This window comes from Streptomyces rectiverticillatus (genome assembly GCF_013394065.1).
Lineage (GTDB): Bacteria > Actinomycetota > Actinomycetes > Streptomycetales > Streptomycetaceae > Streptomyces > Streptomyces rectiverticillatus.
In genome coordinates this window covers 4,455,292-4,511,886 of sequence record NZ_CP040752.1, presented here as the reverse complement: position 1 = coordinate 4,511,886, position 56,595 = coordinate 4,455,292, and the positions used below count along the sequence as shown (strand labels likewise).

The 56,595-nt window shown below is 72.8% G+C and carries 50 protein-coding genes, 1 tRNA gene and 1 pseudogene (2 of these 52 cut by a window edge); 17 read left to right on the top strand and 35 right to left on the bottom strand.

Annotated elements, in window-relative coordinates:
* Positions 1-550, bottom strand: the 5' end (the start) of a protein-coding gene (gene pcrA / locus FGW37_RS19760) for a DNA helicase PcrA (RefSeq protein WP_179082264.1). The gene continues 1,922 nt to the left of window position 1, outside the view; only the first 550 of its 2,472 coding nucleotides appear in the window; the start codon lies at positions 548-550; the stop codon falls past the left edge of the window.
* A 128-nt stretch (positions 551-678) separates the two neighbouring features.
* On the bottom strand, positions 679-1,032 hold the full coding sequence (locus FGW37_RS19755; protein WP_179082263.1) for a hypothetical protein: 354 nt from the start codon (positions 1,030-1,032) through the stop codon (positions 679-681).
* A gap of 306 nt (positions 1,033-1,338) precedes the next feature.
* On the opposite strand from FGW37_RS19755, the gene FGW37_RS19750 reads away from it, so the two are divergent.
* Positions 1,339-2,403 (top strand): C40 family peptidase, encoded by a 1,065-nt coding sequence (locus FGW37_RS19750; RefSeq protein WP_425506654.1) that lies wholly within the window; start codon positions 1,339-1,341, stop codon positions 2,401-2,403.
* Between the two features lie 3 nt (positions 2,404-2,406).
* Here the strand turns inward: FGW37_RS19750 and FGW37_RS19745 are convergent, their stop codons facing one another.
* From FGW37_RS19745 to FGW37_RS19730, 4 genes are all read right to left on the bottom strand, one after another.
* The gene (locus tag FGW37_RS19745) at positions 2,407-3,522 is read right to left on the bottom strand and encodes an alpha/beta hydrolase (protein WP_179082262.1); all 1,116 of its coding nucleotides are present in this window, start codon (positions 3,520-3,522) and stop codon (positions 2,407-2,409) included.
* Positions 3,523-3,704: 182 nt separating this feature from the next.
* Positions 3,705-4,388: a LuxR C-terminal-related transcriptional regulator gene (locus tag FGW37_RS19740; RefSeq protein WP_179082261.1), complete on the bottom strand. Its 684-nt coding sequence runs from the start codon at positions 4,386-4,388 to the stop codon at positions 3,705-3,707.
* Positions 4,385-5,665 carry an ATP-binding protein gene (locus FGW37_RS19735; RefSeq protein ID WP_179082260.1) on the bottom strand — a complete coding sequence of 427 codons (1,281 nt, stop codon included), beginning with the start codon at positions 5,663-5,665 and terminating at the stop codon, positions 4,385-4,387. The genes FGW37_RS19740 and FGW37_RS19735 overlap by 4 nt, the downstream gene beginning before the upstream one ends.
* Before the next feature lie 130 nt (positions 5,666-5,795).
* A complete protein-coding gene (locus FGW37_RS19730; RefSeq protein ID WP_246430815.1) occupies positions 5,796-7,511 on the bottom strand; it encodes a serine/threonine-protein kinase in 1,716 nt (571 codons plus the stop codon).
* Positions 7,512-7,748: 237 nt separating this feature from the next.
* On the opposite strand from FGW37_RS19730, the gene FGW37_RS19725 reads away from it, so the two are divergent.
* Both FGW37_RS19725 and FGW37_RS19720 read left to right on the top strand, forming a co-directional pair.
* Positions 7,749-9,053 carry a PspC domain-containing protein gene (locus tag FGW37_RS19725; RefSeq protein ID WP_179082258.1) on the top strand — a complete coding sequence of 435 codons (1,305 nt, stop codon included), beginning with the start codon at positions 7,749-7,751 and terminating at the stop codon, positions 9,051-9,053.
* A complete protein-coding gene (locus tag FGW37_RS19720) occupies positions 9,040-9,252 on the top strand; it encodes a hypothetical protein (RefSeq protein ID WP_179082257.1) in 213 nt (70 codons plus the stop codon). The genes FGW37_RS19725 and FGW37_RS19720 overlap by 14 nt, the downstream gene beginning before the upstream one ends.
* A gap of 396 nt (positions 9,253-9,648) precedes the next feature.
* On the opposite strand, the pseudogene FGW37_RS19715 reads toward FGW37_RS19720, so the two are convergent.
* The 6 genes and pseudogenes from FGW37_RS19715 to guaA all read right to left on the bottom strand — a co-directional run.
* A pseudogene (locus tag FGW37_RS19715) lies at positions 9,649-10,119 on the bottom strand (DoxX family protein); the annotation flags it as partial.
* 155 nt (positions 10,120-10,274) lie between these two features.
* Complete coding sequence (locus tag FGW37_RS19710; protein ID WP_179082255.1) at positions 10,275-11,324, bottom strand: L,D-transpeptidase; 1,050 nt, start codon at positions 11,322-11,324, stop codon at positions 10,275-10,277.
* 223 nt (positions 11,325-11,547) lie between these two features.
* Positions 11,548-12,354 carry a class II aldolase/adducin family protein gene (locus tag FGW37_RS19705; protein ID WP_179082254.1) on the bottom strand — a complete coding sequence of 269 codons (807 nt, stop codon included), beginning with the start codon at positions 12,352-12,354 and terminating at the stop codon, positions 11,548-11,550.
* Positions 12,355-12,425: 71 nt separating this feature from the next.
* A complete protein-coding gene (locus FGW37_RS19700; RefSeq protein ID WP_179082253.1) occupies positions 12,426-13,337 on the bottom strand; it encodes an alpha/beta fold hydrolase in 912 nt (303 codons plus the stop codon).
* A gap of 121 nt (positions 13,338-13,458) precedes the next feature.
* Positions 13,459-14,043: a Uma2 family endonuclease gene (locus FGW37_RS19695; protein ID WP_179082252.1), complete on the bottom strand. Its 585-nt coding sequence runs from the start codon at positions 14,041-14,043 to the stop codon at positions 13,459-13,461.
* A 112-nt stretch (positions 14,044-14,155) separates the two neighbouring features.
* Entirely contained in the window at positions 14,156-15,757 is a 1,602-nt protein-coding gene (guaA, locus tag FGW37_RS19690; protein ID WP_179082251.1) for a glutamine-hydrolyzing GMP synthase, read from the bottom strand.
* A 329-nt stretch (positions 15,758-16,086) separates the two neighbouring features.
* Here guaA and FGW37_RS19685 point away from each other — a divergent pair, with 329 nt between their 5' ends.
* Positions 16,087-16,434 (top strand): chorismate mutase, encoded by a 348-nt coding sequence (locus FGW37_RS19685; protein ID WP_179082250.1) that lies wholly within the window; start codon positions 16,087-16,089, stop codon positions 16,432-16,434.
* Between the two features lie 832 nt (positions 16,435-17,266).
* On the opposite strand, the gene FGW37_RS19680 is transcribed toward FGW37_RS19685, so the two are convergent.
* Positions 17,267-17,629 (bottom strand): hypothetical protein, encoded by a 363-nt coding sequence (locus tag FGW37_RS19680; protein ID WP_179082249.1) that lies wholly within the window; start codon positions 17,627-17,629, stop codon positions 17,267-17,269.
* A 4-nt stretch (positions 17,630-17,633) separates the two neighbouring features.
* On the opposite strand from FGW37_RS19680, the gene FGW37_RS19675 reads away from it, so the two are divergent.
* Positions 17,634-18,293 (top strand): LAETG motif-containing sortase-dependent surface protein, encoded by a 660-nt coding sequence (locus tag FGW37_RS19675; protein ID WP_179082248.1) that lies wholly within the window; start codon positions 17,634-17,636, stop codon positions 18,291-18,293.
* Positions 18,294-18,396: 103 nt separating this feature from the next.
* On the opposite strand, the gene FGW37_RS19670 is transcribed toward FGW37_RS19675, so the two are convergent.
* The 6 genes from FGW37_RS19670 to FGW37_RS34185 form a co-directional block, all read right to left on the bottom strand.
* Entirely contained in the window at positions 18,397-20,283 is a 1,887-nt protein-coding gene (locus tag FGW37_RS19670) for a GMC family oxidoreductase N-terminal domain-containing protein (protein WP_179082247.1), read from the bottom strand.
* A 114-nt stretch (positions 20,284-20,397) separates the two neighbouring features.
* Positions 20,398-22,056 carry a succinic semialdehyde dehydrogenase gene (locus FGW37_RS19665; RefSeq protein WP_179082246.1) on the bottom strand — a complete coding sequence of 553 codons (1,659 nt, stop codon included), beginning with the start codon at positions 22,054-22,056 and terminating at the stop codon, positions 20,398-20,400.
* An 86-nt stretch (positions 22,057-22,142) separates the two neighbouring features.
* Positions 22,143-23,927, bottom strand: coding sequence for a serine/threonine-protein kinase (locus FGW37_RS19660; protein WP_179082245.1), 1,785 nt, complete (start codon positions 23,925-23,927; stop codon positions 22,143-22,145).
* A gap of 69 nt (positions 23,928-23,996) precedes the next feature.
* Entirely contained in the window at positions 23,997-25,529 is a 1,533-nt protein-coding gene (locus FGW37_RS19655; protein ID WP_179082244.1) for a serine/threonine-protein kinase, read from the bottom strand.
* A 118-nt stretch (positions 25,530-25,647) separates the two neighbouring features.
* Positions 25,648-26,640 carry a PLL family lectin gene (locus tag FGW37_RS19650; protein ID WP_179082243.1) on the bottom strand — a complete coding sequence of 331 codons (993 nt, stop codon included), beginning with the start codon at positions 26,638-26,640 and terminating at the stop codon, positions 25,648-25,650.
* Positions 26,641-27,979: 1,339 nt separating this feature from the next.
* Positions 27,980-28,192, bottom strand: coding sequence for a DUF6255 family natural product biosynthesis protein (locus tag FGW37_RS34185; RefSeq protein ID WP_425506653.1), 213 nt, complete (start codon positions 28,190-28,192; stop codon positions 27,980-27,982).
* Between the two features lie 496 nt (positions 28,193-28,688).
* Between FGW37_RS34185 and FGW37_RS19645 the strand changes: the two genes are divergently transcribed.
* The 4 genes from FGW37_RS19645 to FGW37_RS19630 all read left to right on the top strand — a co-directional run bounded on the left by FGW37_RS19645 (position 28,689) and on the right by FGW37_RS19630 (position 31,744).
* A complete protein-coding gene (locus FGW37_RS19645; protein WP_179082242.1) occupies positions 28,689-29,537 on the top strand; it encodes a helix-turn-helix domain-containing protein in 849 nt (282 codons plus the stop codon).
* Entirely contained in the window at positions 29,534-29,782 is a 249-nt protein-coding gene (locus FGW37_RS19640; protein ID WP_179082241.1) for a DUF397 domain-containing protein, read from the top strand. Before FGW37_RS19645 ends, FGW37_RS19640 begins: the two co-directional genes overlap by 4 nt.
* 585 nt (positions 29,783-30,367) lie before the next feature.
* Positions 30,368-30,440: transfer RNA gene (locus FGW37_RS19635), tRNA-Arg, on the top strand.
* 98 nt (positions 30,441-30,538) lie between these two features.
* The gene (locus tag FGW37_RS19630) at positions 30,539-31,744 is read left to right on the top strand and encodes a winged helix DNA-binding domain-containing protein (RefSeq protein ID WP_179082240.1); all 1,206 of its coding nucleotides are present in this window, start codon (positions 30,539-30,541) and stop codon (positions 31,742-31,744) included.
* 54 nt (positions 31,745-31,798) lie between these two features.
* On the opposite strand, the gene FGW37_RS33890 is transcribed toward FGW37_RS19630, so the two are convergent.
* From FGW37_RS33890 to FGW37_RS19610, 5 genes are all read right to left on the bottom strand, one after another.
* Positions 31,799-31,921, bottom strand: a complete 123-nt coding sequence (locus tag FGW37_RS33890) for a hypothetical protein (protein WP_281394857.1) — start codon at positions 31,919-31,921, stop codon at positions 31,799-31,801.
* 16 nt (positions 31,922-31,937) lie between these two features.
* Entirely contained in the window at positions 31,938-32,288 is a 351-nt protein-coding gene (locus FGW37_RS19625) for a DUF6247 family protein (protein ID WP_246430458.1), read from the bottom strand.
* Positions 32,289-32,382: 94 nt separating this feature from the next.
* The gene (locus tag FGW37_RS19620; protein ID WP_179082239.1) at positions 32,383-33,096 is read right to left on the bottom strand and encodes a rhomboid family intramembrane serine protease; all 714 of its coding nucleotides are present in this window, start codon (positions 33,094-33,096) and stop codon (positions 32,383-32,385) included.
* Positions 33,097-33,199: 103 nt separating this feature from the next.
* A complete protein-coding gene (locus FGW37_RS19615; RefSeq protein ID WP_179082238.1) occupies positions 33,200-33,613 on the bottom strand; it encodes a VOC family protein in 414 nt (137 codons plus the stop codon).
* Between the two features lie 47 nt (positions 33,614-33,660).
* The gene (locus FGW37_RS19610; protein WP_179082237.1) at positions 33,661-35,160 is read right to left on the bottom strand and encodes an MFS transporter; all 1,500 of its coding nucleotides are present in this window, start codon (positions 35,158-35,160) and stop codon (positions 33,661-33,663) included.
* Between the two features lie 104 nt (positions 35,161-35,264).
* On the opposite strand from FGW37_RS19610, the gene FGW37_RS33395 reads away from it, so the two are divergent.
* The gene (locus tag FGW37_RS33395) at positions 35,265-35,984 is read left to right on the top strand and encodes a TetR/AcrR family transcriptional regulator (RefSeq protein ID WP_246430457.1); all 720 of its coding nucleotides are present in this window, start codon (positions 35,265-35,267) and stop codon (positions 35,982-35,984) included.
* A gap of 107 nt (positions 35,985-36,091) precedes the next feature.
* Here FGW37_RS33395 and FGW37_RS19600 read toward each other — a convergent pair whose 3' ends face one another.
* Positions 36,092-37,390: a M64 family metallopeptidase gene (locus FGW37_RS19600; protein WP_179082236.1), complete on the bottom strand. Its 1,299-nt coding sequence runs from the start codon at positions 37,388-37,390 to the stop codon at positions 36,092-36,094.
* Positions 37,391-37,537: 147 nt separating this feature from the next.
* Entirely contained in the window at positions 37,538-38,842 is a 1,305-nt protein-coding gene (locus FGW37_RS19595) for an alpha/beta fold hydrolase (protein WP_179084793.1), read from the bottom strand.
* A gap of 212 nt (positions 38,843-39,054) precedes the next feature.
* Between FGW37_RS19595 and FGW37_RS19590 the strand changes: the two genes are divergently transcribed.
* From FGW37_RS19590 to FGW37_RS19580, 3 genes are all read left to right on the top strand, one after another.
* Positions 39,055-40,455: a helix-turn-helix domain-containing protein gene (locus FGW37_RS19590; protein ID WP_179082235.1), complete on the top strand. Its 1,401-nt coding sequence runs from the start codon at positions 39,055-39,057 to the stop codon at positions 40,453-40,455.
* A 467-nt stretch (positions 40,456-40,922) separates the two neighbouring features.
* The gene (locus FGW37_RS19585) at positions 40,923-41,675 is read left to right on the top strand and encodes a response regulator (protein ID WP_179082234.1); all 753 of its coding nucleotides are present in this window, start codon (positions 40,923-40,925) and stop codon (positions 41,673-41,675) included.
* A complete protein-coding gene (locus FGW37_RS19580) occupies positions 41,672-42,832 on the top strand; it encodes a sensor histidine kinase (protein ID WP_425506555.1) in 1,161 nt (386 codons plus the stop codon). Before FGW37_RS19585 ends, FGW37_RS19580 begins: the two co-directional genes overlap by 4 nt.
* A gap of 87 nt (positions 42,833-42,919) precedes the next feature.
* On the opposite strand, the gene FGW37_RS19575 is transcribed toward FGW37_RS19580, so the two are convergent.
* On the bottom strand, positions 42,920-43,315 hold the full coding sequence (locus FGW37_RS19575; RefSeq protein WP_179082233.1) for an STAS domain-containing protein: 396 nt from the start codon (positions 43,313-43,315) through the stop codon (positions 42,920-42,922).
* Positions 43,316-43,741: 426 nt separating this feature from the next.
* On the opposite strand from FGW37_RS19575, the gene FGW37_RS19570 reads away from it, so the two are divergent.
* Both FGW37_RS19570 and FGW37_RS19565 read left to right on the top strand, forming a co-directional pair.
* Entirely contained in the window at positions 43,742-44,314 is a 573-nt protein-coding gene (locus tag FGW37_RS19570) for a sigma-70 family RNA polymerase sigma factor (RefSeq protein WP_179082232.1), read from the top strand.
* Complete coding sequence (locus FGW37_RS19565; protein ID WP_425506554.1) at positions 44,311-45,546, top strand: zf-HC2 domain-containing protein; 1,236 nt, start codon at positions 44,311-44,313, stop codon at positions 45,544-45,546. The genes FGW37_RS19570 and FGW37_RS19565 overlap by 4 nt, the downstream gene beginning before the upstream one ends.
* 118 nt (positions 45,547-45,664) lie before the next feature.
* Here the strand turns inward: FGW37_RS19565 and purU are convergent, their stop codons facing one another.
* The 4 genes from purU to FGW37_RS19545 form a co-directional block, all read right to left on the bottom strand.
* The gene (purU, locus tag FGW37_RS19560; protein WP_179082230.1) at positions 45,665-46,558 is read right to left on the bottom strand and encodes a formyltetrahydrofolate deformylase; all 894 of its coding nucleotides are present in this window, start codon (positions 46,556-46,558) and stop codon (positions 45,665-45,667) included.
* A gap of 112 nt (positions 46,559-46,670) precedes the next feature.
* Entirely contained in the window at positions 46,671-47,171 is a 501-nt protein-coding gene (locus FGW37_RS19555) for an SCO4402 family protein (RefSeq protein ID WP_425506652.1), read from the bottom strand.
* Between the two features lie 73 nt (positions 47,172-47,244).
* Entirely contained in the window at positions 47,245-49,053 is a 1,809-nt protein-coding gene (locus tag FGW37_RS33885) for a hypothetical protein (protein ID WP_179082228.1), read from the bottom strand.
* A 128-nt stretch (positions 49,054-49,181) separates the two neighbouring features.
* Entirely contained in the window at positions 49,182-50,573 is a 1,392-nt protein-coding gene (locus tag FGW37_RS19545; RefSeq protein ID WP_179082227.1) for an NsdA family TPR-like regulatory protein, read from the bottom strand.
* A 323-nt stretch (positions 50,574-50,896) separates the two neighbouring features.
* Between FGW37_RS19545 and FGW37_RS19540 the strand changes: the two genes are divergently transcribed.
* Positions 50,897-51,571 (top strand): bifunctional DNA primase/polymerase, encoded by a 675-nt coding sequence (locus FGW37_RS19540; RefSeq protein WP_179082226.1) that lies wholly within the window; start codon positions 50,897-50,899, stop codon positions 51,569-51,571.
* A gap of 27 nt (positions 51,572-51,598) precedes the next feature.
* On the opposite strand, the gene FGW37_RS19535 is transcribed toward FGW37_RS19540, so the two are convergent.
* From FGW37_RS19535 to FGW37_RS19525, 3 genes are all read right to left on the bottom strand, one after another.
* Positions 51,599-53,071: an FAD-dependent monooxygenase gene (locus FGW37_RS19535; RefSeq protein WP_179082225.1), complete on the bottom strand. Its 1,473-nt coding sequence runs from the start codon at positions 53,069-53,071 to the stop codon at positions 51,599-51,601.
* 146 nt (positions 53,072-53,217) lie between these two features.
* Complete coding sequence (locus FGW37_RS19530) at positions 53,218-54,087, bottom strand: alpha/beta fold hydrolase (RefSeq protein WP_179082224.1); 870 nt, start codon at positions 54,085-54,087, stop codon at positions 53,218-53,220.
* Positions 54,088-54,600: 513 nt separating this feature from the next.
* Entirely contained in the window at positions 54,601-55,293 is a 693-nt protein-coding gene (locus tag FGW37_RS19525) for an iron-dependent transcriptional repressor DtxR (RefSeq protein ID WP_030369085.1), read from the bottom strand.
* A 195-nt stretch (positions 55,294-55,488) separates the two neighbouring features.
* Here FGW37_RS19525 and FGW37_RS19520 point away from each other — a divergent pair, with 195 nt between their 5' ends.
* Positions 55,489-56,247: an SIS domain-containing protein gene (locus tag FGW37_RS19520; RefSeq protein ID WP_179082223.1), complete on the top strand. Its 759-nt coding sequence runs from the start codon at positions 55,489-55,491 to the stop codon at positions 56,245-56,247.
* Positions 56,248-56,369: 122 nt separating this feature from the next.
* Here FGW37_RS19520 and FGW37_RS19515 read toward each other — a convergent pair whose 3' ends face one another.
* Positions 56,370-56,595, bottom strand: partial view of a PAS domain-containing protein gene (locus tag FGW37_RS19515; protein ID WP_425506553.1) — the end only. It continues 1,151 nt past the right edge of the window; the window shows 226 of its 1,377 coding nt (coding positions 1,152-1,377); the start codon falls outside the window, past its right edge; the stop codon is at positions 56,370-56,372.

Here is a 56,595-nt window from a genome sequence, read left to right as displayed (position 1 = left end):
GCGCCATGAGCCGCTTGGAGTCGGCCGCGTCGTAGATCGAGAAGGAGGATGTGAAGCCGAGCTTCTTGCTCTCACGGCGCAGGATCCGCACGCACGCGCTGTGGAACGTCATCACCCACATGGCGTTGGCCCGGGGGCCGACGAGCTGCTCGACGCGCTCCTTCATCTCGCCCGCGGCCTTGTTGGTGAAGGTGATCGCGAGGATCTGGCCGGGGTGCACGTGCCGGGTGCCCAGCAGGTGGGCGATGCGGTGGGTGAGCACGCGCGTCTTGCCCGAGCCGGCGCCGGCGACGATGAGCAGGGGGGAGCCCGTGTGCACCACTGCGGCGCGCTGCTGTTCGTTCATCCCCTCGAGCAGTGCGGCGGGGTCCACGGCGGGCCGGTGGGCGCCGTCGCGGTAGTAGGCCTCGCGGGGGACGGGCACGTCGAAGGCGCCCTGGAAGAGATCGTCCGGCACCGGCTCCGGGGCCGCGTCCTCCGGGGGAGGGGGGTGCTCCTCGTCCGCGGGGCCGAGGTCCGCCAGGAAGCTGTCGTCAAAGAGGCTGCTCATCGCCTCCCGAGTCTAGGCCGCCCCACTGACAGCCGGGCCCCGATTCCCGGCGACAGTGGTCACCCCCACAGCGCGGGTGCGGCCGGCGCCGCACCGCAGCACCGGCCGCACCCGCATCACCGGGGAGGTCAGACCCACATCACCGCGATGAAGATGTTCGCTGTCGTCAGCGCGCCCACCGCGCCGAACACCGGGGCCGGGACCTTCTCGTCGTCGCGCTTGACGTAGACCAGGCCGAGGATCACGACGAGCAGCGCGAGCTTCGTGGCGATCTTGACCATGTTCAGGGTGTGGTCCTGCGCCTGGTTGAGGCCGACCAGCGCCACGCCCGTGACCAGCATGGTCAGTGCGCCGTGCAGCATGGCGGGCACCATCCGTGCCTCGCCCCTGCCCATGGCCTTCATCTGGGTCATGAAGCCGCCGAGCAGCGCGCCGATGCCGACGATGTGCAGGCCGACGACGGCGTGAATGAGTACGTCCATGAGCCGACCCTAACGGGGGCCATATCACCCATGGGCAGGCAGGTGGGGCGCAATCGCCACTTCGGTCACGGGCGGCATATATCCATCCGCGGGGGCGGGGTCGACATGATCACCCGCCCATGCGCGCTGATCGATTTCATCCACTACCGGTCATCTGTGTTCTGGAGCGTGACCCTGCGGAATAGCGTCCTGGCCCAGACGGCGGCGGTCCGCGCGCTCCCCCCTCGCGACGGACCGCCGCCGGTCACCGTCCGGCGCGGCCACAGGGCCCGGCGGGCAGGGCAGGAACAGCAGGTCTGGAAGGAAGTGACGGCCGGCGTGGCAGCAGCGCACCGCAAGCCCAGGCAGCACCCGCTCACCAGCAGCACCGTACGGACCGCGGCAGGTCTCGCCCTCGCGGGCGCCGCCACCGCCACGCTCCTCGACGGCACCGCGCAGGCCGCTCCCCCGCCCTCCACGGCCCGGCTCAGATCCCAGGTCGACCGGTACTACCGGGAGGCCGAGGAGGCCACCGAGCAGTACAACGGCGCCAAGGAGAAGGCCGACCGCGCGGAGGCCGCCGTCGAAGAGCTGCAGGACCGGGCCGCCCGCCGGACCGAGCGGCTCAACGCGGCCCGCAACGCCCTGGGCTCCTACGCCACCGCCCAGTACCGCGAGGGCGGCATGCCCCCGAGCGTGCAGCTGATGCTCTCCTCCTCCCCCGGCCAGTACCTGGAGCGGGCCTCCCTGGCCCACCAGGCGGGCAGCCGTCAGGCGGTGGCGGTCAGCCGTTACGAGCGCGAGGTGCGGGAGATCCGGCAGGTCCGCACGGCCGCCGACGCCCGCCTCGCGGAGCTCAAGCGCGAGCAGGCCGGCCTCGCCCGCCACAAGCGGACCGTCGAGGGCAAGCTCGCGGAGGCCAGGAGGGTGCTGGCGGAGCTGCCGGACGAGGAGCGCGCCGCCGTCGAGCGCGGGGACGCCGCCGGGGCGGCGGGCGCCGTCACCGCCACGGCCGCACCGCGCGGCGGCGTGCAGGCCCCCACGGAGCGGGCCGCGCAGGCCGTCGCCTTCGCCTACTCCGCGCTCGGCAAGCCCTACGTGTGGGGGGCGACCGGCCCCGCCGCCTTCGACTGCTCGGGGCTCACCCAGGCCGCCTGGCAGGCGGCGGGCGTCTCGCTGCCGCGCACCACGTACACGCAGATCAACGCGGGCCGGCGGATCTCCCGGAGCGCGCTCGCCCCCGGCGACCTGGTGTTCTTCTACTCGGGCATCAGCCACGTCGGGCTCTACATCGGCGGCGGGCGGATGATCCACGCTCCGCACCCGGGTGCGCCGGTCCGGATCGCCCCGGTCGACGAGATGCCCTTCGCGGGGGCGTCCCGGCCGGTGTGACCGCTACGGCTTGAGCTGCTGCGAGAGCCAGCGGAAGACGTCGGGGACCTGCCGCTTCCACACGGCCGTGCCGTGGCCGCCCGCGCCCGCGGGGACCTTGGTCACGTGCACGGTCGTCGGCGGCTTGGCCGCCTGCTTGAGCGCCAGGCCGCCCTGGTAGCCGTCGCCCTCCGCGCCGGAGATGAACAGCGCCACGTGCGGCGGGGTCTTGGACCGCTGGAGCATCTTCAGGGGGTTGTTCTCGTCGCGCAGGCCGGGCGTCTTCGCCGTCAGCGAGGCGGGCTCGCCGACGGGGTCGTTGTAGCCGGAGAGGCTGACGCCGGCGCGGTAGCGGTCGGGGTGGGCGACGGCCAGCTTGGCGGCGCAGTGCGCACCCGCCGAGTAGCCCGCGACGGCCCAGCCCTCGGGCTTCTCCTGCGCGCGGAAGGTGTCCGTGACCATCTTGCGGACGTCGACGCTGAGCCAGGTGTCGGCGTTGACCTTGCCGGGGATGTTGGCGCAGCCGGTGTCCACGTCGCCCAGGAGCGTGGTGCGGGGGGCCACGATGATGAACGGCTCGACCTCGCCCTTCTCCATCATCGGCTTGAGCTGGCTGCCCACCTCCAGCGTGCCGAACCAGGCCTTCGCCGAGCCGGGGAAGCCGGGGAGGACCTCGACCACGGGGAACTTCTTGTCCTTGTACGCGGGGTCGTCGTACTGCGGCGGCAGCCAGACGTAGACCTCGCCCTCCACACCCGATATGCGGCCCTTGAACTGGGTCTCCTGCACGCCCGGGCCCATCCGCTTGTCGGACGCGGGCTTGAACTTCTGCGGGTTCTTGGGCGCCGCGTCGAGGTTCTTGCCGCCGGTGCCGTCCGGGCCGAGGTCCACCGCGGTCCGGACGTGGTCGCCGGTGCCGAGGAGGTCGTCCCAGTTGTCGAAGAGCCCGTTGGCGTTGTTGACCATCACGAAGACCATGGCTATGGCCGTGACCTGCGCGAACAGCAGCATGAGCAGCCGCGCCGCGTGCCGTACGAGCTTGGGGCCGCCGATCCTGCCCCACAGCGTGAGCGGCAGCATGAGCGCCACCACGACCAGCGCGACCGTGGTGAGGAGGAAGGGGGTCCCCGTCAGGCTCATCGGGCTCTCGTTTCGGATCTCGGGCCCCGCGCGGGGCCGGGGCCCTGCGTGAGTGAGAGCCTCTCCTCCGTTCAAGAGTGCGAGCGCGGCGCCGGGGTTCCGCCCCTCCCTCGGCGGGAGCCGGGCTTATCCGAAATCGGGCCGGAAGGGCGGGGCTCCGCGACGGGGGACGGGCGGCCGGATCAGACCAGGCGCCGGGCCGTCGCCCACCGGGTCAGCTCGTGGCGGTTGGAGAGCTGGAGCTTGCGCAGCACCGCCGAGACGTGCGACTCGACCGTCTTCACCGAGATGAACAGCTGCTTGGCGATCTCCTTGTAGGCGTAGCCGCGGGCGATCAGGCGCAGCACCTCGCGCTCCCGCTGGGTGAGCCGGTCGAGGTCCTCGTCGACGGGCGGGGCGTCGGTGGAGGCGAAGGCGTCGAGGACGAAGCCGGCCAGCCGCGGGGAGAAGACGGCGTCGCCGTCCTTGACCCGGAAGACGGCGTCGATCAGATCCGCGCCGGTGATGGTCTTGGTGACGTAGCCGCGGGCGCCGCCGCGGATGACGCCGATGACGTCCTCCGCGGCGTCGGAGACGGACAGGGCCAGGAAGCGGACCGGGCGCTCGGCGTCGGCCATCAGGGGCGCGCAGCGGCGCAGCACCTCGACCCCGCCGCCGCCGGGGAGGTGGACGTCGAGCAGGACGACCTCGGGGCGGGTGGCGGTGATGACGGTGACCGCCTGGTCGACGTCGGCGGCCTCGCCGACGACCTCGACGCCCGTCCGGTCGGTGGCCCCGATCTCGGCCTGCACGCCCGTACGGAACATCCGGTGGTCGTCCACCAGCACGACCCGTGCGTGGCGCTGCACCGTCTCTTCGGTCGTCATGACGCGTTCTCCGCCCTCTCCATTTCCAGCTCCACTTCGGTTCCCCCACCGGGCACGGACCGCAGTCGCGCCGTGCCGCCGTTGCGCTGCATCCGGCCGATGATGGATTCGCGGACGCCCATGCGGTCGTCCGGCACCGCGTCCAGGTCGAAGCCGGGGCCGCGGTCGCGCACGGAGAGGAAGACCGTACGCCCCTCGACCTCGGCGTACACCTGGACGGCGCCGCCTTCGCCACCGTACTTGGCGGCGTTGACCATGGCCTCACGGGCGGCTTGCATCTGGGCGGCCAGGCGCTCGTCCAGCGGGCAGTCGCCGACGACGACCACCTCGATGGGCACGCCGTGGTGATCCTCGACCTCGGCCGCGGTGGCTTTGACGGCCTCGGCGAGGGTGTCGGGCTGCTCGGCCTCGTCCTTTCCGCGGCCCTCGGGCCGGTAGAGCCAGGCGCGCAGCTCGCGCTCCTGGGCCCGGGCCAGGCGGGCGACCTCGCGGGCGTCCTCGGCGTTGCGCTGGATCAGGGTGAGGGTGTGCAGGACGGAGTCGTGGACGTGGGCCGCGACCTCGGCGCGCTCCTGGGCCCGGATGCGCATCGTGCGCTCGGCGGAGAGGTCCTGGGTCATGCGGACGAGGGAGGGACCGGCCAGCAGCGCTATGCCGACCAGGACGGCCAGCGACGCCTGCAGGACGGTGCCCAGGTGCTCGGCGGAGCCCTGGAGGACGACGATGCCCGTGACGCCGGCGGCGGCGAGGGCCACGCCGGCCGCGCCGCGCGCGAACGGCAGGACCCGCTTGCTGCGGCCGACCTCCATCCAGTGGGCCCGGCGGGCATTGTCGGCCTGGCGCCAGACGAGGGCGACGCCCGCGCCGACGAGCAGCAGCGGCCAGATGTAGGCGTTGGCGCGGCCGAGGTGGAGGTTGTCCACGAAGATCGCGGCGGCGATGACCAGGGCGACGAGGGCGACGACCTGCCCGCGGTCGGGCTTGCGGGCGAAGAGGCGCCGGCGGTCGCCTGCGCCCGTCTCGGCGGGGACCGGGCGCGGGGCCTCGACGCCGCCCACGCCGAGCGGCACCACGAACCAGAACACCGCGTACAGCACGGCGCCCATGCCCTGGGCCATCAGCAGCGCGACGAAGACCAGGCGCACCCAGGAGACCGGCAGGCCCAGGTGCCCGGCGAGCCCGCGCGCGACACCGCCGAGCATGCGGCCCTCGGCGCTGCGGTAGAGCTTGCGCAGGGGTGGGCCGTCGGGGTGCTGCGGGCGGGCCGGGGCGGTCATGCACTGATCGTCACATGCCCGCGGGGGCTGCGGCATCAGGGTTCGCCCCTGACGGGACCCCTACTGGTGGCGGGACGCCTGCCGGCGGCGGGACGCCTGGTGATGACGGGACGCCGGGTGACGACGGGACTTACCGGGCGGCTGGCCGGAATCCTTCGCGCACCACGTCGAAGACCTGGCTGTGCTTGTGCCAGTCGGCCTTGGGCGCCGAGAGGTAGATCGCGTACTCCTTCTCGCCCGGGCGGCCGAACCCGAGGTCGGCGGCCCGGTACTCGCGCGCCCGGCCCTGCCACGTGAACTCCCAGATCGCCGCCGGCTGCCCGCGGTACTCCGTGCCCTGCATGCGCAGCTGGCGGTAGCCGGGCAGCTTGCCCTCCTTGACGGACTTCGTCTCGTCGTCCTTCCAGCGCCGGAGGGGGTCGCTGCTCGCGAGGTCGAAGACGGAGACCCTCAGGCCCACCAGTCCGCTCGGGTCGATGTAGAGGATCTCGTCGCTCTCCTTGAGCTTCCCGCGCTTCCAGCCGTCCGGTACGGGGAAGGAGACGCCGGCCGCCTTCTCCGTCACCAGGTGGTAGCCGCGCGGCGGGTCCGGCACCGGTGACGGGGCCGCGCTCTTCTTCTCGCTCGGGCTCGCAGAGGCTTCCCGGCCGGACGCGGCGCGGGGGGCGGGGTCGTCGCCCTCCTGCCCGGCGGTCAGGAAGTACGCGCCGGCCGCGATGCCGGCGACGGTGACGAGTGCCAGGGCGCTCCACAGGACGGGGCGGTGGCTGCGGCCGGTACGCGCGGTGCGGCCGGCGCGGGCGCTGCCCCCGGCCTTCGTGTCCGAGTCCGGGCCCGGGCCCGGGTGGGAGGCGGCAGGTGCTGCAGCCGTGGCCGCCGCAGTGGCCGTACCCGTGACATCGGTGGCTGCAGGGGCCGTCGCAGGCGCCGGGTCGGCGGTCTCCGCCGGTGCCGCCGACGAGGCCGGCGGGGTCGGCGCGGCCGGTGCCGTCGCCGCAGCCCGTCCGGCCGCCGTGGTGCCGCGGTCCGCCGCGTCGTCCCAGGGGCCGGGCGCGGGGGTGCTGCGCTGCTCCGCCGCGGGCAGGTAGGCGGTCTCCGACTCGGCCGCGGGCTCGCGCAGGATCTGCTCGGCCAGGTCGGCCGGGGGCCGTACGGCCGGGTCCTTCGCGAGCAGGGTCTCGATGAGGCGGGTGAGCGCGCCCGCGCGGCGCGGCGGCTCCAGGGGGTCCATGGCGATCGCGTAGGCCGTCTCGACGGCCGTGTCCTTGCGGAACGGCGGGCGGCCCTCCAGCGCCTGGTACAGCGTCGCGCCGAGGGCCCACAGGTCGGACGCGGGGCCGGGCTTGGCGCCCTTGACGCGCTCGGGCGCGATGTAGTCGATCGAGCCGACCATCTCGCCGGTCTTGGTGAGGGTGGAGGTGCCGGTGGACTGGGCGATGCCGAAGTCGGTGAGGACGACGCGGCCGTCGTGACCGAGCAGGACGTTGCCGGGCTTCACGTCGCGGTGCAGCACGCCTGCCGCGTGGGCCGCGCGCAGGGCGGCGATCATGCCGCGCCCGATGCGAGCGGCCTCGTCCGGGGTGACGGTCCCGTGCTTGAGGACGTCGCCGAGCGTTCTGGAGGGCACGTACTCCATGACGATGCAGGGCAGGCCCCGGTCGTCGACGACGTCGTGGACGACGACCACGTTGGGGTGGTTGATCCGGGCGGCGCTGCGGGCCTCGCGGCGGGTGCGCTCGTAGAGCGTGGCGAGCTCGTCGTCGTCCAGGTACGGCGAGACGTGGAGCTGCTTGAGCGCGACCTGACGGTCCAGCAGCTCGTCCTGGGCGCGCCAGACCGTGCCCATCCCGCCGCGGCCTATCCGGTCGACGAGGCGGTACCGCCCGGCGACCAGCCGACCGGTGTCCGGCCCCGGCCCGGACACCGCCTGTCCGGACACTGCCCCATCCACCCCGAAGCCCTCCGGTTCCCCTGCTGTGCTGTGTCGCGACACGATATACGGCACCTTCTCAGGGGCGATCTCAGGGAACGGCCAGGGTTGCCGGGTGTGCCACAAGCGCGTTCCGGTTGACACCATGTCCGTATGACCGACACACCCAACACCCAGGACGCGCATCAGGCGGGTCCGGTTCACGGTGATCCGCAGGATGCCCGGCCGCCGCTGCGGCGCAGCCGGGAGCACAAGGTGGTGTCCGGCGTGTGCGGCGGCCTCGGCCGCTTCTTCGACGTCGATCCCGTGATCTTCCGTGTGGTGCTCGGTGTGCTGTCGGTGGCCGGCGGCCTGGGGCTGATCGTCTACGGCTTCGCGTGGCTGCTGATCCCCCTGGAGGGGGAGGAGGAGAACGAGGCCCGGAGGATGCTCTCGGGCCGGGTCGAGGGCCCGGCGCTGACGGCGGTGCTGTGTGCGCTGGTGGGCTGCGGCCTGTTCCTGTCGATGCTCAACAACAGCGCGGTGATGTCGTTCGCGCTGATGCTGACCATAGTGATGGCCGGGGCGGCCTACTGGTCGTATCACCGGCACGAGCCCGAGGCCGAGGCGGCCGTCTCCGCGGCCCAGAAGACGCAGAAGGCGTCGGCGCCCCCGCCCGAGACCAAGGCCCCGCCCGCCCCGGGCGGCCCCTCCTGGTGGCGCGACCCGATCATCAAGGACGGCACGACGGGCCCGCTGGGCGCCGAGTCCGGCTACCTGTGGGGTCCGGACGACGAACCGCAGGACCGGCGGGAGCGGCCCCCTGCCCGGCCCCGCCCGGCGCGGACCGGCGCGCGGCTCGGCGGCTGGACGGCCCTGCTGGCCAACATCGCCTTCTTCCTCGGCACCGGCCTCACCTGGCAGGACCACCCGCTCGGCACCTGCCTACAGGTCGGCCTGGCCTGCGCGCTCGGCGTCTACGGCCTCGGCATCGCCGTCAGCTCCCGCTACGGGCGCACGGGCGGCGGCACGGTCGTCACCGCCGTCCTCACCGGCGCCCTTCTGGTGGGCGCGGCCGCCCTGCCCAAGTCAGTCTCCACCGACTGGACGCACACCACCTGGCGCCCGGACACCGTCGCCGCGGTGCGCGGGGAGTACCGGGTGGGCAGCGGCGTGGGCGTGCTCGACCTCACCGGCCTGCCCTGGCCGCGGGCCGGCGCCGTCGCCACCCGCGCGGAGGTGGGCGCGGGCCGGCTCAAGCTGGTCGTCCCGGAGGACGTCACGGCACGGATCACCCTGGACGTGGGCGTGGGCGACATCCGCCTGCCCGGCGAGGCGCGCGACGACGTCGACGTCCGGCCGGGGCAGAAGAAGCGGATGACGCTGGAGGCCCGGCCGGGGGAGCCGTCCCGCGGAACGCTGGAGATCGTGCTCAAGGTCGGTATCGGTCAGGTGGAGGTGGACCGTGCGTCGTCATGACTTCGAGCCGGGCAAGCTGGTCGTCGGGCTCGTCCTGCTGGGGTGCGCCGTCGCGTATCTGGGGGCGGCCCGGGGGGATCTGCACTTCCCTTCGTACGTGCTGCTGCCGGTGCTGGGGGCGGGCTTCTGCCTGGCGGGCGTGGTCTCGTCCGTGGCCTTCGCCGTCCGCCGGAGGAAGGGCGCGGGACGGGAGCGGTAGCCGCTGGCGCGTGCACCGGACCGCCCTGACGGGCGCGTGCACCGGACCGCCCTCACGGGCGCGGGCACGACGGCTCATCGCCCGGTACGCCCAGGGCCGGGCTGCGGGTTACTGCCGCCCGCGGCGGGCGCGCGCACCTGGCAGGTGCGGGCACATGGCGGGCTTCCCGCCTACGCCCAAGGCCCACCTGCAGGCTGCCGCCAGCTCCTACCGCCGGGCGGGCCCGCCCGGTGCCTTGCCGGACGTCGCCTTGCCTGCCGGCTTGGCGGTGGACTTCGAGGTGGACTTGGCGGAAGGCTTTGCAGACGGCTTTCCCGGGGACTTGGCGGACGGCTTTCCGGACGGCCTCGCGGGCGACTTCGCGCCCGCCCTGGCCCGCGGCTTCCGCGAGGGCTTGCGGGACGCCCGCCGCGGCCCCGCGTCCACCGACCACACCGGCGCCCCCGCCACCACCAGCGGCAGCCACGCCATCAGGTAGATCAGGTCGTTGCCGTAGAAGTAGGGCGTCGTCTGCCAGCTGACCGTCAGCCAGAGGCTGCCCGATATGAGCGCGCCGCCGGCCGCGGCGACGCGGGCGAATATGCCGAGGAGTGTCCCGACGCCCACCGCGAACTCGCCGAGGCCCATCGCATAGCCGAAGCCCTCGGGGTTCTTCAGGGCCAGGTCGACCAGGCCCGGGACGGCGGACGAGCCGCGGACCGTACGCATCAGCTCGCCGATCGAGCCGGGCCCGCTGTCCGCCAGGAAGCCGGAGTCCGTGATCTTGTCGAGGCCCGCGTAAATGAAGGTGATGCCGAGGAAGATGCGCAGCGGCAGCAGTGCGTACTGCGCGCTCTCCCCCTGCTTTCCGCGCCCGATGAAGCCCATGGCGTCCGCCGCCTCTCCGTTCCGTCCGTCCTGGTCGTCATCCGAACCATACGGACGGGAGGCGGAACGCGTTCAGCCCTGTGGATAAACCTCGGTACCGGGGACAGGATCCGAGGTCAGAGCCCCGAAGCGAGCCGCGGGACCGGGCTCCGTCATCAGGCCCCGGCACGGACGCCGAGGGCGCTGCCCTCCAGCCACTCCTGCCAGCTGATGTTCCAGTCGCCGTAGCCGTTGCCGAAACGGTCCATCGGCTTCGGCTTGGTGCTGCCGGTGACCTGGATGACGTCGCCCTTCATGCTCAGCCCGTACAGCCACTTGGCGTCTTCCGTCGACATGCCGATGCAGCCGTGGCTGACGTTCTCCTTGCCGAACGACTCGGCGTTGTCGGGAGCGGCGTGCACGTACTCGCCGCTGATCGTCTCGCGCATGCTGTAGTCGTACGACCCGTAGAAGCCGTCGGGGTGGTTGCGCGGGATGCCGATGGAGAGCGAGTCCATGACGACCCGGCCCTCCTTGGCGAGGATCGTCTTGACGCCCTCGCGCGTCCCGAAGCCCTTGCTCTCGTCGCCGCCGCTGATCGGGATCGTGCGCAGCGTCTTGCCGTTGCGGACGACGGTCAGCTTGCGGGCCTTGAGGTCGACGGTGCTGACCATCGAGTCGCCGACGGTGAAGGAGACCGTACGGTCGCCCGCGGCGGCCGTGCCCTCGGCGAGCTGCACGCCCGCCAGCCGGGCGTCCAGGGTGACCTTGGTCCCGGCGGGCCAGTATTTCTCGGGACGGAAGTGGACCCGGGTGTCACCCTTGGTCTCGTTCCAGTGCCAGGCGCCCGGGACCTTCGGCGAGGTGGAGACCTTCAACCGGCCCTCGATGCCCGCGCGCAGCTCCTTGGAGACCTTCTGCTGCTTGAAGACCAGGGCGACGGGCTGGCCGACGCCGACCTTCTCGCCGTTGGCGGGGGCTATCTCGGGCCGGACGGTGCGCGCAGCACCGGGCAGCATCTTCGCCGCCGGCGCGGGCTTCTCGGTCACGGGGCTCGCCGAGGGCGAGGGAGAGGCCGACGACGACGGCGAGGACTGCGAAGACTGCGAGGACGCCTTCCGGCCCGCCTTCTCCTCGGCCCCGGCACCGCCGCCGCATCCGGTGACGGCCAGGCCGGCGAGGGCCAGGGCGGCGGACAGCCCGACGCAACGGGAGAGGCGGCGCATGGTTCTCCTACCAGGTTCTGATCATCCGGGCTCGACGGCCCTCCGGGCATGCAGGAGCCGAGGCGGCTACGCCCCGGCTCCTGACCATCGTAAGCAGGGCGAATGCCCCGAAACGGCGCCCGGAAGGACGAGCGACCCCCGCCGACAGGAGGGGGTCGCGGCCTCTCCCCGGTCGCGGCCCCCTCTCCGGTGGCGGCCCCTCCCCGGCCGCGGCCCCTCCCGGTCAGCCCAGCAGCTCCGGCTCGCTCCGCGTGATCTGCTGGTACAGCGGCTGGTAGTTGATCCACGCCGCCAGGTCGTTGCCGAGCTGCTCGCGCGTGTGCCGGGCGCTCGCCTGGTCGATGAGGACGGGTTTCCCGGCCGCCTTCGCCGCGAGCTGCACCTGGCATGAGCGCTCCATGGTGATGAACCACCACGCGGCCGCGTCCACGGAGTCCCCCACGGTCAGCAGCCCGTGGTTACGCAGCACGACCGCCTTGTGCGGCCCGAGCGCCGTGGCGATCCGGCGCCCCTCCTCCTCGTCCACCACGACGCCCGTGTAGTCGTCGAAGAGGGAGACGTCTTCGTAGAAGGCGCAGGCGTCCTGAGTGATCGGCTCCAGCAGCTCCCCCAGCGCGGACAGCGCCCGGCCGTACGTGGAGTGGCTGTGCGCGGCGGCCACGACGTCGGGCCGGGCCTTGTGGACCTGCGAATGGATCGCGAACGCCGCCTGGTTGACGTGATACCGGCCCTCGACGACCTGCCCCTTGTGGTTCACGAGGATCAGATCGCTCACCGTGACGTGCTTGAACGACATCCCGAACGGATTGACCCAGAAGTGATCGGTGAACTCGGGGTCGCGCGCGGTGATGTGCCCCGCGACCCCCTCCTCGAACCCGAAGCGCCCGAAGAGCCGCAGCGCCGCCGCGAGCCGCTCCTTGCGGTGACGCCGCTCCTCCTCGACGCTGTCGTGCTTCGGCGGCATGGCGAAGTGCAGCTGATCGGTGGGGATCGGTTCCGGTTCCGGTTCCGGTGCTGTTGCCTGCGACATGGGCGGCGCTCCTCCGGTCGTTCCGTGACTACGACACGGAAGCTACCTCCGGGTACCCGCCGGGAACAGGCCTACGACGCGGCGGGCACCGCCGACGCGGCCGCCGCGTGCTCCAGGATCGCCTCCGCCAGCGGCCGCAGGCACTCGCGCGGCAGCGCGTGCCCCATACCCGGCATCGCCACCATGCGGGCGTTGCCGACCACTTGGGCGATGTGGCGGGGGTGGGGCGGCGGGAAGACGGGCTCGGCGGAGGCGTCGATCACCAGTGTGGGAACGGTGTTACGCGCCAGCTCCTCCGTACGTTCCATGCCGGAGTAATCGGCACGGCCGTGGGCGGTGGAGACGTCGTAACGCCCCGCGTGCTCGATGATCCGCCGTTCGCGCTCCCGCATCTCGTCGGCGTGGAAGGGGAGTTCCTCGCCGCTCAGAAGCCGCCAGTGCGCCACGCGCCGGTCCAGCTCGGCCTCCAGACCGTGGTCCTCCACGGGCTGCGCCCACATCTCCAGGACGCGCGGGTCGATGCCGGGCAGGTCGGCGGCGGCGGTTTCGGTGCCGTCGGCCTCGACGAGCGGCCGTCCGCTCAGCGCGCACGTGCCCAAGAGGGTCGCACTGAGGATGCGGTCCGGGTGGTCGGCCAGCAGCAGCTGCGCCAGCATGCCGCCGAGCGACAGCCCGACGACGTGGGCACGCGCGACGCCGTGCGCGTCCAGGACGGCGAGGGCGTCGTCCGCGAGATCGGTGATGCGGTAGGGCTGCTGGTCGTAGGACCAGGTGGAGCGGCCGGCGTCACGGTGGTCGTAACGGATCACGCGGTGGCGGACAGCGAGGGCGTCGGTGAACTCCTCGGGCCAGCCGAGGCCGGAGGCCTGCGCGCCCATGATGAGCAGCAGGGGCGGGGCATCGGCCGCGCCGCGCACTTCGGTCCAGAGCTGGGCGCCGGGGGCGACCTCGACGGTACGGGTACGGATTTCGGTTCGGGGCATGGCGGGTCCCTTCCTGGGGTTCGTGTGCGGGCGCACCTCAGGAGTGAAACGATACGTATCGTCTCGCTTTCGCGCCACTATTTTGGCGGAGCCTGGTTCGGCACCAGAGCTCCGCCGTCGGCTACAGCTCGTCGATCTCGGTGAGATCGACGTTGATATCGAAGGGCACAGCGATCTTGAGGGTGTCGCGGTATGTCCCGCTCGGCACGTAGGTGCGCGTGGCCTTGTCGAGTTCGAAGACATTAACGATGGGCCGCTGATCCACACTCGCCATCTCGACCAGCCAGAAGTGTGGAATACCTGCGGTGGCGTACTTATACGGCTTTGTGTCACGGTCCCGGGCCTCGGAGTCCGGGGAGACCACCTCGACGGCGAGCATCACGTCCCTGACCTGGTAGTACATCTGCTCGCGGTTCCGCGCGGCCGCGGCACGGATCACACAGATGTCCGGCTCCGGGCCGTTTCGCTTGTCGATGACGACCGTCATCTCGCGCCGCACTCGAAGTTCCGGAGGAACCGTCGCGCGAAGGCCCCGCTCAAGGAGGCACATGGCCAGCGAGTGGAAAGCTCGCTGCGGACTCACGAAAACCAGACTCCCGTCGATCAACTCCGTGTGCGGCGGGAGGTCGGGCAGCGTCAGCAGGTCATTCACGGTGTAACCGTCCTGCGGCGGCACCGGCCAGACGTGCGCGGGCTCAGCGGTCATAAGTCCTCCCATGGACGGGATTCTCGGCCGAACGGCCGGCGTACCCACCACAAACGCCGGTGCCGCCGCCCAAACGAATGAGCGGCGGCACCGGCGTTCGATCAGGGGAGGATTACTCCCACTCGATGGTGCCCGGCGGCTTGCTGGTCACGTCCAGCACCACGCGGTTCACATCGGCGACCTCGTTCGTGATGCGGGTCGAGATGCGGGCCAGCACCTCGTACGGCATACGGGTCCAGTCGGCCGTCATGGCGTCCTCGGAGGAGACGGGGCGCAGCACGATCGGGTGGCCGTACGTGCGGCCGTCGCCCTGGACGCCGACCGAGCGGACGTCGGCCAGGAGCACGACCGGGCACTGCCAGATCTCGCGGTCCAGACCGGCGGCGGTGAGCTCCTCGCGGGCGATGGCGTCGGCCTCGCGCAGCAGGTCCAGGCGCTCCTTGGTGACCTCGCCGACGATACGGATGCCGAGGCCCGGGCCCGGGAAGGGCTGGCGCTGGACGATCTCCTCCGGCAGGCCGAGCTCCTGGCCGACCATGCGGACCTCGTCCTTGAAGAGCTGGCGGAGCGGCTCGACGAGCTCGAACTCCAGGTCCTCGGGGAGGCCGCCCACGTTGTGGTGGGACTTGATGTTGGCGGTGCCGGTGCCGCCGCCGGACTCGACCACGTCGGGGTAGAGGGTGCCCTGGACCAGGAAGGCGACGGCCTCGCCGCCGGCGCCGGCCTCGGCCACGATCTCGGCCTGGGCCTGCTCGAAGACGCGGATGAACTCACGGCCGATGATCTTGCGCTTGGTCTCCGGGTCGGAGACGCCGGCCAGGGCGTTCAGGAAGCGCTCCTGCGCGTCGACGACCTTGAGCTGGACGCCCGTCGCGGCGACGAAGTCCTTCTCGACCTGCTCGGTCTCGCCCTTGCGCATCAGGCCGTGGTCGACGTACACGCAGGTCAGCTGGGAGCCGATGGCCTTCTGGACGAGGGCCGCGGCGACCGCGGAGTCCACGCCGCCGGACAGGCCGCAGATGGCGCGCTTGCTGCCGACCTGCTCGCGGATGGCGGCGATCTGCTCCTCGATCACGTTGCCCGTGGTCCAGGTGGGCTCGATGCCCGCGCCGCGGTAGAGGAAGTGCTCCAGGACCAGCTGGCCGTGCGTGGAGTGCATGACCTCGGGGTGGTACTGGACGCCGTAGAGCTGCTTCTCGTCGTTCTCGAAGGCGGCGACCGGCACGACGTCCGTGGAGGCGGTGACGGTGAAGCCCTCGGGCGCGGCCGAGCAGGCGTCGCCGTGCGACATCCACACCGACTGCTCCGCCGGGGTGCCCTCGAAGAGGGTCGAGCCGGTCTTGGAGACGTGCAGGGGGGTGCGGCCGTACTCGCGCGCGCCGGTGTTGTCGACGGTGCCGCCGAGCGTGGTGGCCATCAGCTGGAAGCCGTAGCACATGCCGAAGACGGGGACGCCGGACTCGAAGAGGCCGCGGGCGTCGTCGAGGCGGGGGGCGCCTTCCTCGTACACGGACGAGGGGCCGCCGGAGAGGATGATCGCCTTCGGCTTCTTGGCGAGCATCTCGGCCACGGGCATCGTGCTGGGCACGATCTCGCTGTAGACCCGCGCCTCACGGACTCGGCGGGCGATGAGCTGGGCGTACTGCGCGCCGAAGTCGACAACGAGCACCGGCTCCGCGGTGTTGTCGTGGGCGGCGGGGGGTGCTGCTGACACGGGAGCGGCCTTCCGGCGGTGGAGGAGGGGGTCTGTATTTGTCGATTCTACCGGGGCGCCGGTGCTTGCTTTTGTCTCACCATCCGAAACCGGACCGGACCGGCGCTGGCCCCGACGGTGCCCGCGGGCCATACTGTCCCCCATGCGCAAGCACCAGACCTTCGTCTTTACCTATGGCAACCGGCCCGTCCGGCTGCCATGGTCGTGCTGCTTGAGCAACTGACAAGCGACTTCGACAGGCGCCCCGGGCCGACAAGGCCCGGGGCGCCTGTCGTTTTTCCCGGGTCCTGTCGCTCCGGGGGCCGCCGCCCTTTTTTGGAGGATCAGACATGAGCACCCCCGCCGCCACCGCGACCCGCCCGACCGCCACCGCAGCCCACCCCACCGCCACCGCAGCCCGACCCGCGGCCGAGACCGGCGCCCGCACCGACGAGGCCGTCGGCGTGATCACCGGCGCCCGGCAGCGGATCGACGATCTCGACGGCAGGATCATCGGCCTCATCCAGGAACGGATGGCCGTCTCCGCCGTGATCCAGCACGAACGCATCGCCTCCGGCGGGCGCCGGGTGAACCTCTCCCGCGAGATGGAGATCATCGGCCACTACAGCGACCAGCTCGGCAAGCCGGGCACCACGCTCGCCATGACGCTGCTGGAGCTGTGCCGGGGCCGCATCTGACTCCCCTCCGCCTCCCCTCCGCCCCCTGGGGATGTGTGCAGGTGCCGCATGCGGGTTCGGGCCGACGGGCTGTCACGTCACCCGGACGGCGCGTGACCGCACGGCGGCCCGTTTCGTTGAGCCGGGTGCCCGCGCCATCCAGGAGCGGCCCACCTGAAATCCACGCGTGGCTTCCGCCCCTGTTCACCTGGGCGCCCGGCACCGACAGGGCGGATCCACCGGAGTGTGAGACGTGCGAGTGCGCGCGTCGTGGGACCTCACTCCGGTGCCGGTGACCGGTCAGCAGGGGACAGCAGCCCGGTTGCCACCGAAAAGACGGTCGGTTCCGGGGACGCCTGGAACCGACCGTATCCGGTCGAAACGGTTGCGCCGGGTCCGGCCCATCCCGCACGATGCCAAGAGAGCACCAACCTCCTGGTCCCGAACCGCCATTGGTCGAACCAGTGAGGCCGTACGCCCGCTCCACCCGTACGCCCGCACCACATCCCATGACGCGCACCACCACATCCCATGACCCGCGGCGCTCCCCCCGGCGCCGCTCCGCGGCACCGACCTCGCCCTGACCTCGGTGCCGGCAGTCAAGGGCCCCGAGGCCGCCCGCACGCCCCCGCGGAGGCGGCCCGGGGCCCTTCGCCGTTTTCGCGGCAGCCGTTTGCGCGGCAGCCGCTTCCGCAGCAGGCACGTCCGCGGCACCGACCGGCCGACAATCGTCTGTGACGTCGGTCACCCGCCCACCCTCGGCAACCGGGCCGTGACAGCTCCCCCTACGATGCTCATGTACGTGCCGACCAGCACGGCCACACCGCGACTTCCCCCCACCGCGACGGCCTTTTCACTCCGCATCCGGATGGGGTATTTCCATGAAGCTTCGCCGCGCGCTGGCAACCGCCGCCGCCATGGCCGTCATCGGTCCGGCCACGATCCTCGTGGCTCCCCAGGCCTTCGCGACGGGGGACGGGTCCGCCACGGCCTCCTCCTCGGCATCCGCATCCGCATCGGCCTCGGCATCCCCCTCCGCGTCTTCCGCATCCGCTTCCGCCGGCCGCTCCCTCGGCGCCTCCCCCAGCGCCTCAGCCAGCGCCTCAGCCAGGCGCTCCGTCTCCCCCTCCCCCTCCTCGCCCGCGCCCAGCGCGTCGAAGAGCTCCGCCCCCGCCTCCCCGGCCGAGGACGCCTGCCGCGCCCACACCGAGGACAAGTGGGTGACGACCGAACTCCGCGGCCTGCCAAGGGAGATCGTCGCCGGCTCCGGCTGGCACGCGTTCACCTACCGGGCGGCCAACACCTCCAGCAGGGTCATCGCGTCCCTGTCCGCCTCCATGGAGCTGTGGTCCTGGGACCGGAAGAACCTGGAGAACGAGACCACGAAGTACATCACCGTGCAGTGGTACAACTCCGGTTCCCGCCGCTGGGAGCCCCTGCCCGCCGACTACGGCTACTTCGCCGAGACGCGCAACCTCAAGCCACGCGCGTTCGCGGAAGCGTCGCTGCGCCTGAAGGTCGACGCCAAGGCACCGGCCGGCTTCGGCGGGGCGTTCCAGACGGGCTTCTTCTCCGACCGGAACCGCACCTGCGGCTACTCGCCGGGCGCGTACTACTACTTCGACGTCCTGGCCGCGGGCAGCAAGCCCACCACGGGTGAGGACTCCAAGGGCACGACCACCAGGCCCGGGAAGGCCGTGACGACGGTGGTGGACAAGCCGGCCCCGAAGGGCGGTCTGTCGGACCTGCCGGCGACGGGCGAGCTGGCCACGACCGGCTCGACGTCCTCGACCCCTCTGCTCCTGGGGGTCGCCTGTGCGGCGGTCGCGGTGGGAGCCGGGGCGGTGGCCGTCGCACGGCGCGGGCGCGGCTCCCGGTAGTCTCCCCGGCCGCCCGCCGCCGCAGCGCAGCCCGCGTCGACAGTCGACGGTCGACAACCGAACACGCCCGTCCCCCTCGTCGACGATCAAACGCGCCCCTTCGTCAACGGCCGGACGCGCACCCCCGCCCCTGCCCGTCCGGCGGGAGCAGTGGCAGCAGCCGCAGCGCCGGGCGCCCCGGCTCGAAGGAGGCGCCCGGACCGGCCGCGCCGCCGCCCGTCCGGTCGGTGCCGGCCTCCAACTTCAGCTCACCGTAGGCCCCTTCCGGCACAGCGGGCTTCACCGGTGCGACCGCCTCGATCCGCTCGTACGCCTGCCCCTGCTCCGGCCGCGGGTCCGGCTCGCCCTTGTTCGGCCAGAGGGACATGGCCCGTTCCGCCTGGGCGGTGATGGTGAGTGCCGGGTTGACGCCGAGGTTGGCGGAGACGGCCGCGCCGTCCACGACCGTGATGCCGGGGTGCCCGTACAGCCGGTGGTACGGGTCGATGACGCCCTGCGAGGCGTCGGCGCCGATGGGGCAGCCGCCGAGGAAGTGCGCGGTGAGCGGGGTGCCCATGAGCTCGCCCACGTTGCTGCCGGCGAAGCCGTTGATCTCCTCGGCGACGATGCTCGCGGCCATCGTCGCGGCGGGGATCTGCTTGGGGTTGGGCGCCCCGTGCCCCTGCACGGCGGTCAGCAGGCCCTTGCCCGGGCCCCTGCTCCTGCGGTGCGTGGTCAGGGAGTTGTCGAGCGACTGCATGACCAGACCGATGATCGTCCGCTCGGACCAGCGCCGGTTGGAGAGCGACCTCAGCAGCTGCACCGGGTGCCGTACGCAGCGCGCCGCGAACGCGACGGCCCGGGGTGCCCGGCTGGCCACCGGCACCTGGAGGACGGACAGCGCGCCCATCGCGTTCGAGCCCTTGCCGTAGCGCACGGGCTCGATGTGGGTGTGCTCGTCGAGGTGGGCGGACGAGGTGATGGCGACGCCCTGCGTGAAGTCGGCCCGGGCCCCGCCATGGGCCTTCCCGTAGCGGCGGTCGTCGGTCTGCGCGCCGACCAGGGCCTCGGAGTTCGTACGCGTCAGGCGGCCGAGCCCGTCGGGGATGCGGGGCAGCAGGCCCTTGTCCTTCATGGTGTGCAGCAGGGTCTGGGTGCCGTACGTGCCGGCGGCGATCACCACCCGTTCCGCGCGCAGCACCCGCGGGCGGACGCTCCCCCGCCGCTTGTCGGTCGGGACGGTCACGACGCGGTGCCCGCCCTCCCGGTGTTCGGTCACGGCGACCACCGTGGTCATGGGGTGGATGACGGCCCCGGCGCGTTCGGCGAGGTGGAGGTAGTTCTCGTTGAGGGTGTTCTTCGCGCCGTGCCGGCAGCCGGTCATGCACTCGCCGCACTCGGTGCAGGCCCGGCGGGCGGGCCCGGCGCCCCCGAAGTAGGGGTCGGCGGTCTCCTCGCCGGGCCGGGCGCGGTGCGTGCCGTCGGCGTCCGCGCCGTCGCCGAAGAACACCCCGACGGGGGCCATGCGGAAGGTCTCCCCCACGCCCAGGCGCTCGGCCGCCGCCTTCAGGTGGACGTCGGAGGGCGTCATCGTCGGGTTGAGGCGGACGCCGAGCATGCGGCGCGCCTGGTCGTAGTACGGCTGCAGCTCCTTCTCCCAGTCGGTGATGCCGGCCCACTGCCGGTCCTGGAAGAAGGCCTTCGGCGGCACGTAGAGGGTGTTGGCGTAGTTGAGCGAGCCGCCGCCGACCCCGGCGCCCGCGAGGACCATGACGTTGCCGAGCAGGTGGATGCGCTGGATGCCGTAGAGGCCGAGGGCGGGCGCCCACAGGTAGTTGCGCAGGTCCCAGGAGTTCCTGGGCAGCGTCTCGCGCGTGAAGCGGCGGCCCGCCTCCAGCACGCCCACGCGATAGCCCTTCTCGCTCAGGCGCAGGGCGGACACCGCGCCGCCGAAGCCCGAGCCGACGACGATCACGTCGTAGTCGTAGTCGTAGTCGAACGCTGTCACCATGGCCTCCGTACGGGCGAACTCGTGGTGCTGGACGAACTCGTGGTGCTGTACGAACTCGGCGTGCCGACCGAACCGGACGTGCCCGACGGCAACATGCTGCCGGGGACGGCCGGGTCAGCGCAGGCGCAGCGCCTTCATCACGCGCAGGCTGCGCGTCATGAACTCCGCGTACTTCTCATCGTCCAGCCCGAAGGCGGGGGCCAGCGGCATGACGCGCTGGTGGGCGACGGTCTGGGCCTCGGTGTACTTGAGGATGCCCTCGGAGCCGTGCCTGCGGCCGAGCCCCGAGTCCCCCATGCCGCCCATGGGCGCCTGTGCGCTGCCGTACGCGGCCGCGTAGGCCTCGTTGACGTTGACGGTGCCGGTGCGCAGCCGCGCCGCGAGGGCCCGGCCGCGCCGCCCGTCCGCGGTCCAGACGCTGGCGTTGAGCCCGTACGGGGTGGCATTGGCCAGGGCGACGGCTTCGTCCTCGTCCTGGAAGCGGTGCACGGACACCACGGGCCCGAACGTCTCCTCCGCGCACACGGCCATGGACGGCTCGACGCCCTCGAGGACGGTCGGCTCGTAGAAGAGCGGGCCGACGTCGGGGCGGGGCCGCCCGCCCGCGAGGACCGTGGCCCCCCGGGAGACGGCGTCCTCGACGTGCCGGGTCACGGCGTCCAGCTGCCGCTGCGAGACGAGGGAGCCCATGTCGGCGCCGTAGGCGAGGCCGGTGCCGAGCCGCAGGGCCTTCGTACGGGCGGTGAAGCGCTCCAGGAAGGCGTCGGCGACGGATGCGTGCACGTAGAGCCGCTCGATGGAGATGCACAGTTGTCCCGCGGAGGAGAAGCAGCCGCGCACGGCGCCGGCCGCGGCCTTCTCCACGTCGGCGTCGTGGAGGACAAGCATCGCGTTCTTGCCGCCGAGTTCGAGCGAGGAGCCGACCAGGCGGGCCGCGGCACTCTGGGCGACCTCGCGGCCGGTGCGGGTGGAGCCGGTGAAGGAGACGTAGTCGGCGCGGGCGACGACGGCAGGGCCGATGACCGGGCCCTCGCCGAGGACGACCTGCCAGACCTCCTCGGGCAGCCCCGCCTCGATCAGCAGCTCGCGCGCCCACAGGGCGGTGAGGGCGGTCTGGGTGTCGGGCTTCATCACGACCGCGTTGCCGGCGACGAAGGCGGGCAGCGCGTCGCCCACGGACAGCTCGAACGGGTAGTTCCAGGGGGCGATCTGGCCGACGACGCCGCGCGGGTGGCGCAGCTCGGTGACCTTGGTGAGGAAGGGCACGACGCCCGTGTGAGCCTTGGGCCGCAGGTAGGCGGGCCCCTTGCGCCCGTAGTGGCGGGCGGCGACGGCGACGGACTGCACTTCCTCGTGGGCGTGGAGACGGGCCTTGCCGGTCTCCGCCTGTATGAGGTCGAGGACCTCGGACTGCCGGTCGAGGAGCAGGTCGTGGAAGCGCAGCAGGACGGCGGCGCGCTCGCCCACGGGCACGCCGGCCCAGTGCAGCTGCGCCTCACGGGCGCGGGCGAACGCCGCGTCCACGTCCTCCGGGGTGGATTCCGGCAGGTCGGCGAGCTTCTGCCCGGTGAGGGGCGTGTGGCTGACGGTGATGCCGGAGCCGATGACGCCTCGGGTGAGACGGGCGACGACACCGGGGGTGACGACGACGTCGGCGGTGCGGACGCCGGGCGGGGCGACGGGATTGCCTCCGGCGGGTGGCCCCGGTACGGGGGCCGCCTCCGCCGTCGTCACTGCTGCCACTTCCGGTGCGCCGTGCCGCGAGTCCGTCATACGGGGAGCGTATGACGGACCACCGCCGCTTGAATACCCGGCGGTAACCCGATCACGCCCAGGATCACGTCATTGATCCGGGATTATCACTTGTCCTGGATCTTCAGGTACTTGACGACGTCCTCGAAGAGCTTGTCGCCGGCCTTGCGCCCTTCGCCCTTCTCGGGCATGCGCACTTCCAGCACCCACGACACGGTCTTCGCGTCGTTGACGATGATCAGCTCCCGCTTCAGCGCCTTGGGGTCGGCCTCGTTGCTCCCGGACTTGCGGTACACGGTGACGACCTCCGCCGTCTGCATGCCCGGGTACGGGGACGCCTTGACCGTATCGGCCTTGGCGTCGTTCAACTTGGTGCCCGGATCCGACGTGTGCCGGGCGATGAGCCGCTTGGCCTCGGCGTCCGCCGAGCCGATGTCCTTCGGTTCGAAGCTTCCCGTGTTCTTGGCCCGCTGCTCCGCGGTGTCCTTGTCCAGCGAGATGCCGAACACGCCACTGGGGTCCTGGAAGTAGACCCAGTTCTGATTGCTGTCGATGGACTTCTCGTAGTCCTCCGGCACCGCCATCGACGCCCGTACGATCTCCGGCTCGTCCCGCACCTTCCAGTGCAGCGGAATGGCCGGGCCGACGGCGAACGGGTTGACGACCAGCAGCGTCACGGCCGTGGCGACGGCCACGACGCCGGCGCCGAGCCCCCACTGCGCCTTGCGGTTGCCCTGCAGCACGGGCGGGACCCACTTGCTGCCGGCGGCCTGCGGGCGGGCGGCCGCGCCGAAGGCGGCCTCCTCGGCCGTCACCGGGCGGGCGACCGCCTCCAGCGCCCGTCTGACCTCGGCCGTGCCGGGCCGTGCCGCCGGGTTCTTGTGGAGCAGGGCCATGACGAGCCCACCCAGTACGCCCGCGCCGCGCGACGGCATCTGCGGCTCGGTGGACAGGATGGCCTGCATGGTGGCCTGGGTGTTGGAACGCCGGAAGGGCGAGACGCCCTCCACCGCGCTGTACAGCACGACGCCCAGCGACCACAGGTCGGACTCGGGGCCCGGCCGCTGCCCCAGGACGCGCTCGGGCGCCACGTACTCGGGCGAGCCGACGAAGGCGCCCGTCTCCGTGAGGCCCTGCTCGCCCTCGATCTGGGCGATGCCGAAGTCGGTGAGGACGACGCGGTCGTCGCGGCCGAGCAGGACGTTGTCGGGCTTGACGTCGCGGTGCAACACGCCCGCCTCGTGGGCGGCGCCGAGCGCGTTCAGGACGGCGAGGCCGATGCGGGCGGCCTCGCGCGGGTCCAGGGTGCCGTCCGCCAGCCGGTCGCCGAGCGAGTGCCCGCGGACGAGTTCCATGACGATCCAGGGGCGGCCGTCCTCGACGACGACGTCGTGCACGGCGACGACCGAGGGGTGGGCGACGCGGGCCGCGGCGCGGGCCTCGCGCTGCATGCGCTGGTGGACGTTCTCCCGCATGGACGCGGGCAAGTGGTCCGGAACGCGCGGCTCCTTCACGGCGACCTCGCGGTCGACGACCTCGTCGTGCGCCTTCCAGACGGTGCCCATGCCGCCGTGGCCGAGGCGGGAGATCAGCCGGTAGCGATTGCCGATACGACGGCCCGCGCCGGGGTCGGGGGCGGAGCCGGTAGCAGGGGCAGGGCTGGGAGCAGGGGCGGGGGCCGCGGGGTGAGGGACGCTCGGCGGCGGAGCGGGGGTGGCGGCGTACGGGTTCGGGGCACCGGGCGTGTAGACGCTCCCGGTGGCGTCGGGAATGCCGCTGCTCGCCGCGTTCGGCGCGCTCGCCGCGACCGGCGCTCTGGGTGGCTGAAGGTCGTAGCTGGTGGGCTCGCTCGCCCCGGTCGGCCCGGTCGGCCGTCCCCCGTCGTTCGTCATGGCCCCATCATTACCAAGGGGGGCCGGGCAGGCGCACCTTCGAAGGCGCAAACCGCTCCCCATACGGCTTTAGGGGCTGGATACGGGCCGGATCCGTACGAACGTGTCGAGTACGGCCTGGGCGTGCCGTCGTGCCTGCGCCGCCTTCCCCGCGGGCCCCGCCACCCACACCTCGTACATCTTCCCTCCCTCCTCCCAGCAGGTGTCGTACGTACGCACCGCCCCACCCGCCTCCGCCTCGGGCCCGTCCCACGTGAACTCCCAGGAGGCCGCGGGGTATCCCTTGTGCGTGGCCTCGCGGACGGTGGCGGAGCGGTAGCCCGGGTAGCGGTCGGGGGCCGCGGCCGCTGCGGCGCGCAGGGTGCCCGCGGGCCCGCCGCCCTGCGGGTCCTGGATGAGGATGCCGAGGCGGAACTGCCGGTCGCGCGAGTAGTAGAAGACGCGGGGCGGTTCGAAGGAGCGGGTGAAGCCGTCGGGCACGGCCAGCGCGAAACCCGCCGGGTCCTGCACGGCGTGATACCCCTCCGGGGGCCGTACGGGCGCGCTCACCGGGGGTTCGCGCGTGACGGGCGGGCCGGGCGAGCGTCCGAGCGTCCCGCTGGACACCTGCGTGGGACGGCCACCGGCGCCCTCCGCGCCCCGGTCGGCCAGCAGCACGGCGAGGCCGGCTCCCGTACCCGCCAGGGTGACGACGGCGACGGCGGACATGAGGACGGTGCGGCTGCGCGGCACGTACGCGGGCCTGACCCGGCCGCCGTCGACCCACCCGGAGGCCAGATACTCGTGCAGCAGCCGCTCCGCTTCGTCGGCGCCCATCCGCCGCGCCGGGTCGCGCTCCAGCAGCCCCTGGACGACGGGCAGCAAGGGGGCCGCGGCGGCGGGCGGGCGTATCTCGTCGTGGACGACGGCGTGCAGGATGCCGCCCAGCGAGTCGCGCCGGAAGGGCGTCACGCCGCTGAGGGCCGCGCACATCAGCACCCCCAGGGACCACAGGTCGGACGCGGGGCCCGCCGGGCCGCCCGACATGCGCTCCGGCGCGGTGTACTCGGGCGAGCCGACGAACGCGCCCGTCTCGGTGATCGTCGTGGCGCCGCGGACCTGGGCCACGCCGAAGTCCGTCAGCACGACGCGGCCGGTCGCCGACTCCAGGAGGACGTTGGGTGGCTTGATGTCGCGGTGCAGGACGCCGCAGGCGTGCGCCGCGCGCAGGGCGGACAACAGGGCGATGGCGATCCGCGCCGTCTCCCGCGGGCCCACCGGCCCCTCCGCCGCCAGCACTTCGGACAGCGCACGCCCGTCCACGAGCTCCATCACGATCCACGGACGGCCGTCCTGGACGACGATGTCGTGCAGGGCGACCACGTTCGGATGGCTGATGAGCGCGGCGGCGCGGGCCTCCCGCAGGGTGCGGTCGCAGTCGGAGAGCCCGGAAGGGCAGGCGCCGTAGCCGCCGTCGTCCATGTGCAGCTCTTTGACGGCCACTTGGCGGGCCAGCAGCTCATCCGTGGCACGCCATACGGTGCCCATGCCGCCGCGCCCTATCCGCCCGGACAGGCGGTACCGGCCGGCGATCAGACCATCGTGCGCAGCGAAGGTCCCCATAAGCCCATCTTGCCCCACACCTCCCCGGACCACGGCTGCCGGAACGGACCGGTTCCGGCCAGCTGTGGGGGCGGGCGGCTTGGCACGGCCTCCACCCGGGAGGGGCGGCCTCATGGGTTCATGGCCTCAACAGCCCGTCCATCTGCTGCCAGTTCGCCCAGGAGCCGCCGATGGAGGTCTGCCAGCGCTGGTACACATATCCACCGCTGTTGACCCCGAAGAGCTGGATGCGGCCGTCGGCATTGGTCTCGGCCGCGACCTGGCTCAGAGCGCCGTCGAACTGGACCCACGGCGACCACAAGCCGCTGCCGACGGCCCGCTGGGAACGGTGGTAAATGGCGTCACCGCTGTTGGTCCCGAAGATCTCCAGCCGGCCGTCGCCGTTACGGGCGGCGGCGATCGAGGTCAGCTGGCCGTCGATCTGCTCCCAGGCCGACCACCCACCGCCAGGGGATGTCTGCCAGCGGTGATAGATGCCTCCCCCGCTGTTGACGCCGAACAGCTGGATGCGGCCGTCCGCATTGGTCTCGGCCGCGACCTGGGTCAGGCCGCCGTCGAACAGGGCCCATCCGGACCAGGGCCCACCGAGGGCGGTCTGCCAGCGGTGGTAGACGTTCCCGGCACCGTTGGCGCCGAAGAGCTCCAGCCGGCCGTCCGCGTTGCGGGCCACGGCGATCGAGGTGAGCACCCCGTCGAGCTGCTCCCAGCCCGACCACCCACCGCCCGGCGACGTCTGCCAGCGGTGGAAGATGTTCCCGGCGCCGTTCACCCCGAACAGCTCGGCCCGGCCGTCTGCGTTGGTCTCCGCGGCGACGGCCCGCAGCGCACCGTCGAACTGGGACCAGGGGGACCACGAGCCGCCGATGGAGTTCTGGGCGCGACGGAAGACGCCGTCGCCGCTGTTGGTCCCGAAGAGCTCGAGCCGCCCGTCGGCGTTACGGGCGGAGGCGATGGACGATCCGAAGACGGTGACTTTGACGTCGGCCTCGGCTTCCGACGGCGCGGGGTCGGCGGCGGCGACCCCGGGAACGGCGGCGACCAGCGCGGCGATGGTGACGGCGAGGGACGCGATCATCCGGCCGATGCCGATGCGTCTGTGTCTCTTCCTCATGCAACTGCCCTTCCGTGCGCGGAAACGTCAGTGGGTCCGTGCGAGTGGTACGGGCGGTGCGGGGGTGGGGCGACGCCCTCAAGAAGGCGGCGGGCGCACCCTACTGCGCACCGGCCCGAGAGGACAGGCCGGCGCCAGGCTCGCTGCTACCGATGCCGATGGGCGAGTGCCGGCCTCAGCGGCAGACTCGACGCCCTGCAGGCGATCAGCGGCCCGGCCTGGACGACGAGCACGCTCTGCTGCCGACTGTCCCTGGGTGGGGGTTGGGGTCAGGGCAGGCTGGCAGCAGGGGGAGGGGTGGGGGGCGGGGGTTCGGTGGGCGAGCTGTGCGGCCGGTGGGGGGTTGGCCGCCGTACTCCTGCCGTCACGGATGCAGGCGCGTAAGGAGACCTTGCGCATAGGCCTTGGCTGAGGGGGAGCTGGCAGCTGCCGCGATGTGCCTGGGCCCGGTGGGGGCGCTTCGCTCAGCTCGCGTACATGGTGGTTGCTCGTCCGGCTGCAGATTAGTTGGGGTGGCGGCTGTTTGTGGACGGATATCCACCGGCTCGGCCTGGAGCAGCGGGTGGATAAGTGACCCGGGACGACGGCCGGGTGCCTCAGTGGCCCCAGTAGGGCTCTCTGGCCGCATGGCGGCCTCATATTCCACCGGCCTGGGTTGTGGGGTGGTGGATAAGTGGTCCGGGATGGTGCCCGCGCGCCTCAGTAGCCCACCAGGGCCCGCTTGTCTCATGCGCCACCGGCCTGGGTCGTAGCTCGGCGGATAAGTGTCCTGGGATGGCAGCTGGCCGTCTCTGCAGTCCCACGAGCTCCCCTCGCCTCACCAGCCCCCTACTCGGGACAGCCGCCCGCCCGGCCACAACGGCGGCGCGCTGAGCGAAGCGCCCACGACGGGCTGCACCACATCGCGGCAGCTACCAGCTCCCCCTCAGCCACGGCCGGAGGGACCGGTCTCCTTACGCGCGTGCATCCGCGACGGCACGAGTACGGCGGCCAACCCCCCACCGGCCGCACAGCCAACACACCGAACCCGAGCCCCCCACCCCTCCCCCTGCTGCCAGCCTGTCTTGACCCCTACCCCCACCCAGCGGCAGCCGCCCGCCCAGCCACAACGGCGGCCCGCCGAGCGAAGCGCCCACGACGGCAGGAACCACATCGCGGCAGCAGCCCGCTCCCCCTCAGCCACGGACGGACAGACCGGTCTCCTCACGCACCCGCATCCGTGACGGCGCGAGTACGGCGGCCAACCGCCCACCGGCCGCACAGCCAAACCACCGAACCCGAGCCCCCCACCCCTCCCCCCGCTGCCAGCCTGTTCTAACCCGCACCCGACCCGCGGAACTCAGCCCCAGCCAACCGGCAAGCCCGAAAGCCGCGCCCCTCCCCACCGGCCAACAACGAGCACCCGCCGAGCAGCCGCACGAGGAGCGCACGGCAGGCCCGGCGGCCTGAGCGCCGCGTACTCGCTGAAGCGGACGGTCCCGCAGTCACGGCAACGAATCTCGCCCCGGGTGCGGGCCGCCCAGCCCCCACGGTGAGCGCAGGTACTCCGCACGCTCACGCACCCCCCATATGCACAGTCCGCCAGTGACGACGCTGAAGCACCAACGCATCCCCCGTCGTGAGGGGATCATCCCCGGCGGCGGCTTCCTTATAAGCGGCCGCCAGCTGCGCGCACTCCCCACACCCGTACATCGGTCGCGACCCCGCCGGCCATAGCCCGGCGGCCTCCCGATCCTCCCGCGTAGCGAGTCGCAGGGAGGCGAACGGCGCCTCCCATTCGAGCCCGCCGCCGGGACGGCGCAGCGTCACACGGCTTCCCGCGCCACCGATCACCTGCGCGACCCGTCCCTCGCGGGTGTCCACGACAAACGCACCGATCCTGTAGGTCATAGCCTCACGCCTCCCCGAGTCTCCTGGTAGCAGCCACATCTTCCCGTTCGGCGTGAGCGACGCTGAAAGTTTCGCCTGTAGTTGCCTCGATTGAGTGAACACTCGCACATGTCAGTGCAGTTGATGTCGCTAGAGTCGAACCGCAAGGAGGTGATCGCTTGTCCGACATCACGCCCACCCTGTTGCGCCGAAGGCTCGGCGCGGCACTGAAGACACTGAGGGTGAGAGCCGGCCTCAACCTCGCCGAGGGCGCCAAGCTGCTGGGCGTGTCCAGCCCGACCTTGAGTAAAGTCGAGAACGGAAGGCAGCGCACCGATCCGGAGAAGTTCTTCACCGCCTACGGAGTTACGGACGCGGCGCGTATCGCAGAGGTCAAAGAGATCGCGGAGCTTGCCAATAGCAGCCGCCACAAGAGCCTCTACGTGCAGTACAAGGACGTCATCAGCGAACGATTCGCCGACTTCCTGGAAATGGAACAGATCGCCACCCGCATCGACCTCTACGGGGCGCTTCTGATTCCGGGGGTGCTGCAGACGGCCGACTACGCCCACGCGGCCATCGGAGGCATCAGCGTGTGGCAGACGGCGCGTGAGACACGAGCATCCACTGAGCTACGCATGAAACGGCAGGAGATCTTGGCCTCCTCCTCGCTCACGCTGCGGTGCGTGTTGGACGAAGCATGCCTCAGGCGAGAACTCGGAGGACCTTCCGTTCTCCGACGGCAACTTGAACACGTGCTCACCGTCTCCCGGCAGCCGAATATCGAGCTGCAGGTCATCCCGTTCAAGGCGGGCATGCACACGGGGCTGGACGGCGCCTATACGGTCTTCCACTTCGACGTGGGCTCTCCCGTTGTGGCTGTGGAGCCACTCACGACGTCCCACTACCTTGAAGAGGACGACCAGGTCGCACGCTACGACGTCGCGTTCGATCGCCTGCGCACCCAAGCGCTGGATCCCGACGCCTCTCGCGACTTCATCGCCAGGATCGCCAAGGAGACACGGTGAGGTTCAGGAAGAGCAGCTACAGCTCAGGTTCTGTCGACACCTGCGTAGAGATCGCGCTCCCCGAAGGCATACGCGTCCACACACCCATACTCATACGCGACTCCAAACGACCCGAAGGGCCGACCCTCCGCGTCGCCGCCGCGCCGTATCGTTCCTTCACCCGCGCCCTGCGACACGGCACCCTCGGCGCGAGGCGCGGCGAGGGCCGAAAGGGTCGCGTGCGGCAGGCTCGGCCGATACCGTAGGGGGCGCCCCCCTTCTCGGGCACAGCAAGGGCCCAGCCACGGCCGTACCCGTGGCCGAGGGCCGACCGCAGGTAGACGGTTCCCGACCGTCAGCCCTCAGGTTTTCGGAGGACTGGCGGTCACCGTCCAGCGGCCACCGGTTCACTTGCCGGTGCACCACCTCCACAGCTCCCGGATCACGGCTGCGACCCGCTCGCGCAGAGGCTTCCTACGGTGACGCCCCACTGGCGCCCCCCTTCATTCGGGTTACGGCCAGTACCGGTGGCCGCTCCGGAGGGAGCCCATAGCGGGGCACCCTGGGCGAGTGCCCCGATGAAGGGACCTCTTGAAGGGGGGCGCGCTCAAAGCGCTGATGGCGACGCTACACCTGGACGGAGGGCCCAATCCGCCGTTTCCTGCGCGGAGTTGCTGATCTCCGTCGCCGCTCAGCCCATCGCTGCCGTGGCATCATGATCTGTCGTACGAGCAGTACGGCGTACGCCGTAGCGAAGGCGTCACCGAGCGTGGCGGTGAAAAGCACTCCTCCGCGTCGGGTAATATTGTTCCCGCAACGCCGACGAGCGATCACTATCGCTTTGAAGCCGAGCGCTCGTAGCTTAACGGATAGAGCACTTGACTACGGATCAAGAGGTTGCAGGTTCGAATCCTGCCGAGCGCACATTGCTGTGAGAGAGCCGGATGCTTTGTGCATCCGGCTCTCTTCGTTTATTTCCTAGAGGACATAATCCGTCCTCCTTCCCCTCTACCCTCGCCCCCATGAGCCGCAGCCCCCGCACCCGCCCCCGCGCCCGCGTCACCGACGACCAGCGCCGTGCCCGCCTCGCCCGGCGCCACCTCCTCCACCCCGGCCACCGGGCCGGCTCCGTGGAAGAGGTGGCGGACGCCCTGGTCGGGCTGCACGCCACCGATGCCGCCACCGTCTACCTGTCGGTGTGCGCACGGCTGGCCGAGCCCTCGCCCGCAGCGGTGGAGCGGGCGCTGTACGAGGACGTGACCCTCGTGAAGCTGCTGTCCATGCGGCGCACGCTCTTCGCCGTCACCACGGAGCTCGCCCCGTACGTCAGCTCCTCGACCGCCCGCGCGATCGCCCTCCGGGAGCGGGCGACGCTTCTCAAGCACCTGCGGGAGAACTCGGAAGGCCACGCCCCCTGGGACGAGCAGCGGCTCGCCCGCACCGAACGGGAGGTGCTGGACGCGCTGGCGGCGCGCGGCGAGGCCACGACCGCCGAACTGAGCAAGGACGTGCCTGCGCTGCGCGAGACGCTGCTGATGTCGCCGGGCAAGCCGTACGAGGCCCGGCAGAGCGTCGGCAGCCGGGTGCTGCGGATGCTCGCCTCGGACGGGCACCTGCGGCGCGCCCGCCCGCGCGGTTCGTGGACCAGCAGCCTCTACCCGTGGGCGCTCGTGCCGCAGATCCCGGACGTCGACGTGCGGGAGGCCAAGGCCGAGGTCACGCGGCGCCGGCTCGCCGCGTACGGGCCGACCACGGAGGCCGACCTGAAGTGGTGGACAGGCTGGACGCTCGGCGACACGCGCAAGGCGCTGGCGGACGTGGGCGTCGAGGAGGTCGAGCTCGCGGACGGCGCCACGGGCCACGTCCTGCCCGGCGACCTCCCCGCCACGGACGAAGCGCCCGGGCCCTGGGCCGCGCTCCTGCCCGGCCTCGACCCGACCGCCATGGGCTGGCGCGGCCGCGACTGGTACCTCTCCCCCGAGCACGTGCCCGCCCTCTTCGACCGGGCCGGGAACATCGGCCCGACCGTGTGGTGGAACGGCCGCGTCGTCGGCGGCTGGGCACAGCGGGCGGACGGAGAGATCACCTGGCGGCTCCTGACGGACACCGGCCGGGAGGCGGAGTCCGCGATCGCCACGGAGGCCGCCCGCCTGTCCGCGTGGCTGGGCACCGTACGGGTCACGCCGCGCTTCCGGACACCCTTGGAACGGGAACTGGCGGGGCGGTAGCCCCGGTCACCGGATCGCCCTTCGGCCGGGGGCTAACCGGGGGCTAACCGGGGGCTACTCGTACCAGGTGATGCTGCAGATGTAGATCGCATGGTGACGGGGGACGGCGAGAAAGGAGAAGAATCCGCGTCCACTGAGGATGTCGAACTCCCGCAGTCCGCCTTCTCGGGGTTCCACTCCCAGGTCCAGTCGTTCACAGCCCGGCTTCCGTCTCGGCCGCCTTGCGGATGGTCAGGATCTCGGCGACCGCGTCCGTGGGGTCGGCTTCTCCCTCGTCCACGATCCGCTCCAGCTCACGGAGCCGGGCGGCGCGCTCGGGGTGGCGTTCGATGGCGACGAAGACGGCCCAGGAGTGGACGAAGGCCCGCAAGGGGGCCAGGCTGCTGGACTTCTGCGCATTGGTGGTGGCTTCGAACAGGTGCCGGGTCAGGGCAGGGACACGGCTGGGGGCGATCTTGGCGACTGCGGCCCGCAGGGCGTCGGGGGTCAGCTCCGGCATCGGGATCAGCGGCCCGTAGGGACCGCTCGGCTGCTGCTCAGTCATGATCGTCCTCCTGGGCGCGGCAGGCTCCGGATTGCACCGTACCGGCTCGCGAGCCGGGGGCGCGGGGCGCGGGCCGAACAGCCCCCGGCGTCGGCTAGAGGAGCCCCAGGTCGTCCAGCTCCTTGTACAGGGCGGCTCGCGGGTTGCCGGCGGGGCGGGCCGCCGGGAGGGCGGGACCCGGGGTGGGTTTGCGGTCCCCGGCACGGGCGCGGTCCCGGCCGCGGTCACGGAAGAGCCACGCGCCCGCCACCCCGCCGATCAGACCGCCCAGGTGGCCGAGCCAGCTGACGCCGGGCGTGCCGGGGACGGCCGTGGTGAGGATGTAGGCGTAGGACGCCGCCATGACGACGCCGATCAGCGTGTCGATCAGGTGCCGGTCGAACAGGCCCCGGACCACCACGTACGCGAAGAAGCCGTACACCAGGCCGCTGGCGCCGACCGTCCGGTGGGTCTCGTCCCCGAACACCCATTCCGCGAGCCCGCTGGTCACCATCACCAGGACGCTCAGCCCGAGGAAACGGGCCACGCCGCGGTAGGCGGCGAGGAAGCCGAAGACGAAGAGGGGGCCGGAGTTGGCCTCGATGTGCGCCCAGTTCCAGTGGAGGAGCGAGGAGGCGAAGACGTCGGGGAGCGTGCCGATGTCGCCCGGGGCGATGCCGTGGTCGCGGGAGAGCGCGTAGCCGCTGCTCCAGTTGGCGAGCTGCACCGCCCAAACGAGGGCCACGAACCCGAACATCACGAAGAGCGCCTTGCGTGCTTCCGCGAGGATCTGTTCCGCGTCGACCTGTCGTCTGCCGAGCCCACTCATGAACGTGCTTCCCTTCCCGGGCGGCGGCCCCTGCCTCCGCGATCAGAAGCATCGTCCCTGATCGCGGAGGCAGGAAGGAACCGGGCCCTTGTTACGTCCGCTGTTACGTCCGCGCGCGCTCCGAAGGCTTCTCCCCGTACGGCGTCGTCATGAATTCGACGGCGCAGGTGCCGCCCGGGTCCTTGAGGTAGACGCCTCGGCCGCCGTACTCGTGGTTGATCTCGCCCGGCTGCTTCAGCATCGGGTCGGCCCAGAACGGGACGTCGCGCTCGGCGATGCGGCCGAGTATCGCGTCGAACTCCTCGTCCGTGACGAGGAAGGCGATGTGGCTGCGGTTGATGTCGCCGGTGGGCACCATGTCGTCGATGAAGTCGATGCCGACGCCGTTGGAGCTGGTGATCTGGGTGAAGCGGCCCCATTCGAGCGGGGCGGCGGTGTCCATCAGCCAGGACAGGAACGCCCCCGTCTCCCGGCGGTCCTTGACGTGGACGATGACGTGGTTCAGTTCGTTGGGCATGACGGCCTTTCCGGTGGATCGTGGATTGGTGGTCGGGTGAGGGGAGTTCACGTGGCCTTGTGTGTCCGGCCCGGCAGTGCCAGCGCCCCCAGCGCCGCGCACGCCGTGAACGCCGAGGCGATCAGCAGCGCCCTGCCGTAGCCCGCGGCCAGGTCACCGGCCGGGTCGCCGGAGGCGCGTGCCGCCGCCGTGTGTGCGGCGACAGTGGCGAGCGCGGCCAGGCCGAGGGCACCGCCGATCTGGCGGGAGGAGTTGACGAGCCCGGAGGCCAGGCCCGCCTCGGCCGGGGCCGTGCCGCTGGTGGCGGCGGCCGTGACGGGCATCAGGGACAGGCCCGCGCCCAGGGTGGCCAGGAAGAAGGGGACGAGCACCGCGCTCGCGTACGTCCCTGCGCCGCCTCCCGCGCCCCCGCCGCCTCCCGTACCCCCGTCACCGATGCGCGACAGCCACAGGAGCCCCGCCGTGCTGATCGTCATGCCGGTGACGATCAGCGGGCGCGGCCCGGTGCGGGCGATGAGGCGGGTGGAGACCTGGGCGCCCACGACGATCGCGAGCGATCCGGGCAGGAAGGACAGACCCGCGCCGAGGGCGCTCTGCCCGAGCACCTGCTGGAAGTACAGGGAGAGCAGGAACCACATGGCGAACGCGGCCGCGCCCATGCCGAGGACGAGGAGGTTGGCGGTGGCGAGGGTGCGGCGGCGCAGGATCGCGAGCGGTACGAGCGGGTGGGCGACGCGGGCTTCGATCGCCACGAAGGCCGCGAGCAGCAGCACCCCGGCGGCGAACGACCCCCACACGTGCGGCGCGCCCCACCCGTGCGTCTCACTGGCGATGGTGCCGTGCACGAGGGCGGTGAGGCCGGCGGTGACGGACACGGCGCCGGGCAGGTCGAGGCGGCGCAGCCCGGCGGGGGCGGTGGCGGCGGCCGGTACGCAGGCGAGGGCTGCCGCCAGCAGGCCCGCGCCGATGGGGACGTTGACGAACAGCACCCACCGCCACCCGGCGTATTCGGTGAGCACGCCACCGATGACGCCGCCGACCGCGCCGCCCGCCGCCATGACTGCGCTCCAGGCGCCCATGGCCCGCGTGCGGGCGGCCGGTTCGGTGAACGTCCGCATGATCAGGGTGAGGGTGGCGGGCGCGAGGACGGCGCCGCCGACGCCCTGGACGGCGCGGGCGGCGATCAGCAGGGGGCCGCCGGGGGCGAGTCCGCCGACCAGGGAGGCGAGGGTGAAGGCGGTGACGCCGGCGAGGAAGGCGCGCCGGGTGCCGACGAGGTCGGCCGCGCGGCCGCCCAGGAGCAGCAGGCCTGCGAAGCCGAGGGTGTACGCGTTGACGATCCACTGCTGGCCGGCGGTGCCCAGGTGGAGTTCGGTGCGGATCGCCGGGAGGGCCACGTTCACGATGGACACGTCGAGGATGACCATGAACTGGGCCGTGCAGGCGATGACGAGGATCGCGGTGGTGGCGCGTGGGGGCCGTCCGGCCGAGGCCGGACCGGCCCTGCGTATGGCGGGACGTGGTGACGGGGGGTCGGCAGCGCGCATGGCAATCACGTCCTCCGGCGGGTGACGGAGCAGCAAGCGAAAGTAGAGGTGCTCTAAAAATGTAGCACCTCTATTTCTACTTGCCGGACGGCTACCCTGGGGGCATGACCAGCAGCACGACGACCAGGAGCGACACCGCGGCCGGCGGCAACGGCGCCGCGACCAGGAACGGCGCCACCACCGGGCTGCGCGGCCGTAAGCGCGAGCGCACCCGCCGCGCCATCGCCGAAGCCGCCTTCCGCCTCTTCGCGGAGGAGGGCTTCGACGCCGTGACGCTCACCCGGATCGCGGCCGCGGCGGACGTGGCGCCTGCCACCGTCTTCACGCACTACGCGTCGAAGGAGGACATCTTCTTCGGCCGCCGGGAGGAGTTCGAGGCGGGCATCGCCGAGGCCGTGGCGGGCGCGGCGACCGCCGTCGAGGTCGTCGACGGGGTGCACCGCGCCTGCGCCGCCGCCTTCGACGCGGTCCTGGACGAGGGCTCCCTCCCCCAGGCCCGCACCTTCTCCCGCATCCTGCTGAACAGCCCTGCTCTGCGCCGCAGTTACCTGCCGCTCGGCCAGACGCGCCGGGAGCAGCTGCTGGACCTGCTCCTGGAGCGGGCCGGGGAGCGCGCCGCGGACCCGGGGATACGGGCCGAGCTGGAGGTCTTCGCGTCCCTGACCGGCGCGGTCCGCGAGCTGTCCTTCGACGCGCTGCACGCCGCGCTGGCGGCGGACGAGCCGGCCGAGCGCGTGCGGGAGGCGGCTCACGCCGCGCTCGACCGTGGCTGCGACCGCCTCGCGTGCGCCTACGCCGACGCGCCGCTGCTGGATGCGGGCTGACGCCACGGTCGGCCGTCTACGAGCCGCCTGCCGGCGGTCTGCGGGCGGCCGGTCGCGCAGTTCCCCGCGCCCCTTAAGGGGCGCGTATCAGGCTTCGGCACGTGCGCTCAGCGCGTCACCTGCCACGTCAGCGAGCCCGTCAGCCGCTTGCGCAGCTCCGGGTCCAGGACCGCGTCCGTGCGGTCCACGGCGCGCGCCGTCAGCGTGTGCGGGCGGCCGTCGCCGGGTACGCCGAGCATCCGCGGGACGACCTCGGTCCGGCCGCGGGCGGCCACGGCTTCCAGCCCGTCCACGTACCAGCGCACGGTCGCCGTGGGCACGGCCGGCCGCACGACGACCCGCTCGCGGCGCGAGACCGTTCCGTACCGGCCGCTGTCGCTGGTCAGCACGCTCGCGTGGCGGTAGAAGCCCGCGATCATGGCTTCGCGCCCGGGCAGGTTGAACTCCCGGCCCAGCGTGCGCATGATCGAGTTTTCGGTGGGGCGGTAGAGGCCCTTGGGGTAGTAGCCGCCGCCCTCGTACGCGCCGACCGTGCCGCCGTCCGGCGAGGTCCGCCCGATCCAGCGGTACCACTTCTTGCGCTGCGCGCTCTGCTGCCCGGCGTCCAGCGTGCTGATGTTGGTGTCGCCCGGCTCGGCGCCGGTGTACGTGCCGTACTCGTCGTACTGGTACTCGTCGGCGAGCTTGCCGAGCGAGTGCCCGGTCTCGTGGACGGCGACCTGGTCGGACTTGGGGTGGTCGGAGGACGCGGTGGCGATGCCGTCGTAACCGGCCTGGGAGACCACGTCGTTGTAGCCCGCGCCGCCGTACTTGGCGGAGTTGGACAGGACGACGACGAGGTCGGCGGCCGGTGCCTTCGCCGCGTACGCCTCGACGCGCGCGGTGTCGACGCACAGCAGGCGCTCCACGTCGTCGCAGAAGAAATACGACCGCAAGGCGGTGTCCTTCTTGACGCCCTTGGCCGGGTCGTTGGTGACGCCGGACTCGCGGGAGACGGCGTCGACGGCCCACACGTTGAACAGGCCCGCGTACGAGGCGTAGGGCTCGACGGCCGACATCTTGGCCCACTTGGTGCGCACGGCGGCGTGGAAGGCGTCCTGCTGGCCCGCGGTGTAACCGTCGCCGATGAAGACGACGTCGAGCTTGGAGCCGACCGGGCCGTTGCTGACGACGGGGGTGACGTCCCCGTCGCCCTTCGCGGCGGGGGCGAGGGGGCGCGGCAGGGGCGGGGACGCGGGGATGGTGGTGTGGCGGGGGTGGCCGTCGGGGCCGGTGAAGTACTCGACGTCCTGTGTGCGTTGGGGCGTGACGGGCTTGTCCGGGCTCGCCGCCGCCGCGGGGGCCGTGGCGGCCAGGGCCGCCGCGAGGGCCAGGCCGCCGGCCGCGAGGGATATGCGTCTTCTCATGGGGGGTTCCTCCCGAGCTCCGCCACCGGTTAAGCGGCGGGTCAAGTCGCTTTAAGGCGCGGCTTAACGTAGGGGCCCGGGAGGCGCCCGGCAATGGATGCGGCCGAAGAAGCGGCTAAGAAGTAGCGGCTAAGGAGTCAGGTGACTTCACGCCTCGTCCCGTACGAGCCTCAGCAGCCGGTCCAGCACGACCCGTCCGCTCGCCCGTACGCCGTCGTGCTCGTACTCGTCGGTGACCCACGTCCGCAGCCCCCGGATCGCGCGTGCCGTGCGCAGGGAGTGCTCGGTGTCGACGTAGAGGTCGTCGTGGTAGACCGCCGCGGCGACCGGCACGGTGTTGCGGGCGAGGCGCTCGGGGTCGTAGAGCGGTGTCCATCCCTTGCGCTCGGCGAGGAGTTCGGCGGTGCGGCGCAGCGGGCGCAGGGCCGGGTGGGTGCGCAGCATCCAGGGGTGGACGGTCTCCCCGGTGAACAGGAAGCGGCCGCCGCCGGCACCGGCGTCGTCGTGCGGGTCGAACTGCGGGTACTCCGCCCGGATGCGCTCGGCCGACCAGTGCGTCGCCTGCCCGTCCTGGGCATAAATGGCCTCGTGGAGCAGTGCGTAGAGCGGGCAGTGGGCGCGGGAGAGGATCGCCGCGACCTCTTCGCCGAACGCGTCGGAGAGCCGCGGCCCGGCGACGGTGTCCACGAACGCGTCTTCCAGGAGGTAGTGCAGCCGGTGCGAGCCGTCTCCGGTGCCGAGGAGGATGCCGAGCTGCTGGAAGGCCTCGACGGTCAGGAGGGTGCCGTCGGCGAGCACCTCCTCGTGCTCCGCGAGGTGGGCGGCGATGCGGCGGGCGGCGGCCTCGTCGCCCGGGTAACGGTCGTAGTGGGCGAGGGACTTGCGCTCCATGCGCGGGTAGGCGGCACGGTAGACGGTGTCCGCGTCGGCGTCGAGGCCCGGGAGGCCGCCCGTGATCAGCACCTCGGCGAGGCCCTCGGGCGCGTGGGACAGGTAGGTGACCGCGCAGAAGCCGCCGAAGCTCTGCCCGAGCACCGTCCAGGGCCGGCCGCCGGTCAGCTGCCGCCGGATGAGCTCGCAGTCGCGGACGATGGAGTCGGCGCGGAAGTGCGCGAGGTAGTCGGCCTGCTGGGCGGGGGTGCCGCGCAGCGGGAGCGTCTGGCGGGTGGCGGGGGTGGAGCGGCCGGTGCCGCGCTGGTCGAGGAGGAGGACCCGGTAGTCCTCCAGGGCGCGGTCGAGCCAGTTCTCGCGGCCCACGGGGCGTCCGGCCGGGAAGCCGGGGCCGCCCTGGAGGTAGACGAGCCAGGGCAGGTCGTCGTGCTCGCGGGACAGGGCGACGACCTCGCGCGCGTAGATCCGTATGTGCTCGCCGTAGGGGGCGTCGTGGTCGAGCGGCACGTCGAAGTGGTGGTCGGTGAGGACGAGGCCGGGCTGGCGGTGGCGGCCGGTCACCGAGGGCACCGCCGCGCCTGCCGGTGCCTCACCGAGCGCCCCTCCGAGCCTCTGTGCGCCCCCCACGAGATCCTGCCCGTCGAGACCGTCCGGCATGGTTCCATCCTCACGTAGCTCACGTACTCGCGTACTCGCGTCTCACGACCTCACGCCGCGGCACGGGACCCCTGGCCCGGGGCATGCACGGCGTACCTGAAATGCACGCATCTGAAATGCACGGCGTAACCTACCGAGGGGCAGCAGTGGCCGAGAACAGCACCCACGGCATACGGGCCGACGGGCCCGCCGAGATCGGCCGGCGCGTGCTGCGGCTGCGCACGGCCAAGGGCCTCACCCAGCGCCAGCTGGCCGAGCCCGCCTATACGGCCGCCTACATCTCCACCCTGGAGTCCGGCCGCGTCCGCCCCTCCGAGACCGCCCTGCGCCACCTCGCCGACCGGCTCGGCACCACCGTCGACGAGCTCGCCACCGGCCGCCCCGCACACCTGGCCACCGGGCTGCGGCTGCGCCTCACCGACGCCCGCCGCACCCTGGCCACCGGAGCCGCCGAGGACGCCGCCGCGCTCTACGGGGCGCTGCACGAGGAGGCGGCGCACGCGGAGCTCGTCCCCGAGCGGGCCGCCGCGCTCCTCGGGCTCGGCGACTGCGCCCTGGAGACCGGCGACCTCTCCGCCGCCCGCGACCACTACGCCGCCGCCGAGGCGCTGCTGGCCGACGAGCCGCTGCCGCGCCGCGTCCCCGCGCTGCGCGGCCGCGCCACCGCCCACCTGCTGGCCGGGGAGCTGCGCTACGCCTGCTACCTGCTGGAGACGGCGCTCGACGAGCTGAACGCCTCGGGGCTGCACGACCCGGACGCGCTGCTGCTCCTCTACACGGCCTCCATCGCCCCCTACATGGACATGGGGGCGCATGCGCGGGCCGCGCACGCCGCGGAGCTGGCGCTCGCGCTGGCGCCCCAGGTGGACGATCCGGCGCTCGTCGCCGGCATGCACCGCGGCGTGGCCCGCACCTTGATCGCCGAGGGCCGCATCGCGGAGGCCGACGCCTCGCTCGCGAAGGCCCAGGAGCTCTACCAGCAGCTGCACATCCGCACCGAGCTCGCGCACTGCCACTGGATGCGCGGTTACGTCCGCGCGCAGAACGGCGACCTGGAGGGCGCCGAGAGCGAGCTGCGGACGGCGCGCGACATGCTGGCGTCGAAGCGGGCGGCACTGTTCACCGTGCAGGTGGAGGTGGAGCTGGCCGACGTGCTGCGGCGGCGGGGCAAGGCGGCCGAGGCGGAGCGGCTGCTGAGCCCGCTGCTGTCGCCGTCGGCGCTGGGCGCCGAGCGCGGCGCGGTGCACGCGGGCGGCGCGCACCGGCTGCTGGGTCTGATCGCGGAGGAGCGGGGGCTGACGGAGTCGGCGGAGGAGCACTACTGCGCGGCGTTGTCACTGCTGGAGCGCACGGGGGCGGCCGGAGACCTGGCCGATCTGTGCCGGCTGCTGGGTGATCTGCTGCGGCGCACGGGGCGGGTCGAGGCGGCGCTGGACGCCTACCGCACGGGGCTCGGGCACCGGGCCGCGCCGGGGACGACGACGCTGGGGCCGGCGCCGGCCGCGCCGCCCATGTGACGGCGCAGCGCGGCCTCGGCCCCTGTGCATACCCCTGTGTGCAGAGGGGATTTCCCCCGGCCGCGGGTCGCCGCCTGTGGGGGATGCGGCGACCCGCGGCCGTGTGCTGCGGCACCTCACACCGGTAGGTCAGTCCCGGCATGCTGCAGTACGGACAGCACTCTGCCGCCCGCACGCCCCGGGCGGAATCCCCCGTGGGTCCCGGCCCGCCCCCGCCGGTCGGAGGGGGTCCCTCCGCCCATCGGGGGGACCGGCCTGGTGCAAGATCGGACGGAGCGCCACGCTCCGTTTTCGGCCATGGTTGCCGGAACCGTGCGGCAGGCTGGAGGCGTGACGGGAACCGGACAGGGTGCGTGACCGGAACCGGAGCAGGAAGAACCGGCTCTAGCCGGTCGTGGAACGAGCGCGGACGAGCAGGGAGCGAGCGGCATGACACCGGGCAGCGGGCGTGGAAGAGGTAACGGCAGGTGATCCGTGTTGCGGTGGTCGACGACGAGCAGCTCGTCCGGTCCGGGCTGAGGATGATCCTGGGCACGGCCCCCGACATCGAGGTGGTCGCCGACTGCGGCGGCGGCGAGGCCGTCGCCACCGTGCGCGCCTGCGCCCCCGACGTCGTCCTGCTCGACATCCGGATGCCGGACGTCGACGGGCTGACCGTTCTCCGCGCGCTGCGCGACGCCCCGCAGCCGCCCGCCGTCGCCATGCTCACGACCTTCGACGCCAACGAGTACCTGGCGGCGGCCCTGCGCGGCGGCGCGACCGGCTTCCTCCTCAAGGACACCGACCCGGAGCAGCTCGTCCAGGCCGTACGGACCCTCGCGGCGGGCGGCAGCGTCCTCGACCCCGGCGTGACGCGCGCGGTCATCGGCGGCTACCTCGCGTCCGAGGCGGAGACGACGGCCGCCGAGGCGGTGGCGGCGCTCACCCCGCGCGAGCGGGAGGTGCTCGCGCACCTCGGCGCGGGGCTGGCCAACCCGCAGATCGCGCAGCGCATGGGGCTCGCGCCCAGCACGGTCAAGGACCACGTCCGTGCCGTGCTCGGCAAGCTCGGCGGCCTCAACCGCGTCCAGGCCGCGATCGTCGCCGACCGGGCCGGGCTCGTCGCCGCGCAGGGCAAGCACCGGCCGCAGGGCGAGGAGGCGGGGCGGACCCGGGGCGCGGGACAGGTGCACGGTGCGGGACAGGTGCAGGGCGCCGGGCCACCGGGCGGCGCCGCGTGACCGCACCCGCCGGAGTCCGGCCGGGCTCCCGGCTCGGCTCCCGGCTCCCCTCGCGGACGCGCACCGCCGTGCTGCTGGTGGTGCCCGCACTGATCGCCGCCCTTGACGCGGTGCTGGTCCACGGGCCGGGGCTCGGCATGGACCTCGGGGTGTCGCTGCTGGCCGCGGTCGCACTGCTGTGGCGCAGGCGCCTCCCGCTCACCGTCTTCGCGGTGACGCTGCCCGGCATCTACATCGGCTACATCTGGTTCGCCCCGATGATCGCGCTGTACACGGTGGCGACGCTGCGCCCGGACCGGCGGCTGCTCGTCGGGGCGGCCGCGCTGCTGGCCGTCGCGCACTTCCTGCCGTACCCGATCTCGGAGCTGTCCTTCGACGACCGGCGCGAGGTGGCACTGGACTTCGTCGACGCGTGCGTCACCGCCGCCACGCCCGTCGCGCTCGGCCTGCTCACCCGCACCCGGCGCGAGCTCGCCTCCCGGCTGGACGAGCTGACGCGCAGCCGGGCGCGCGAGGACCGGCTGCTCGCCGACCAGGTCCTGGCCACCGAGCGGGCCCGGCTCGCCCGCGAGATGCACGACGTCGTCGCCCACCAGGTCAGCCTGATCAGCCTGCAGGCCGGCGCCGTGCAGATCAGCACGGGGGACGCCCAGGCGCGCGAGGGGGCCCGCAGGATCCGCGAGCTGTCCGTGCGCACGCTCGAGGAGCTGCGGCACATGGTGGGCATCCTGCGCGCCGCCGGAGCCGACACCGAGGAGCTCACCCCGCAGCCGCGCCTCGCGGACCTGCCGCGGCTGATCGAGCTGAGCGCGCTCGACGTGACGTACGAGAACACCTGCGGCACGCGGACCGCACGCTCCGAAGCGGTCGAGCGGGCGGCATTCCGTACGGTGCAGGAAGCGCTGACCAACGCCCGTAAGCACGCACCGGGCGCACATGTACGGGTGCGGCTGGCGGAGGACGCCGCGGAGACGCTTCTGGTGGAGATCCGCAACGGGCCGCCGGACGCGGCCGTACCGGCGCCCGGGCTGCCCGGCGGCGGGCACGGTCTGGTGGGACTGCGCGAGCGGGCGCAGAGCCTGGGCGGAACGCTGGAGGCGCATGCGACGCGGGAGGGCGGCTTCGTCGTGCGGGCCGGATTCCCGCGGGAGGGGTAGGGAGCAGGCCTTCCTGAGGGGGCCCTGTCGAGGGGACCTTCCTGGGCGGGCCTTCCTGCGGAGCCCTGCCAAGGGGGGCTGCTGCTCCTACGCGGACTGCGCGGGGAGGGGTTCGCCGCTGTCGCGGCCCTCGTGGGTGGCCGTGGCCAGGTCCGGATAGATCTCGAAGAGGCGGCGCACCCCGAGTGCGCCGAGCACCCTGTTGACGTGGGAGCCGTCCGCCGCGCCGCCCTGCGGCGGAAGGATGAGTCTCAGGCGCCCCTGGCAGGAGCGCATCAGGCGGCGGGCGGCGATCAGCACGCCGACGCCGCTGGAGTCGCAGAAGCGCACCTCGGCCAGGTCGAGCACGAGGCTGCGCCGTCCGTCGGCGACCGCGTCGTGCACGCGTTGCCGGACCACCGGCGACGTCACCAGGTCCATCTCGCCGGAGACCCGGAGGACGGCCCAGTCCCCCCGCTCGGCGTCCTTCACCTTCAACGTCACGCGCTCGAAGCCCCTTCGCTCGGTCTCTCGCTCCCCGGAACGGACCTTTCCGCAGCCGTGGCTGCCCGGCGTCTCCCCCGTCTCTCCCTCGTGAAACGCCGAGGGGCCGAACCGGCCCCCAACGAGCCTATGCCCAGCTCGAACCCTTAATCCCCAAAGTTCCGGTCACACCCGCATAACACATCGGCACATTCGCGCACGTCCGATCCGTAACGATCGGCCAGATGTGCGGAAAGTGACCGGGTCAATACCATCCGGGGCCGTTCGGCGGGGCGATCTTCACGATGTTCCCTGCAAAGACGGCCTGACTGTCGGATCCGGCCACTACATTCGAGGAGTATGTGAGCGTGAGCACAAGCGTTGCGCGCCGCGGGTAGCGGTCACGAGTGCGACGTACACCAGCGCGAGGCGGACGGAGGGGCACACATGGCGACCGACGCATCAGCAGCACCACCCCGGTGGGACCGCAAGATGCAGCAGCGGCTCGCGCATGGCGAGGCCGCCGCCCTCGGCGAGCTCTACGACCGCTTCGCCTCCCTCGTGCACACCCTCGCCCACCGCGTCCTCGGGGACGAGGCCGGAGCCGACCGCGTCACGCGCGAGGTTTTCGGCCATGTCTGGGAGCATCCCGGCGAGTTCGACCCCCGCGAGGGCTCGCTGCGCTCCTGGATCGCCGGGCTCACCCACCGTCAGGCCGTCGAGCGGCTGCGGCAGTCGCAGAGCGACGGCGCGGCCACGCCCGACGAGATCGAGGAGAAGGTCCGCGCAGCGTCCGCCGCCGCCCGCGCCGACTACATCGTCACCTCCATGCCGGCCCCGCTGCGCGCCGCCCTCGACCTCGCCTACCTGCGCCGTCTCGACTACCGCCGGGCCGCCGCCCACCTCGGTGTCACCGAGGACGAGGCGCGCCGCCGGCTGCGCCTGGGCCTGCAGCTGCTCTCCACCGCGCACCCCGGGCCGCGCGCCGTCGCGCCGCCCGCGCACGGAGGAGCACTGTGAGCGAGGCGTCCGGCCGGGGCGGGCCCGGCCGTCAAGACGGAAACGGCGCTTCCGGTCCGCCCCGGCCGCCGCGCATACCGCTGCCCCGGGCCGCCGCCGAGGACACCGCCCGGTGGCCGGAAGCCGCCCCCGCCCCTGCTGCCGAGACGGCTCCGATCGCTCCCGAGACGGCCCCGATGTCGCACAAGATACTCAAATCCCTCCTCGGCGCCTGGGCCCTCGCCGCCTGCTCCCCCGAGGAGACCACCGCCGTCGAGGCACACCTGACCGACTGCGCCACCTGCGCGGACGAGGCCGTACGGCTGCGCGAAGCCGTCGCCCTGCTGCACCCGGAGGACAATCTGGACCTCGACCCGCGGCTGCGCTCCCGCGTGCTCGCCTCCTGCCTGGGCCGCCGCCCGGCCCGCGTCCCCCTGCCCTCCTGGGTCGCCCCCTACGACGCGGAGACCGCCCGGCTCGACGCCCTCCTGCGCGACTTCGGCGAGGCGGAGTGGCAGGCGCAGGTGCGGCTCCAGTGGTTCGACGGATCGCAGGCCGTGGAGCGCGACATGACGGTCGCCGCGGTCATCGCCCACCTCACGGCGGCCGACGGCTCCGTCGCCGCGGCCCTGGGCCTCCCCGAGCCGCCGGAGGGGGAGGCGGAGGCCGCAGCGGGCCCGCCCGGCGCGGTGCGCACGGAGTGGCGGCAGCAGGGGCACGCGCTGATACGGAGCGCGTCGTTCGCCGACGGCGGCGCCGCGGAACTGCCCGTCCCGTACGGACGGTTCGCCCTCCCCCTGCGCGATGCGTTCCTCGACCGGGCCTTCGAGTGCTGGATCCACGCGGAGGACATCGCCGAAGCCGTCGACTACCCCTACCGCCCACCCTCGCCCGGCCACCTCCACGACCTGGTCGACCTGACCGCCCGCATGCTCCCCACGGCCATCGCCGACCGCCGCCGCGCCGGCCTCGCCCCGCCGCCGCGCACCCTGGCCGCGGTGGGCGCCCCGGGCCGCACGCTGCACCTGGAGGTCGAAGGCAGCGGCGGCGGCCACTGGTACGTCCCCCTCGACTCCCCCGCGGCCGGAGCCGCCCCGGAGGACGAGGTCGCCCACGTGGCCCTGGACGCCCTGGAGTTCTGCCGCCTGGCCGCGGGCCACATCCACCCGGAGGAGGCCGCAGCGGGCCACACGGGGGATCGTGAGGCCATCCTGGACGCCTTGTACGCGACGGCTTCGTTGTCGCGCATGTAGTCGCGCATGCAGGAGACGCCGGAACGGCCTGTGGCCCGCATCGAGGATGCGGGCCACAGGCCGTTCCGCAGGTTCTGCGGGTTCTACGGGCTCTGCAGGTTCTACGGGTCCTGCAGTGCTACGCGAAGACGACCGTCCGCCGCCCGTTCAGGAGCACCCGGTGCTCGCTGTGCCACTTCACCGCGCGCGCGAGCGCCTGGCACTCCACGTCGCGGCCGATGGCGACGAGCTGCTCCGGGGTGACCTCGTGGCCGACGCGCTCGACCTCCTGCTCGATGATCGGGCCCTCGTCGAGGTCCGCGGTCACATAGTGCGCGGTGGCACCGATCAGCTTCACGCCGCGCGCGTGCGCCTGGTGGTACGGCCTCGCGCCCTTGAAGCTCGGCAGGAAGGAGTGATGAATGTTGATGATCTTGCCGGAGAGGACCTTGCAGAGGTCGTCGGAGAGCACCTGCATGTAGCGGGCGAGGACGACCAGCTCGACGTCCTCCGCCTGGACGAGCTCCAGGAGCTTCGCCTCCGCCTCCGGCTTGTTGTCCTTCGTGACCGGAATGTGGTGGAAGGGGACGCCGTAGGAGCCGACGAGCTCGGCGAAGTCGGTGTGGTTGGAGACCACGGCGGCGATCTCCACCGGCAGGGCGCCGATCCGGGAGCGGAAGAGCAGGTCGTTCAGGCAGTGGCCGAACTTGGACACCATCAGGACGATGCGCATCTTCTCGTCGGCCCGGTGGATCTGCCAGTCCATGTGGAACGAGTCCCCGATGGCGGCGAAGCTGGCCCGCAGCTTCTCCACGGTGACGGGCGCCTCCGCGCCGAAGTGGACGCGCATGAAGAAGAGCCCGGTGTCGCGGTCACCGAACTGCTGGCTGTCCTCGATGTTGCACCCGGTCATGAAGAGATAGCTGGACACCGCGTGGACGATGCCCTGCTTGTCGGGGCAGGAGAGGGTGAGGACGTACTGCTCGGGCTGCGCTGGGGCCCCTTCGGCGGCAGGGGACTGGGAGGCGTTCATAGCCCAATAGCCTCGCACACCCGCGGGGCCCGCCCGACCGCCCGGACCCCGCGGCGCCCGGCGGCAGGCCCTGCGCGGGCCCGAAGGACCGGCGAACCGGCCGGCGCCCGGCTCAGCGCACCTGGGTGAGCCGGTCCAGCACGTCCAGCGGGCGCGGCGGCACCTCCGGCTCGTCCCCGTCGTTCAGCGCCAGCCGTACGTGCGCCTCCCGCGCGGCCTGTACGGCCTCGGGCCAGCCGTGGTGCTCCAGGTACGCCGAGACGGGCGCGTCGGGCCCGACCTGGTGCATGATCCGCAGGACCCGCAGCACGGCCAGGTCGACGAGCGCGGCCTCGCCCGAGTCCCGGAAGATCGTCCCGATGTACTTCTCGGCCGACCAGTTGTCCAGCCAGGTGTCCTCGACCAGCCGGTAGACGGCGTCGGTCACGTCCCCGAATCCCGCGTCGCCCGCGAGCCAGCGCTCGCGCTGGAAGTCGGGGTCCGAGAGCATGTGCAGCGCCGAGCGCACATGCGCACGCCAGCGCCACCACGGCATGTCATTGAGCGGCATGCCGTCCATGGTGGTCGAGCGGCGGCCGCGGCGGGAAGACTTCTCCGAACCCTGCATAGCAATCGATCGTACGTTCCCACCCGGGCGGCCCGCCCCGGCCCCTGGGATTCGCCCCCGGGATCCGCCCCCGCGACCGCTACAGCTGCGCCCAGGAGTGCTGCGACAGTCCGTACTTCTTGGCGATCGGGTTCCACAGCTCCGCGGCCGCCTTCTTGGCGGCGGTCGCCTCGCCGCTGGCCCGGTCGCCCGCGGCGCTCTCGCCGGACGGGCGGGCGTGGCCCTTGACGCACCCGTGCTTGCCGCCCACCTGGTCCGCCCAGGCCGCGTAGTGGGTGTCCGCGGACGCGGAGGACTTCCAGGCCTTGGTCAGCTGCGCCGAGAGCTGGGCGCTGTCGGGGAGCTTGTCGATCGCCGTCTTCTGCAGGCGGGTCACCAGGCTGTCGCGCTGCTTGGCGGCGTCGCGCAGGTCGGAGGCGGACTTGCCCAGGTCCTTGCAGTTACGGGTTGCGTCGACGGCCTTGATGACGGCGTCACGGCTGTTGTTGCTGTCCTTCAGCAGGGCGTCCAGGGCCTTGGCCTGGGCGGCGGCCGGGTCCGCGGGGGCGGCGGACGGCTCCTCCTTCTTCTTCTTCCCGCCGTCGTCCTGCGGCGCGCTGCTGGGCGCCGCGGAGCTGACCGCGGTGTTCTGCGGGGTGTCGCTCTTGTTGTCGTCCCCTCCGCTGAGCAGCGCACCGGCGGCGAGCCCGGCGGCGGCACAGCCGGCGACGACGATGCCGACGATGGCTGCGGTGGGCAGCTTCCGCCGGGAGGGCGGGCCGACGGGGGCGGGCTGCCGGGGAGCCGCGTGCGGGCCGCGCGGCGGGGGTATGTGCGCGGCCGCAGCGGGCTCGCGGCCGGCCTGCCGGGCGGCGGTGCCGGCAGCGGCGTCGGCGGAGGCGCGGAAGAGCCCGTCGAACTCGGAGGGCGGCGGCCGCTCCCCCTGCGCGGCCATGCCCCCGAGGGACGGCCGGGGGGCGGGGGCGCCCGGCGGCGGCGGGACGGGCCCGCCGGTCTGCGGCGGAAGCATCCGAGTCGCTTCACCGGCGGACGACGCGGCTCCGGGGACGGGCGGCGGGTACGGGGCGCCTGCGGCGGGGGCTCCGCCGGAGGGCGCGTTTCCACCGACCGGCGGCAAGTACTGGGTCGCTGCAGCAGCCGCGTCCCCGCCGAAGGGCGCGGCCCCCGGCACGGGCGGAAGGTACTGGGTCGCCGCGGCGGAGTCCCCGCCCGAGGGCGCGCCACCACTGACCGGCGGCAGGTACTGCGTGGCCGCATCCCCGCCGGAGGACGCGCCTCCGCCGACAGGGGGCAAGTACTGGGTCGCCGCGGCGGCCGCGTCCCCGCCCGAAGGAGCGGTGCCCGGCACGGGCGGAAGGTACTGGGTGGCGGCGGAGGCCCCGTCCGAGGAAGCGTTTCCGCCGACCGGCGGCAGGTACTGCGTGGCCGCCGCAGCGGAGTCGGGGAGCGGCGGCAAGTACTGGGTCGCGGGGTCCGCGGACTGTCCGCCCGGGGCGGCCGACGCGCTCGGGGCACCGCCGGGAGCACCGCTGCGGGCGCCACCCTGAGCAGCATCACCCTGCGCGGCATCACCCTGAGCAGCGCCGCCCTGAGCAGCGCCGCCCTGCGAGTACGGAGCAGGCGGCTGCGGCGCCCCGGGAAGCGGTCCGGAGGCGACCGGCGGCAAGTACTGGGTGGCTTCGGAAGCGGAGTCGGGGGTGGCGGGGGCGGGCCCGGTGCCCAGGACCGGTGGCAGGTACTGCGTGGCCTCGGAGTCACCGGGGCGCGGGGGCGTGCCCGGCGGCATCTCGGGCGGCAGGGGGGCACGCTGCGCGTCGGGCCCCCACGGCTCGCCCCAGGGCCGGCCGGGGGCCGGCTGAGGCGCGTTGCCCTGTCCGCTCTGCGTCACCGGGACTCCTCAAGCTGTACGGCAACTTATCGATAGCGCGGCCACGCTACCGGGTCGCCGCACGGCAGGGCCATGCGGCCGCCCCCTGCCCGGCAGGGGGCAGGGGGCGACGGTTCCGGCGGTCGCCTCTAGGCCGCCTGCACCTCCAGCCGGGCCCCGAATTCCCGTACCACCGGCTCCTCCCGGTAGGGCGCGAGCCGCTGCTGGAAGTCGTCCAGGTACTCCGCGCCCCGGTTCGACCTCAGCGTGCCCAGCAGGTCCAGCGCCCGCACCCCGGTGGCACACGCCTCGTCGACGTCGCGCTGCTGGACCTGCGCCGTGGCCAGCAGCAGCATCCCGATGGCGCGCCTGCGCACCCGTCCTTCCCCGTGCCCGGCGACGGCGTCCTCCGCGTGCCGCCGGGCCTGTTCGGCCTGACCGAGGTCCCGGTGGCAGTGGGCCAGTTCGTCGGCCAGGTAGGCGTGGTCGAAGTGCCGGATCCAGGCGGGGTCGTCGCCGGAGTCCGGCGAGGGGTCCCCGGCCTGTTCGAGCTTGGCGATGGCCTTGGCCGCGACGCCCTGGCACGACCGTGCGTCGCCGAGCAGGGCGTGCCCGCGCGCCTCGGCCGCGTAGAACATGGCTTCGGCCCGCGGTGTGACATGCCCCCGTGCCCCTTCCTGTGCTGCTTTCGCCAACTGGGCGATTTCCCTTGGGTTCCCCAACGAAGCCGCCAGGTGACTCATGCTGGCGGCCAGCACGTACCCCCCGTACCCACGGTCCCCCGCAGCCTGGGCGAGGCGCAGCGCCTGGATGTAGTACCGCTGGGCGAGGCCCGGCTGGCCGGTGTCGACGGCCATGTAGCCCGCGAGCTCGGTCAACCGGGCGACCGCGGCGAAGAGTTCGCGGCCCACGGACTCGCGGTAGGAGCCTGCGAGCAGCCCGGAGACGACGCTGTTGAGGTAGTGCACGACGACGGGCCGTACGTGCCCGCTGCCGTACCGGTGGTCGAGTTCGACCAAGGCCTCCGTGGTGGCGCGCACGGCGTCGACGTCGGACGGCCCCACGCGCGCCCCGGCATTGCGGGCGACCTGGGGGTCGGCGCCGGTGATGAGCCAGTCGCGGCTCGGCTCGACGAGCGCGGAGGAGGCGACGGACGTCCCGCTGAGGAAGTCCCGCCGGCCGACGTCGCTCCGCCACAGCTCACACACCTGCTCGATCGCGCCGAGCACGGTCGGCGAGAACTGCAGGCCGACGCCGGAGGCGAGGTTCTTGCCGTTCGCCATGCCGATCTCGTCGATGGTGACGGTGCGTCCGAGCTTGCGGCCCAGCGCCTCGGCGATGATGGCGGGGGCCCGTCCGCGCGGCTGCTGGCCGCGCAGCCAGCGCGCTACGGAAGTCTTGTCGTAGCGCAGGTCGAGCCCGTGCTCGGCGCCGCACATATTGACGCGCCGGGCGAGGCCGGCATTGGAACAGGCGGCTTCCTGAATGAGCGCCTGCAGCCGTTCGTTCGGCTGCCGCGCCACGAGTGGCCGTGCGGCCATGCTGTACCCCCTGAAACTGCTAAGCGTTCGCGGCGCGGTCCGCCGCGGCATGCGGAGAAGCTGAGACAGCTGACTGCGTCTTCCCCTGTGATCTTTGCCCCCTGAATGTCCGGAGAATGCGGACTTAACGGTAATGACAGCAAAGGCGGCATTGGCCAGACAATGACGGTCTCGCCCTGTCGCCGCAGAGGTGGCTACCCACCCTCGGAGGCCGACCCGCGTCTGCGCCCCCGTACATGCATCCGTGCGCCCCACGTGCATGCCCTGGCACCGCCCACAAGCGTGAGCCTGAGCCGTAACCCCTCGTGACGAGGGGAGTTGTGATGGGCGTGGAAGAGACCATCGCAGTAGGAGCCCCGCACATCCCCCAACAGCGCAGCGAGCAACTGCTGGACGCCGCTGTCAGGTATGCGGAGGAGCGGCACTGGGACGTATTCGGCGGCACGTGGCTGCAGGTGGAGGAGGGGCGGGAGCACTGCTCGTGCGGTGATCCCGGATGCCCCGCCCCCGGTGCGCACCCGGACCGCCCGGACTGGGCGACCCAGGCCACCGGCAGCGCGGTCGCCGTCCGCCGCATGTGGCAGAAGCAGCCCGCCGCTTCGGTCCTGCTGCCGACGGGCCGCACGTTCGACGCGCTGGACGTCCCGGAGACCGCGGGCTGCCTGGCGCTGGCCCGGATGGAGCGGATGGACATCCAGCTGGGGCCGGTCATGTGCACGCCGTTCCGCCGGATGCAGTTCTTCGTCCTGCCCGGCGGGGCGCTGAAGGTCGCGGACCTCGCCCGGAAGCTGGGCTGGCACCCCACGTCGCTGGACCTCATCGCGCGCGGCGAGGGCGACTACGTGGTCGCGCCGCCCACCCGGATGGGCACGCGCGGTTCGGTGCAGTGGGCGCGCCAGCCCACGGCCGCCAACCGCTGGCTGCCGGACGCGGAGGAGCTGGTGAGCGCCCTGGCGTACGCGTGCGGGCGGGATGCGGCGGACGCCCGCCGCAGGTGAGGCACGCGGCGGCGGGCGTGAGCGGGGTCAGCCGTGGTCGGCGGCCTCGGCCACGTACCCGTCGGGCCGGACGAGGAGCGTCGTCGGGCGGGCGTCGGCACGGGTGACCGTGGTGACGCCCGCCTTGTCGTGGGGCGCGTGGGGCGGTGCGCCCCCACCGCGCGGCAGGACGCGGACGTACGTCCCGGCGCGCAGCGCCTCGTACAGGCGGGAGGGCTCGCCCGGGCGCTCCGCGAGGGGCAGGTCCGGGGCGCGGCGCCCGGTCAGCGGGTGGGAGCCGGGCGGCGCGGGGTAGTCGATGCCGATGCCGGACATCATGAGCGCGCCCCGGTCGGTGGCGAAGGGCAGGGCTCCCGCGGCCAGAGCGGCGGCGTCGCGCAGCCCGCGGGCGACGGGCGAGGCGAGCAGCACGGACCGCAGGAGGGTGCCGCTCAGGCGCAGCACCAGCCGGCCGACGGGGTGGCGTTCGTCGTGGTAGCTGTCGAGCAGGGAGTCGGGGGCCGTGCCCTTGAGGACGGCGGCGAGCTTCCAGCCGAGGTTGGCGGCGTCCTGGAGCCCGGCGTTCATGCCGAGCCCGCCGGCGGGCGAGTGGACGTGGGCGGCGTCGCCGGCGAGGAGGACGCGGCCCTCGCGGTAGCGCGGCACCTGTCGCTCGTCGCTGTGGAAGCGCGAGGTCCAGCGCGCGTCGTGCATGCCGTAGTCGGTGCCGAAGGCGGCGCGGGTGACGGCCTTGAGCTCGTCGAGCTCGACGGGGGCGCCGGAGGGCAGCTCGCAGCCGCGCCGCCAGGCGATGGCCCGGTAGTAGCCGTCGCCGAAGGGCACGAGGAAGGCGAAGCCGTCGCGGCCGCTGTTGAAGGCGGGCAGCCCGTCGGGCACGGTCTCCAGCCGTACGTCGGCGAGCATGACGGACCGCAGCACGGACCGCCCCGGGAAAGGCATCCCGAGCGCCTTGCGCACGGCGCTGCGGACGCCGTCGGCGCCGACGACGTAGGCGGCACGCAGCGTTCCGGTGGCGTTCTCCGCGCCGTCGCCCTCGGTACGGACGTCCAGCTCGACACCGTCGGCGTCCTGCCGCAGCCCGAGCACCTCGGCCCCGCGCTGCAGCACGGCCCCCGCCTTCAGGGCACGCTCCTCCAGCACCCGCTCCGTCTCGTACTGCGGCGTCATCAGCACGCCGGGGAAGCGGCTGGGCAGCCGGGAGAGGTCGATCCGCCCGCGCCCGAAGATCCGCAGGGTGTCGAGGAAGGGGCCGGTGGACAGCAGGGGCTCGGCGATCCCACGGGCGTCGAAGGCCTCCAGCGTGCGCGCGTGAACGGCGAACGCCCGCGTGAGATTGGATTCCCGCGCCCTCTTCTCCACCACCGTGACCCGCACACCGGCGGCGGCCAGATCCCCGGCGAGCAGCAGCCCGGTGGGGCCTGCGCCGACGACGATGACGTCGGCGGGGGCGGAGGCGGAGGGAGGGGTGGAAGCGGTACGGGGGAAGAGCGGGGAGGACATGACGGCTCCTCGGGTGGCTCGTCAGAACATGTGGCCGTACTGCCAGTGCACACCCGCGCCCGAGATATGTCAACGCTTGTTGAATTAATGTGCAGCCTGCCGCCGGGAGCGGCCCGCGTCTCCCCTACGTCCGCAAGCACCGACTCCTACGTCCGCAGCGCCGACTCCAGGAACCCCTCCACCGCCTGCCGCCAGCCCTCCGGCTGGTCGTAGTGGACCAGGTGGCCCGCGTCCTGGATTTCGGCGTAGGTGCCGCGGGGCAGGACGCGGACCATTTCCTGGGCTTCGGCGCGGCCCAGTTCGCCGTCGGGGCCGCGGACGACGAGGGTGGGGCACTGGACGAGGGCGAGCTCTTCCCAGTGGGCGTCGTGGGCATAGGTCTCGCGGGCCTGGAGCATCTGGCGGCGGGAGAAGGCGGGGCGCCAGCCGTCGGCGCGCTCGGCCATGATCTCGGCGTAGTAGTCCCCGCGGGCCGGGCGGGGGCGCTCCAAGGTGGGGTCGCCCTCGGCGAACCACTTGCGGACGTCCGCGAGCGTGGCGAAGGGGACCGGCCAGGACCTGAACCACTCGCCCCACTCGCGCTGCGTGGCGGCTCCGAGGGCGGAGGCCCGCATGTCGCAGATGACCAGGGCCCGGACGAGGTCGGGGCGGCGGGCCGCGAGCTGCCAGGCGGTCAGGGCGCCCATGGCGTGGCCGATCAGGACGGCGGGCGCTAAATCCAGGCTCTCGATCGCGGCCTGGGCGTCGGCGATGTAGGCGTCGCGGGTGTAGGGGCCGTCGGCGGGGCGCTCGCTGCGGCCGTGGCCCCGCTGGTCGAGGGCGACCGCGCGGTGGCGGCCGGAGAGCCAGCGGGCGGTCTCCGCCCAGTGCGCGGCGCGGCCCATCAGGCCGTGGAGCAGCAGCACCGCGCCGGGGCCGCCCGTCCCCTCCCGGCAGGGGCGCTTGGGCGGATCGGCGAACTCCCAGGCCGCGAGCCGCACTCCGCCGCTCCCCCTCACGTCGATACGCCGAACCATGAGCCCTGGCACCCCCTACTCTCCCCCGAGCAGCTTCACGATATAGAACTTACATTCGAATGCATGCTCATCGCGCGCAACACCCCTCGTTCGAGTGACCTCAGGGGAGGGTTGGCAGGCGGCACCCAGGGGATTAATCGACCTGGGCGCGGACCGCTCGGGGAAGAAGGTCCGCGGGGCGGACCCTGAGAGCTCGGGGCTCCGGGTCGCCACGGGGGTATATGGGGAGGCAGGGCCCCGGCTGCCCGGAAGGGCGCCGGGGCCCTTGTCACACCCCACGGGCCTCATCGCGCTCTCCCTCCCCGGGGCGGCGGCGTGCCGCGCATATGCGCGCCAGCGCCAGCGTGGCACGGCCGGGCCGCCCGCGGGCCCGTTACGCGGACTCCAGCCGGATTCAAGGGAGTTGACGCAGCACACCGGGGAAACCGGCACAGCAAACCGCCCCGCTGCGGGCCGCGGAGGCGGCCGTGTGCAGCGGGGCGCGGGCGAAACGGGGATCCGGGCGGGAAGGCCTCAGCGCTTGGCGACGAAGACGTGCGCCGCGATGTCCGGCTCCAGCTCGGTGGCCTCGCCGCTGCTGCCGACGATCACACCACCCGCCGAATCCGTCACGCTGACCACCGCACCGGGCTGAACGCCCGCGCGCCGCAGCGAATACATCAGCTGGGCATCCGTCTGGATCGGCTCGCCGATCCGGCGTACGACCACCGTCTTGCCGTCGGACCCGGCGTCCAGATCCATCAGGCTGACCATGTCCTCATTGAGCAGCGGGTCCGGCTCGGCCTTCTCGCCCAGCTCCTCCAGGCCCGGGATGGGATTGCCGTACGGCGACTCGGTGGGGTGGCGCAGCAGCTCCAGCACGCGGCGCTCCACCGCCTCGCTCATCACGTGCTCCCAGCGGCAGGCCTCGGCGTGGACCTGCTCCCACTCCAGGCCGATCACGTCCACCAGCAGGCACTCGGCGAGGCGGTGCTTGCGCATCACGCGCGTGGCCAGCCGGCGGCCCTCCTCGGTGAGCTCCAAGTGCCGGTCGCCCGCGACGGACACCAGGCCGTCGCGCTCCATGCGGGCCACGGTCTGGCTGACCGTCGGCCCGCTCTGGTCGAGCCGCTCGGCGATGCGGGCACGCATGGGGACCACACCCTCCTCCTCCAGCTCGAGAATGGTGCGGAGATACATCTCCGTGGTGTCGATCAGTCCGGACATGCGTGCCCCTCGATAAGTCGTGCGCTGGCCCCTGAACCCAATTCTGACGCATACCGCCGACAACGGTGCCGCGTACGGCCCCTGCCCGCCCGCCGTATTGACAGGGCCCTGGTCCAGACCGCAACGTGATCCGCGCCACGAGCGTACGCCAGACCGTACGCGCCACCGGATCTCGATCTAAGGAGCCCCGCAGCGATGAGCGAGAACAAGCTGGCCGGGCAGTTCTTCGACGCCGCGATCGGGCTGCTGCAGCGGGTGCGCGACGAGGAGGCCGGGCACATCACGGCCGCCGGGGCCCTGCTCGCCGACACCGTGGCGGACGGCGGCCGGATCTTCGTCTTCGGCGCCGGCCACTCCTCGCTCCCCGCCCAGGACGTCGTCTACCGCGCGGGCGGCCTGGCCCTGATCAACCTCCTCGCCGTCCCCGGCGTCGTCGGCCTCGACGTCGTGCCGGCCACGCTCGGCAGCGCCCTGGAGCGGGTCAACGGCCTGGCGGGCGCGGTCCTGGACACCAGCCCCGTACAGGCCGGCGACGTCCTGATCGTCATCTCCCTCTCCGGGCGGAACCCCCTGCCCGTGGAGATGGCCATGAACGCCCGCGCGCTCGGCGTCCGCGTCATCGCCGTCACCTCGCTCGCCTACGCCGAGCACACCAGGTCCCGCCACTCCTCCGGCACCTTCCTGAAGGACCACTGCGACCTCGTCATCGACAGCAAGATCGACATCGGGGACGCGGAGCTGACGGCCGACGGCATCGCGGCCCCCTTCGCCCCCGCCTCGACGGTCGTCACCAGCGCCCTGATGCAGGCGGTCGTCGCGGCCGCCGCGGGCGAGCTGGCCGCGCGCGGCATCGACCCGCCGATGCTGCGCTCGGGCAACGTGGACGGCGGGCACGAGTGGAACGGGCGGGTGCTGGAGGAGTACGGCGACCGGATCTTCTTCCGTCACCGGTAGCGGCTGCGCTCGGCCGGGCCCGGCAGCGCGATCAGGTCGCCTGCGGGCCGTCCGTGGCCGGTCGCGCAGCTCCCCGCGCCCCTACCGGGGCCCGGCATCGCAACGGCCCCGCTACGGCCCCGCTACGGCGTCGGTCCCGCAAGGTCGATCGACGCCGCCACCCGGCACGCGATGTCCTCCGCGTACGTCGCGTCCGAGCGGTCGAAGGGGCGGCGCGACGGCCCGCGCAGGAACGTCACCACGCCGAGCGTCCGCCCGCGGCTGCGCAGCACCGTGGCCAGCGCGTGCACGGTGCCCTCGGGCCACTTGCGCGCGGTGGCCCAGGTCTCGGTGCAGTCCGAGGCCGCG

What these genes read in the sequence shown, in the direction of transcription:
- FGW37_RS19735 (WP_179082260.1), bottom strand. Translation starts at nt 5,665, where the DNA reads ATGACCGCCCCGGCCCGCCCGCAGCACCCCGACGGCCCACCCCTGCGC.
- FGW37_RS33395 (WP_246430457.1), top strand. Translation starts at nt 35,265, where the DNA reads ATGACCAGCAGCACGACGACCAGGAGCGACACCGCGGCCGGCGGCAAC.
- FGW37_RS19755 (WP_179082263.1), bottom strand. Translation starts at nt 1,032, where the DNA reads ATGGACGTACTCATTCACGCCGTCGTCGGCCTGCACATCGTCGGCATC.
- FGW37_RS19655 (WP_179082244.1), bottom strand. Translation starts at nt 25,529, where the DNA reads ATGGGGACCTTCGCTGCGCACGATGGTCTGATCGCCGGCCGGTACCGC.
- FGW37_RS19540 (WP_179082226.1), top strand. Translation starts at nt 50,897, where the DNA reads ATGGGCGTGGAAGAGACCATCGCAGTAGGAGCCCCGCACATCCCCCAA.
- FGW37_RS19660 (WP_179082245.1), bottom strand. Translation starts at nt 23,927, where the DNA reads ATGACGAACGACGGGGGACGGCCGACCGGGCCGACCGGGGCGAGCGAG.
- FGW37_RS19615 (WP_179082238.1), bottom strand. Translation starts at nt 33,613, where the DNA reads ATGCCCAACGAACTGAACCACGTCATCGTCCACGTCAAGGACCGCCGG.
- purU (WP_179082230.1), bottom strand. Translation starts at nt 46,558, where the DNA reads ATGAACGCCTCCCAGTCCCCTGCCGCCGAAGGGGCCCCAGCGCAGCCC.
- FGW37_RS19725 (WP_179082258.1), top strand. Translation starts at nt 7,749, where the DNA reads ATGACCGACACACCCAACACCCAGGACGCGCATCAGGCGGGTCCGGTT.
- FGW37_RS19705 (WP_179082254.1), bottom strand. Translation starts at nt 12,354, where the DNA reads ATGTCGCAGGCAACAGCACCGGAACCGGAACCGGAACCGATCCCCACC.
- FGW37_RS19530 (WP_179082224.1), bottom strand. Translation starts at nt 54,087, where the DNA reads ATGGTTCGGCGTATCGACGTGAGGGGGAGCGGCGGAGTGCGGCTCGCG.
- FGW37_RS19520 (WP_179082223.1), top strand. Translation starts at nt 55,489, where the DNA reads ATGAGCGAGAACAAGCTGGCCGGGCAGTTCTTCGACGCCGCGATCGGG.
- FGW37_RS19600 (WP_179082236.1), bottom strand. Translation starts at nt 37,390, where the DNA reads ATGAGAAGACGCATATCCCTCGCGGCCGGCGGCCTGGCCCTCGCGGCG.
- FGW37_RS19535 (WP_179082225.1), bottom strand. Translation starts at nt 53,071, where the DNA reads ATGTCCTCCCCGCTCTTCCCCCGTACCGCTTCCACCCCTCCCTCCGCC.
- FGW37_RS19665 (WP_179082246.1), bottom strand. Translation starts at nt 22,056, where the DNA reads ATGACGGACTCGCGGCACGGCGCACCGGAAGTGGCAGCAGTGACGACG.
- FGW37_RS19685 (WP_179082250.1), top strand. Translation starts at nt 16,087, where the DNA reads ATGAGCACCCCCGCCGCCACCGCGACCCGCCCGACCGCCACCGCAGCC.
- FGW37_RS19700 (WP_179082253.1), bottom strand. Translation starts at nt 13,337, where the DNA reads ATGCCCCGAACCGAAATCCGTACCCGTACCGTCGAGGTCGCCCCCGGC.
- FGW37_RS19630 (WP_179082240.1), top strand. Translation starts at nt 30,539, where the DNA reads ATGAGCCGCAGCCCCCGCACCCGCCCCCGCGCCCGCGTCACCGACGAC.
- FGW37_RS19670 (WP_179082247.1), bottom strand. Translation starts at nt 20,283, where the DNA reads ATGGTGACAGCGTTCGACTACGACTACGACTACGACGTGATCGTCGTC.
- FGW37_RS19740 (WP_179082261.1), bottom strand. Translation starts at nt 4,388, where the DNA reads ATGACGACCGAAGAGACGGTGCAGCGCCACGCACGGGTCGTGCTGGTG.
- FGW37_RS19695 (WP_179082252.1), bottom strand. Translation starts at nt 14,043, where the DNA reads ATGACCGCTGAGCCCGCGCACGTCTGGCCGGTGCCGCCGCAGGACGGT.
- FGW37_RS19525 (WP_030369085.1), bottom strand. Translation starts at nt 55,293, where the DNA reads ATGTCCGGACTGATCGACACCACGGAGATGTATCTCCGCACCATTCTC.
- FGW37_RS19545 (WP_179082227.1), bottom strand. Translation starts at nt 50,573, where the DNA reads ATGGCCGCACGGCCACTCGTGGCGCGGCAGCCGAACGAACGGCTGCAG.
- FGW37_RS19650 (WP_179082243.1), bottom strand. Translation starts at nt 26,640, where the DNA reads ATGAGGAAGAGACACAGACGCATCGGCATCGGCCGGATGATCGCGTCC.
- FGW37_RS19730 (WP_246430815.1), bottom strand. Translation starts at nt 7,511, where the DNA reads ATGGGCACGGTCTGGCGCGCCCAGGACGAGCTGCTGGACCGTCAGGTC.
- FGW37_RS19590 (WP_179082235.1), top strand. Translation starts at nt 39,055, where the DNA reads ATGCACGGCGTAACCTACCGAGGGGCAGCAGTGGCCGAGAACAGCACC.
- FGW37_RS19710 (WP_179082255.1), bottom strand. Translation starts at nt 11,324, where the DNA reads ATGCGCCGCCTCTCCCGTTGCGTCGGGCTGTCCGCCGCCCTGGCCCTC.
- FGW37_RS19620 (WP_179082239.1), bottom strand. Translation starts at nt 33,096, where the DNA reads ATGAGTGGGCTCGGCAGACGACAGGTCGACGCGGAACAGATCCTCGCG.
- FGW37_RS19570 (WP_179082232.1), top strand. Translation starts at nt 43,742, where the DNA reads ATGGCGACCGACGCATCAGCAGCACCACCCCGGTGGGACCGCAAGATG.
- FGW37_RS19610 (WP_179082237.1), bottom strand. Translation starts at nt 35,160, where the DNA reads ATGCGCGCTGCCGACCCCCCGTCACCACGTCCCGCCATACGCAGGGCC.
- FGW37_RS19625 (WP_246430458.1), bottom strand. Translation starts at nt 32,288, where the DNA reads ATGACTGAGCAGCAGCCGAGCGGTCCCTACGGGCCGCTGATCCCGATG.
- FGW37_RS19745 (WP_179082262.1), bottom strand. Translation starts at nt 3,522, where the DNA reads ATGAGCCTGACGGGGACCCCCTTCCTCCTCACCACGGTCGCGCTGGTC.